The 57,671-nt window shown below is 40.8% G+C and carries 49 protein-coding genes (2 of these 49 cut by a window edge); 33 read left to right on the top strand and 16 right to left on the bottom strand.

Going from position 1 to position 57,671, the window contains the following annotated elements; genetic code table 11:
* Both DI077_RS13420 and DI077_RS13415 read left to right on the top strand, forming a co-directional pair.
* Positions 1-132, top strand: partial view of a TIGR04388 family protein gene (locus tag DI077_RS13420; RefSeq protein ID WP_109020372.1) — the final stretch only. The gene continues 6,399 nt to the left of window position 1, outside the view; only the last 132 of its 6,531 coding nucleotides appear in the window; the start codon falls outside the window, past its left edge; its stop codon occupies positions 130-132.
* A 13-nt stretch (positions 133-145) separates the two neighbouring features.
* Positions 146-772 carry a hypothetical protein gene (locus DI077_RS13415; protein ID WP_109020371.1) on the top strand — a complete coding sequence of 209 codons (627 nt, stop codon included), beginning with the start codon at positions 146-148 and terminating at the stop codon, positions 770-772.
* A 161-nt stretch (positions 773-933) separates the two neighbouring features.
* Here the strand turns inward: DI077_RS13415 and DI077_RS13410 are convergent, their stop codons facing one another.
* Positions 934-1,362, bottom strand: a complete 429-nt coding sequence (locus DI077_RS13410; protein ID WP_109020370.1) for a DUF1761 domain-containing protein — start codon at positions 1,360-1,362, stop codon at positions 934-936.
* Between the two features lie 123 nt (positions 1,363-1,485).
* On the opposite strand from DI077_RS13410, the gene DI077_RS13405 reads away from it, so the two are divergent.
* The 8 genes from DI077_RS13405 (at position 1,486) to DI077_RS13370 (ending at position 17,816) form a co-directional block, all read left to right on the top strand.
* On the top strand, positions 1,486-2,742 hold the full coding sequence (locus DI077_RS13405) for an Nramp family divalent metal transporter (RefSeq protein WP_109020369.1): 1,257 nt from the start codon (positions 1,486-1,488) through the stop codon (positions 2,740-2,742).
* 6 nt (positions 2,743-2,748) lie between these two features.
* Complete coding sequence (locus tag DI077_RS13400) at positions 2,749-4,140, top strand: Na+/H+ antiporter NhaC family protein (RefSeq protein ID WP_174705636.1); 1,392 nt, start codon at positions 2,749-2,751, stop codon at positions 4,138-4,140.
* Between the two features lie 101 nt (positions 4,141-4,241).
* A complete protein-coding gene (locus tag DI077_RS13395) occupies positions 4,242-5,060 on the top strand; it encodes an RNA polymerase subunit sigma-70 (protein ID WP_109020368.1) in 819 nt (272 codons plus the stop codon).
* A 64-nt stretch (positions 5,061-5,124) separates the two neighbouring features.
* Positions 5,125-5,466, top strand: a complete 342-nt coding sequence (locus DI077_RS13390) for an STAS domain-containing protein (RefSeq protein ID WP_002989181.1) — start codon at positions 5,125-5,127, stop codon at positions 5,464-5,466.
* A gap of 23 nt (positions 5,467-5,489) precedes the next feature.
* A complete protein-coding gene (locus tag DI077_RS13385; RefSeq protein WP_109020367.1) occupies positions 5,490-8,522 on the top strand; it encodes an LIC_11026 family protein in 3,033 nt (1,010 codons plus the stop codon).
* Between the two features lie 10 nt (positions 8,523-8,532).
* Entirely contained in the window at positions 8,533-9,129 is a 597-nt protein-coding gene (locus tag DI077_RS13380; RefSeq protein WP_109020366.1) for a DUF1318 domain-containing protein, read from the top strand.
* Positions 9,130-17,100 (top strand): biopolymer transporter TolR, encoded by a 7,971-nt coding sequence (locus DI077_RS13375; RefSeq protein ID WP_242935201.1) that lies wholly within the window; start codon positions 9,130-9,132, stop codon positions 17,098-17,100.
* On the top strand, positions 17,097-17,816 hold the full coding sequence (locus DI077_RS13370) for a YqjF family protein (RefSeq protein WP_109020365.1): 720 nt from the start codon (positions 17,097-17,099) through the stop codon (positions 17,814-17,816). The genes DI077_RS13375 and DI077_RS13370 overlap by 4 nt, the downstream gene beginning before the upstream one ends.
* Here DI077_RS13370 and DI077_RS13365 read toward each other — a convergent pair.
* Entirely contained in the window at positions 17,813-18,892 is a 1,080-nt protein-coding gene (locus DI077_RS13365; protein WP_109020364.1) for an aminopeptidase, read from the bottom strand. The two genes, DI077_RS13370 and DI077_RS13365, sit on opposite strands and share 4 nt — an antisense overlap.
* 3 nt (positions 18,893-18,895) lie before the next feature.
* On the opposite strand from DI077_RS13365, the gene DI077_RS13360 reads away from it, so the two are divergent.
* The 4 genes from DI077_RS13360 to purM are packed head-to-tail and all read left to right on the top strand — an operon-like array spanning position 18,896 to position 23,164.
* Positions 18,896-20,023 carry a S1C family serine protease gene (locus tag DI077_RS13360; protein ID WP_109020363.1) on the top strand — a complete coding sequence of 376 codons (1,128 nt, stop codon included), beginning with the start codon at positions 18,896-18,898 and terminating at the stop codon, positions 20,021-20,023.
* 12 nt (positions 20,024-20,035) lie between these two features.
* Positions 20,036-21,337 carry a pyridoxal phosphate-dependent aminotransferase gene (locus tag DI077_RS13355; RefSeq protein WP_109020362.1) on the top strand — a complete coding sequence of 434 codons (1,302 nt, stop codon included), beginning with the start codon at positions 20,036-20,038 and terminating at the stop codon, positions 21,335-21,337.
* The gene (gene murI, locus DI077_RS13350; RefSeq protein WP_109020361.1) at positions 21,337-22,140 is read left to right on the top strand and encodes a glutamate racemase; all 804 of its coding nucleotides are present in this window, start codon (positions 21,337-21,339) and stop codon (positions 22,138-22,140) included. Before DI077_RS13355 ends, murI begins: the two co-directional genes overlap by 1 nt.
* A complete protein-coding gene (gene purM, locus DI077_RS13345; protein ID WP_109020360.1) occupies positions 22,133-23,164 on the top strand; it encodes a phosphoribosylformylglycinamidine cyclo-ligase in 1,032 nt (343 codons plus the stop codon). Before murI ends, purM begins: the two co-directional genes overlap by 8 nt.
* Here purM and DI077_RS19770 read toward each other — a convergent pair.
* The 9 genes from DI077_RS19770 to DI077_RS13290 form a co-directional block, all read right to left on the bottom strand.
* Entirely contained in the window at positions 23,157-25,622 is a 2,466-nt protein-coding gene (locus DI077_RS19770; protein WP_109020359.1) for a PAS domain-containing sensor histidine kinase, read from the bottom strand. The genes purM and DI077_RS19770 overlap by 8 nt on opposite strands.
* 18 nt (positions 25,623-25,640) lie before the next feature.
* Positions 25,641-26,000, bottom strand: coding sequence for a response regulator (locus tag DI077_RS13325; RefSeq protein ID WP_109020358.1), 360 nt, complete (start codon positions 25,998-26,000; stop codon positions 25,641-25,643).
* Between the two features lie 15 nt (positions 26,001-26,015).
* Positions 26,016-27,266 (bottom strand): hybrid sensor histidine kinase/response regulator, encoded by a 1,251-nt coding sequence (locus tag DI077_RS13320; RefSeq protein WP_109020357.1) that lies wholly within the window; start codon positions 27,264-27,266, stop codon positions 26,016-26,018.
* Positions 27,263-28,312, bottom strand: coding sequence for a protein-glutamate methylesterase/protein-glutamine glutaminase (locus DI077_RS13315; protein WP_109020356.1), 1,050 nt, complete (start codon positions 28,310-28,312; stop codon positions 27,263-27,265). Before DI077_RS13315 ends, DI077_RS13320 begins: the two co-directional genes overlap by 4 nt.
* Positions 28,309-30,090, bottom strand: a complete 1,782-nt coding sequence (locus DI077_RS13310) for a chemotaxis protein CheA (protein ID WP_109020355.1) — start codon at positions 30,088-30,090, stop codon at positions 28,309-28,311. Before DI077_RS13310 ends, DI077_RS13315 begins: the two co-directional genes overlap by 4 nt.
* Positions 30,091-30,552 carry a chemotaxis protein CheW gene (locus tag DI077_RS13305; protein ID WP_109020583.1) on the bottom strand — a complete coding sequence of 154 codons (462 nt, stop codon included), beginning with the start codon at positions 30,550-30,552 and terminating at the stop codon, positions 30,091-30,093.
* Between the two features lie 66 nt (positions 30,553-30,618).
* Positions 30,619-32,367 (bottom strand): HAMP domain-containing methyl-accepting chemotaxis protein, encoded by a 1,749-nt coding sequence (locus DI077_RS13300; RefSeq protein WP_109020354.1) that lies wholly within the window; start codon positions 32,365-32,367, stop codon positions 30,619-30,621.
* Between the two features lie 105 nt (positions 32,368-32,472).
* Positions 32,473-33,801 (bottom strand): hypothetical protein, encoded by a 1,329-nt coding sequence (locus DI077_RS13295; RefSeq protein WP_109020353.1) that lies wholly within the window; start codon positions 33,799-33,801, stop codon positions 32,473-32,475.
* Positions 33,802-33,843: 42 nt separating this feature from the next.
* Entirely contained in the window at positions 33,844-34,872 is a 1,029-nt protein-coding gene (locus DI077_RS13290) for a hypothetical protein (RefSeq protein ID WP_135354880.1), read from the bottom strand.
* Positions 34,873-34,910: 38 nt separating this feature from the next.
* On the opposite strand from DI077_RS13290, the gene DI077_RS13285 reads away from it, so the two are divergent.
* From DI077_RS13285 to DI077_RS13245, 9 genes are read left to right on the top strand one after another with little or no spacing between them, the layout of a single operon-like run.
* A complete protein-coding gene (locus DI077_RS13285) occupies positions 34,911-35,252 on the top strand; it encodes a hypothetical protein (RefSeq protein WP_109020351.1) in 342 nt (113 codons plus the stop codon).
* Complete coding sequence (locus DI077_RS13280; RefSeq protein WP_109020350.1) at positions 35,253-36,617, top strand: PP2C family protein-serine/threonine phosphatase; 1,365 nt, start codon at positions 35,253-35,255, stop codon at positions 36,615-36,617.
* Between the two features lie 17 nt (positions 36,618-36,634).
* Positions 36,635-37,405 (top strand): enoyl-CoA hydratase/isomerase family protein, encoded by a 771-nt coding sequence (locus DI077_RS13275; protein ID WP_109020349.1) that lies wholly within the window; start codon positions 36,635-36,637, stop codon positions 37,403-37,405.
* A gap of 3 nt (positions 37,406-37,408) precedes the next feature.
* On the top strand, positions 37,409-37,864 hold the full coding sequence (locus tag DI077_RS13270; RefSeq protein WP_109020348.1) for a DUF192 domain-containing protein: 456 nt from the start codon (positions 37,409-37,411) through the stop codon (positions 37,862-37,864).
* A gap of 51 nt (positions 37,865-37,915) precedes the next feature.
* Entirely contained in the window at positions 37,916-40,423 is a 2,508-nt protein-coding gene (locus DI077_RS13265; RefSeq protein ID WP_109020347.1) for a glycogen/starch/alpha-glucan phosphorylase, read from the top strand.
* A 53-nt stretch (positions 40,424-40,476) separates the two neighbouring features.
* Positions 40,477-40,947: a response regulator gene (locus tag DI077_RS13260; RefSeq protein WP_109020346.1), complete on the top strand. Its 471-nt coding sequence runs from the start codon at positions 40,477-40,479 to the stop codon at positions 40,945-40,947.
* Complete coding sequence (locus DI077_RS13255) at positions 40,859-42,298, top strand: HEAT repeat domain-containing protein (RefSeq protein WP_242935200.1); 1,440 nt, start codon at positions 40,859-40,861, stop codon at positions 42,296-42,298. The genes DI077_RS13260 and DI077_RS13255 overlap by 89 nt, the downstream gene beginning before the upstream one ends.
* A complete protein-coding gene (locus DI077_RS13250; protein ID WP_109020345.1) occupies positions 42,299-42,781 on the top strand; it encodes an LIC_11959 family protein in 483 nt (160 codons plus the stop codon).
* A gap of 17 nt (positions 42,782-42,798) precedes the next feature.
* Positions 42,799-43,683 (top strand): DUF4309 domain-containing protein, encoded by an 885-nt coding sequence (locus DI077_RS13245; RefSeq protein WP_109020344.1) that lies wholly within the window; start codon positions 42,799-42,801, stop codon positions 43,681-43,683.
* Here the strand turns inward: DI077_RS13245 and DI077_RS13240 are convergent.
* A complete protein-coding gene (locus DI077_RS13240) occupies positions 43,680-45,149 on the bottom strand; it encodes a hypothetical protein (RefSeq protein WP_135354879.1) in 1,470 nt (489 codons plus the stop codon). The two genes, DI077_RS13245 and DI077_RS13240, sit on opposite strands and share 4 nt — an antisense overlap.
* A gap of 374 nt (positions 45,150-45,523) precedes the next feature.
* On the opposite strand from DI077_RS13240, the gene DI077_RS13235 reads away from it, so the two are divergent.
* The 4 genes from DI077_RS13235 (at position 45,524) to DI077_RS13220 (ending at position 49,321) form a co-directional block, all read left to right on the top strand.
* Positions 45,524-45,736, top strand: a complete 213-nt coding sequence (locus DI077_RS13235; protein WP_109020340.1) for an LIC12298 family protein — start codon at positions 45,524-45,526, stop codon at positions 45,734-45,736.
* A 252-nt stretch (positions 45,737-45,988) separates the two neighbouring features.
* Complete coding sequence (locus DI077_RS13230; protein WP_109020581.1) at positions 45,989-46,738, top strand: ABC transporter permease; 750 nt, start codon at positions 45,989-45,991, stop codon at positions 46,736-46,738.
* Positions 46,739-46,740: 2 nt separating this feature from the next.
* On the top strand, positions 46,741-47,937 hold the full coding sequence (locus DI077_RS13225; RefSeq protein WP_109020337.1) for an ABC transporter ATP-binding protein: 1,197 nt from the start codon (positions 46,741-46,743) through the stop codon (positions 47,935-47,937).
* A 79-nt stretch (positions 47,938-48,016) separates the two neighbouring features.
* Complete coding sequence (locus DI077_RS13220; RefSeq protein ID WP_109020335.1) at positions 48,017-49,321, top strand: UDP-glucose dehydrogenase family protein; 1,305 nt, start codon at positions 48,017-48,019, stop codon at positions 49,319-49,321.
* Here DI077_RS13220 and DI077_RS13215 read toward each other — a convergent pair.
* Entirely contained in the window at positions 49,318-50,148 is an 831-nt protein-coding gene (locus DI077_RS13215; RefSeq protein WP_109020333.1) for a thioredoxin family protein, read from the bottom strand. The two genes, DI077_RS13220 and DI077_RS13215, sit on opposite strands and share 4 nt — an antisense overlap.
* A 100-nt stretch (positions 50,149-50,248) precedes the next feature.
* Between DI077_RS13215 and hisE the strand changes: the two genes are divergently transcribed.
* Positions 50,249-50,527: a phosphoribosyl-ATP diphosphatase gene (hisE, locus tag DI077_RS13210; RefSeq protein ID WP_109020330.1), complete on the top strand. Its 279-nt coding sequence runs from the start codon at positions 50,249-50,251 to the stop codon at positions 50,525-50,527.
* A 12-nt stretch (positions 50,528-50,539) separates the two neighbouring features.
* Positions 50,540-51,607: a tetraacyldisaccharide 4'-kinase gene (gene lpxK / locus DI077_RS13205; protein ID WP_242935199.1), complete on the top strand. Its 1,068-nt coding sequence runs from the start codon at positions 50,540-50,542 to the stop codon at positions 51,605-51,607.
* Here the strand turns inward: lpxK and mnmC1 are convergent.
* From mnmC1 to DI077_RS13190, 3 genes are read right to left on the bottom strand one after another with little or no spacing between them, the layout of a single operon-like run.
* The gene (gene mnmC1 / locus DI077_RS13200; RefSeq protein WP_109020327.1) at positions 51,549-52,787 is read right to left on the bottom strand and encodes an FAD-dependent 5-carboxymethylaminomethyl-2-thiouridine(34) oxidoreductase MnmC1; all 1,239 of its coding nucleotides are present in this window, start codon (positions 52,785-52,787) and stop codon (positions 51,549-51,551) included. The genes lpxK and mnmC1 overlap by 59 nt on opposite strands.
* The gene (gene mnmC2, locus DI077_RS13195; RefSeq protein ID WP_242935198.1) at positions 52,774-53,499 is read right to left on the bottom strand and encodes a tRNA (5-methylaminomethyl-2-thiouridine)(34)-methyltransferase MnmC2; all 726 of its coding nucleotides are present in this window, start codon (positions 53,497-53,499) and stop codon (positions 52,774-52,776) included. The genes mnmC1 and mnmC2 overlap by 14 nt, the downstream gene beginning before the upstream one ends.
* Positions 53,496-54,329 carry a pirin family protein gene (locus DI077_RS13190; RefSeq protein ID WP_109020579.1) on the bottom strand — a complete coding sequence of 278 codons (834 nt, stop codon included), beginning with the start codon at positions 54,327-54,329 and terminating at the stop codon, positions 53,496-53,498. The genes mnmC2 and DI077_RS13190 overlap by 4 nt, the downstream gene beginning before the upstream one ends.
* A gap of 210 nt (positions 54,330-54,539) precedes the next feature.
* On the opposite strand from DI077_RS13190, the gene DI077_RS13185 reads away from it, so the two are divergent.
* The 4 genes from DI077_RS13185 to DI077_RS13170 all read left to right on the top strand — a co-directional run.
* Positions 54,540-55,052: an LIC10604 family protein gene (locus DI077_RS13185; protein WP_109020322.1), complete on the top strand. Its 513-nt coding sequence runs from the start codon at positions 54,540-54,542 to the stop codon at positions 55,050-55,052.
* Entirely contained in the window at positions 55,049-55,450 is a 402-nt protein-coding gene (locus tag DI077_RS13180; RefSeq protein WP_109020320.1) for a DUF3052 family protein, read from the top strand. Before DI077_RS13185 ends, DI077_RS13180 begins: the two co-directional genes overlap by 4 nt.
* A 78-nt stretch (positions 55,451-55,528) precedes the next feature.
* Positions 55,529-57,175, top strand: coding sequence for a DUF3556 domain-containing protein (locus DI077_RS13175; protein ID WP_109020317.1), 1,647 nt, complete (start codon positions 55,529-55,531; stop codon positions 57,173-57,175).
* A gap of 13 nt (positions 57,176-57,188) precedes the next feature.
* Positions 57,189-57,671, top strand: partial view of a phytoene desaturase family protein gene (locus DI077_RS13170; protein WP_109020314.1) — the start only. The gene runs 972 nt beyond the window's last position; only the first 483 of its 1,455 coding nucleotides appear in the window; it begins with the start codon at positions 57,189-57,191; its stop codon lies beyond the right edge, outside the window.

Here is a 57,671-nt window from a genome sequence, read left to right as displayed (position 1 = left end):
GATAAAAAAGCAGCTGATAATCTTCAAAAAGAAGTTAACCGTGAATTTCATGAGAGAACAACCGCTCAAGGAGGAAATTACAGTGACAAAGTTTTTGAATATAAAATTAGACAAAAAAACTTAGGAAAGTAAACTAATAAAAAATATGAGTAAAGATAAAAATATAAAAGTAAATAACTTATCATACGGTGCTATTTTAAAAGTATTTAATGAATTATCTTTTGAGCAAAAGCTGTATTTAATACAAAAACAAGATACTTTCTATCAAGAAAGAATTATTAACCTTTTACCTAAATCACTCGGAGATTTAATTACCGAAGAAATTAATAAACTTATTATATTAAGTGGAGATGAAAGGGAGGACTTGATAAATAAAATAGCGTCCCTTCCAACTGTTTTTATTCAATCAGAATCAAGTGACTCAAATGAAAAGCTTAGTAATTTAAAATCATTAGCTCGATCTATTTCAGACGATGATTCGGATAACAATTTAAATAATCTTAATTTAGTGTTATACGAAATATGTGTTCTCTCAAAGAGAGAAGGATTTGTTTATTTGGATTTCTTGCTACTTAGAGAAGACGGCATTCAGGAAGATGTGTTTTGCTGGTTACTAACAGAATTAACCATGGGTGCTGATTTAAGTAAGGTAATCAAAGAATCTTCTCTTTTTTCGATGCCTTCTTTTGGGAAATCTAAGTATATTGGAATGTTGACGAAAGGGCTTATTTATATACAAACAGCGAAAGACTGCACTGAATTTTTGAAATAGAATTTAATTAACCCCCCCCCCCACGCAAGGGATCGGAGCGAGGCGACTGGAGGTCGCCGTCCGAAGGACCGAAGCCGTTAGGCGGAGTCGCGGAAGAGCCCGGTCGGGGTTATCGATCCCACCTGGCTCCATCTAACAGATCCGATGCGCCCAAAAAAATCTTAAATCGAAGAGATGGATCGGGTGGATTTTTCTTTTTTGGGAAATCCTCCGATGATGGCACCCGTCACAAGAAAAACCAGAAAATCATATCCTGTGTCAATGAGTAATCTTGTTTGAGAAGTGTGGGCATAGTAAGTATGCATTGTGGAAACGAACACTGAGAAAAATAGAAAAAATAAGATAGCATATCTTGACCCTGTAACAAGCGTTCGCACTCCGGTTTGACGGAAAATCCAGGCTGTTCCCAGGGAGAGAAAGATGGAGGAGATGATTCCGGTCAGGTAAGGAACCGGATCTCCGGCACTTGCTTCAAAATCAGCGCGGGTTTTTCCGAGAGATTCTGCCCACGCACCACCCAAAATACCATAATAGGCCGCACCAATGGCTTGTTGCACTAATACCGAAATGAAAATTGCGACTGAATTCATAATCCTTCTTTCCTAACCTTCGATTTTGTAAAAAAGATTGGGGACCGTTTTATAAAAAAAACAATCAAATTTTCAGATTTAGCTTTGCTGGCAAATGAAAGTAGTGGATACGGATAAGAATCTATGAGCAAATTGCAAACTTTCCTAAAATACTTCGGACCTGGGCTAATGTATGCCGGCGCGGCGGTAGGAGTCTCCCATTTGGTGCAATCCACAAGGGCGGGGGCGGTTTACGGTTACGAACTGCTCGGTGTAGTCATATTTGCGAATATCATAAAGTTTCCATTTTTTGAAATCGGAACCCGTTATACGATTGTTACAGGTAAGTCGCTTTTGGACGGATACCAGAATTTAGGAAGATGGCCCATTTGGATTTTTTTCATTATCTCTTTCGGAACCATGTGTGTGATCGTGGCGACTGTAACGCTTGTTACATCCGGATTATTTGCAACGATCCTCGGAGTTGAAATCCAACCTTGGTTGCTTTGTGCGATCATTTTGGGTTTTTGTTTTTTGTTACTTGCCGTCGGTAAATACTCAGCTCTGGACAAGTTGATGAAATGGATCGTAATCGGTCTTACCATCACAACCATTCTCGCAGTCTTCTTTTCTTTCTTTGCAAATGTTCCCAAACTTTCCACTCCCGCAAAAAGTTTTTCCTTATCGGATGCTGTGGATGTTTCCTTTTTGATCGCACTGATGGGTTGGATGCCGATTCCGATTGAAGCCGCAGTTTGGCAATCGGATTGGACTTTGGCCAAAAAAGAAGAAAACGGCGGGCAACTTCCTCCCATGAAATGGGCGTTACTCGACTTCCACATAGGATATTGGGGAACGACCGTTCTAGCCGTCTTTTTTCTGATCTTAGGATCGAATATGATGTACAATACGGGAGGTCAATTTTCCACGAATGCGGTTACTTTTGCATCCGAACTGATTCGTCTTTATACATCGTCTCTGGGGTCTTGGGCTTATCCTATTATTTTGCTCGCTGCATTTTTTACCATGTTTTCCACTACACTCACTTGTTTCGATGCCTATCCCAGAGTGGTGGCGAATGCAAGCCAGAGAGTGATTCCCAGGTTAGCGTCTGTTTCACGGGAAAAGCTTTACTGGATTTGGATCGTTGTGGTGGCTTTCGGGTCTGTGGGGATTTTGGCATTTTTTCTTACCAGTATGAAGGGACTTGTCGATTTCGCGACGACGGTTTCTTTTTTGAATGCACCGATCTTAGCTTTGATTCATCATTTGATTTTATTCGGAAAAGACATTCCTAAAGAACATAGACCTTCTCCTTTTGTGAATTTGCTTTCCTGGTTCGGAATTGTTTTTCTATTCGGATTCTCCATCTATTTCCTTCAGGTTCGTTTCTTTTCCTAAAGAAGAATGAGAAAGACGAAAGATATCTTTCTTTCTCTTTCTCCCGTTCTGTATCTACTGTGTTTTATTTTTCTATTTAGACAAATTTTCACTACGGACCCTTTGTACGGGTCGCACCAACTATCACTTGTTTTGGCAGGAGCAGCTGCCATCTGGCAAAGAAGACACACTCATCACGCCAAACAGGCGTTTTTACTTGCTTGGAAAAAGAATTTTTTATCCGTCTGGCCCGCGATGGAAATTTTATTACTCGTAGGGATTTTGATCGGATCCTGGGCGGACGCGGGAGTGCTTTTTTCCATGATTCGATTGGGAGTCCGGGTTCTCAGTCCGGAATTTTTTTTGCCGGGAGTTTGTCTGATTTCCGGTATTGCTTCCCTGATTTCCGGCTCTTCCTGGACCACTGCCGGAACTTTGGGAGTTGCACTTATGGGAGTGGGCCAGGTTTTGGGGGTGAATGAATCCATCTGCGCGGGAGCAATTGTTTCCGGATGTTATTTCGGTGATAAATTATCTCCCTTATCGGATACCACCAATCTTGCTTCTTCTCTTACCGGCGTTCCCATTCTCGATCATATCTTTCATATGGCAAAAACGACCGTACCCAGCTTTTTTGTCGCATTGGTGTTGTTTTATGGTGCGAATTCATTTGCGGTTGCCGGAGGTACCACATCCGGCACTACGGATCTGGGATCTTTGGGTTTCGGTTCCCCGGAAACGGACGGTTTTGCCGGATTGATCAATCCGAGTTTGATTCCCATCTTACTTGTATTCGGCGCTTCTCTACTCCGTGTCCCTCCCAGATATTCTCTGTTACTTGGGATTTTTTCCGCCAATTGGATTTCCTTCGGTTTAGGACATAATATCGGATCGGTACTTACCTCGCTCAGTTTCGGATTTGAGTCCAAAACCGGAAATGAAAGTCTGGACCTTTTGTTAGGTGGTGGTGGAGTGAAAGCGGTTTTCCCGACGGAATGTTTGATACTATCCGCAGTATGGTTTGGCGGAGCTTTGGAAGGTTTGGGGTATTTGCAGGAACTTTTGCATTACTTGAGAAATTGGATACGGAAAAAAGCGGATGTGTTGCTTGCTACCATGGGGACCTCTTTTCTATTGAATCTTACCACTGCGGATCAGTATCTGTCTCTTGTGATTCCCGCCCGTGCTTATCGGAATCTTGCGGATCATTACGAACTCCCTCCCAAGGATGTCTCCCGTGCTTTGGAAGATTCGGGAACGATATCTTCTCCTCTCATTCCCTGGAATAGTTGCGGTGCTTTTATGGCAACTTCTCTGAAAGTCTCTACTCTCGGTTATTTGCCTTTTGTGTGGTTCAATCTCATTCATATAACGTTTGTTATTTTTACTGCGCTCTGGAATAGAAAAAAAGAAAAATAGTTCGCCTTAATGACCGATTCGTTCGGGTTTTTCACCTAACGGATACTGAATCGAACCGTTTCTTGCTTTAACAGCTAACGATTTCCGGTATAGTCTTACCTATGTTACCGAAGATCTCCAACGAAGAAATGTTAGCTTGTATTCTGCAGGCAAGAAAAGACAAAAAACTCGAAAATTTGATGGCGAAGCTACCGATTTGGATGGCGGACAGATTGGCTAAAAAGAGAAGAGTGACCGAAGACGAAAAGTCGGAAATCCGGCTTGTAGTGATTGAGACTATGGATAAGATCTGGAAGCTTGCCGGCAAATACGATGAAGCACAAGTATTGGGCTTTTTTGTTACCTACACATTCAATTTATTTCGTAATTTGCAGAGGAAGAATGGTGAGATTCAAACTCATAATAAATTATTGGAACTTTGGAAGGAAGAACAGCCCAATTGTATGCATTCCGTACATTTTTGGGAAACAAACCGGGATCATTTATATACTCAATTGGACTCTCTTCCTGTTTTGACCTGCCTAGTAGTATGTTTTCAGTATGACCTTCCGATTCTAAATCAGCGCAAAACATACTTGGAATGGAGATTGGCGGAGATGGGGAGGGAGTTTTCCGATTTTCAAAGGATTTATGATAAGAAAAAAGAGGTCTGGCTTAGGCAGTTATGTTTGTTTGAAGAAAGAGTCTTAAGATATACACGACTTCTCTACCAATACCCTGAATCCGAGAGAAGAAAATGGTACATTCATAAAAAGAAAGAGTGGATGCGCCAAAGAATGAGAGTAATGAATAAAAGTTTTTTCTCAGAAAGAGAAATTGCTCGCATACTGGGTATTACAAGGAAACTTGTCCAGGTACATCAGGCAAAAGGTATATTGTCGCTACAATTGAAGGCTGGAGATTTATTGTACTGTGCATAAAAATTTGCTTTACAAAGCCGATTTTTAAAAGAATTTTATCGCGTATACCACCTTCCGAAGGGTTATGAAAATCAAAGTTACTAGTAAAAACGACGTGCACATCATCAAAATTGAGGGTGCCATCAAAGCCGGAAATGAATTTGAACTTTCTGAAAAGATCGAACAATATATAAAAAAAGGGCAGGTTCCTAAATTTATTATTGATTTGAAAAAGGTTCCTTTTATCAATTCCGCCGGCTTGGGAACATTTTTAAATATATATAAACATATCGATGGGCTCAATGGAAGACTTGTATTCGCCAATTTGAATTCTGATATTGAAAACTTAATGGAAATCACCAAACTTTCCAGTGTTTTTGAAATTTATAAAACTCTGGAAGAGGCGGAAGACTCTTTCGAATATTAATTCTTAGCGAGGCGATTCTTGGAGTGGGTTCCTTAATTCGGGAAACAGTTATCAGAATCGCCGAAAAGAGGTGGTTTCGCCTCCTCTTCTTTCTATTCCTATTCTACAAACTTATCTTCAACGTTTTTACCGCGGACTTTGTCGTTCCCAGAGTGGTTTCCCGATTTACGGAATCCACTCTCTCCTGCAATTTCAAAACCTTTTCCTTGTTTTTCGGGATAGAAGCGGAATCGATCGAATTAAAAACCAAAGGTTTGTTTGACGGAGAAGTTTTATTCCAAACGAAACGTCTTGCCGTTCGTTATAATTTATTATCCTTATTATTTTTAAAATTGAAGGTTTCCGAAGTAGCGATTGAAACCGGAAATTTATTTCTGCATGAAAAAGAAGGGGTTTGGAACTTCAACACTCTTGTCAGACCCTCCGCCACAAAAGTAAAACCTGTCGAAAAAAAATCCGAACCTTTGGAAGAGATAAAAACTTATTTACCGTTGGTTGCTGAAGCTCATCTCCATGTGGATTCCTTTCATGCAAAGATTCTGAAAGAATCGGAAAAAAGATTTTCGGGAGAAATATCGGATCTTTCATTTCGATTGGATTTGGAATCCAACAGATTTATTTCCATTCCTCTCTCCGTTTCCCTTTTGGATCAGATTGATTCCTTTTATTTTTCTTTAAATCCGGATAGAGCTCTTCCGATTGAATGGGATTCTGAAGATTTGAAATGGAAACAAACCTTACCGGTGAGTATTCTTTTGGATTGGAAACGGGCTTCCGATCATCCTGTATTTTTGTCTTCTATGCAAATCGGCTCCGACGATATCAATTTCGAATACAAAAACAAACCGATTCATTTGGGAGCATCTCTCGGCAACAAGATAGAATATTTTCCCGAAAAAGATCAGATTCAGATCGAAACATTCATTCTGAAAATCATGGGAGATACCTGGCTTTCCATCAAAGGGGAGGTAAGCGATACTTTTCAGGACAAACGTTCCGTAAGTCTAACCGTAGGGGAATCGAACGTTCAGCTAACGTCCCTTAATCGAACTATCTCTCAATTGAAAGGCCTTGTTCCTGAAATAACCCTGGGCGGCGAGATTTCCTTACAGGGCACCTTCGTACAAGGATTGTGGAATTCTCTCAGCGTATTTTTAAATCTACAGGCAAAGGATATTTATTTTTCGAAGGCAAATGCGAAAGCGCATAAAGTTCCGAAAGCAAATATAAACTTACTCGCCAATCTGAATCCAGCTTCCGAAAAAGAAGCTTCCGCCGCAAATCCGATTCCTATTTTAAAGGATCTTGATATTAAAAATTTCGATCTAGTTTATAACGGCATCAAATTATTGTTAAGCGGCAGTATCAAAAGTGAAGAATCCATTTCCTTGAATGCTCATTTGGAAGATTTGAATTTATCGGATTTTTCGAATGCGGTAGCAGGCAAAACAAAAGCGGATATCTCAGTAAATGCCAAAGACTTTGCAAATCTTCCCGTAAATTTGGACGTTGTGATCGACGGATTTCGTTATTCTTTGGGTCGTTCCCGTTCTCCTGCTTCCCGTTTGACTTTGAACGGAGATGTGATCGCCCGATTTTCCAAACCGTTCGGAATCAGCTCCGTTGAGGTGAGTTCCGTTTCCTTGAACCAAAAAACTTTAACTTACGGAAAGGCGGTTGAGTTGAATCTAACGGGGAATCTAAGTCTGGGGGATGAGATTCATATTGTTGCAAATCCTCTCGGCTTGAATCTCAATACTCCGAATCTATTATTGACTTTGCCGTTAGTTTTAAAGGAAAAGATCGCGCCATTGCAAAATGTTTTGGGAACGGATCCTTCCATCAAAACAAAGTTAGATGTGACTCTGGGAGCAAATACCCAGAAGATTAAAGCGAATTTATTTGCGATACTGCCCGGTCTGGAAATCAAAGATCTCAGTCTTGTTACGGATGTAGTGATCCAAAAAGGGAAAGAACAAAAGATTTCCATCAATCAATTCCAAATTTCCGCATTTCAAAAAACAATCATTATGAATCTAAAAGGCGGCTTGGAAGAAAGGGCGAATGTTCCGAATCCTCCTTTCGGTTCTTATTTTGCAAGTCTTGATGCGGATATTAAATTGCATTCTTCGGAAAGAAAGTATCTATTGAAAGGGATTTCCTTTTTGGGAGATATTGCTTTGAATGCAAAAGCCAGGGATTATGACATTAACGGTAGTTTGGTGTCAAAGGCGAGTAGCTTCACATATACGAACAATCTGTGTCCCGGCGCCAATTGTAAGGTATTTTTTGCGGAAGATATCAATTCGGATATTCCATTTCATCACAATCTTGCTTGGAAAAAACAAGATAGTTTGATCGTAGGCGATAAATCCGTATTTATTAAAACTTACGGAAGAACCCCTCCGCCTAACCTTTCAATATCGCAAATTGTAGGCACTCATCCTTATATTGCGGATGTTCCTTTCGTATATGTTAAAAATCAACCTGGTTTTCCCGGACTTTCCGCACGTATCGATTATAGGGAAAATTATGCAACGATCGAAGAATTAAAGGCATATACTTTGGACGGAGTAGTTCTCGGCAAAAATATAATCTTCAACGTCGGTGCGGGTGAACCCAAAGATATGGAATTTCGGGGAAATATTCAGATTCGGGATATCGATTTAAAACAATTGATGCCTCCTAAAACCCGCGATAAGATTGACGACGGGAAAGTGAAAGCGGATCTAAATCTTTCGGGAAGGGATCTGACGGAACCTGTTGCCAATCTCGATTTGTTTTTTTCCATTTTTCAAATCGGAAGTGATTTCGGGAAAAGCGCATTGAACGTAATTTCCACTCAAAACTTTCTGATGGATCGTATAACGGATAGTTATTCGGTTAATAAAATAGAAGTATCACTTTCCAAAGGTTTGGTCTATGCGGATGTATTCTTCAGAAGATCGTTACTTTCTCTTTTTGCAAACTTGGAAGATAGTAAAATCTCCCAACAACGAATGCCTCTTGCTAACTTTTTGAAACGAGCACAATCCGAAATCCAATCCTACCAATGAGGGACAACCAATGATTCGTATCTTACCGGTTTTTACTTTTGTTTTTTTAATCCAATGCCAGGCCTTAATCAATTTGAAAGTTCCTCCCATTACGATCACCAACGCGCAGACAGCCGCCGAAAAACAGATGGTAGGCGAAGATAGGGATTTGGAAAAAGACGGATGGCTTGTGTCGTCGATTCAGTCCTCCTCCGGCGGATCAGGAGGAAACAAACAAATCAACGCTTCCGCAGGCTCCGATTCCGACTTGCAGGGAAATTTGCTACGCATTCAATATTTAACACCGGAAGTAAAACGTTATAAAATCCATGGAATGGTAGGAGAAGGCATCGGAGGGATTTTAAAACTCAACCCGATTGCAAACACTTCTCCTTTTTATTCCCAATATGAAAACCCTGCGAAAAAAAAGAGAATTGAAGACGTTATTTTACTGATCAATGAATCCAGAAAAACGGTGATTGAAAAACAGCTGGAAGCGGAAAAGAAAAAGGGGAAAAAAGAAGAAGAGTTGTCCGCTTTTCGGTCCTCTCTTATCGATTCTTATCAAAAATCCGTTTTAACGGGAGAATTTTACGAAAGTAAACCCGGAAAATGGGAGCGAATGTAAATGTATTTTCGCATTCTTATCGTTTTATTCATTTCCGTATTTTCCTTTGCCTGTTCTCTTTTTCAAAGGTCGGTCAAGATAGCACCTGTTAATTTCGATTATAAGGGAATTTCCAAAAACTATTTTTCTCCTTCTCAGTCGAAACCTTTCCCTCTAACGGTGCAAAGGGGAAATAACTTATACAACTCTACGACCGCCGACGGGAAGTATCTGTTTTATGCGACCGATCAAAACGGAAATTTTGATATTTGGTTCCGGGATTTGGAAAGTTCCGTTGTTGTTCCGGTCACAAATCATCCTTTCTCCGAATCTAAACCCGCAATCTCACCTGATGGACGTTATTTGGTTTTCGTATCGGAAGAATATGATCCCGATGGAGATATTATTCTTTTGGAAATGAATCTGGAAGAATGGATTGAGGAATTGTTGCAAGGAAATCGGTTTCCTAGCGAAGATTTTGTCAATCTCACCAATCCGAATGCGCGCAAAGATACGAACGGGCAAAGAGTAGTGGATACCGATCCGATTTGGTCTCCCGACGGAAAATTGATTCTTTATGTGACGGATCGATTTTCGCCGGGGCTTCCCAATTTGGCACTCATTGATCCTAAAAAACCCGAAAAGCCGGTTCAGCTAACGAAAGAAGGTGGAGTGAATCCTTCCTGGTCGAAAGACGGTTCTACCGTTTATTATCTATCCTATAGCGATATTGCAAGCGGAGAAATTTACTCCTTGAATATCGTTACTTCGGAAAAAAAAAGAATCACTGTCGATGATTTTTTGGATTATTCTCCGACGGTGGATTTCAAGGGGAATTTTCTTTATTACTCCTCGATCCGAAAGGATACGAACGGGAATGGAACCTTGGATGAACGTGATAATAATTTTTTAATCATGAAAAGCCTGAAGGACGGAACAGAAAGAGTTCTTTCGTCGGGAGAGTCTTCTTATTTCGATGTGAAATACTCCTCGTTTAACGGTGGTTCGATTTTATTTTCCGCACCTTTTTACAACTCGATCAATGTATATTTTTTGCCTGAAAATGGTGCTGTTCCCAAACAGAATTCCATTTCGGAACAATATCAATATGCGAAAGGTTTTGCGGAAAAACAATCTCCGGATTCTTACTTTTTAGCTTTGGATTCGGTTGAATTGTTTTTTTCGGACGATCCTCTTTACCCTGTTTACCAGGCAAAGGTAAAATGGATCAAATCCCAAGCACTTCAGGGAGTGGGAAAAACAAACCTAGCCAAACAAATTTTACAATCCATGGCCGACGTGGTTCCAAACGGGAATACTGCTTATGAAAAAGGTTTGGGTAGGTGGGAATTGGGAAATCCTAAAACCAGAAACTCGGAATTGGAAAATTATATCTCGAAAATTTCCGGTCAAAGTAATTCTCCCGATGCTGTTCCCGGCCTATTGCATTTGTTAGCTGATGATTATGAAAAAGCAAAAGATTTTAAAAAAACTTTCGAAATTCTGAATCGAATTTATTCGAATTATCCGGCCTATCATCAGATCCATGAAATCAAAAGAAGATTGGGCGGTTATTCTTTTTATGCGGATTCGCAAACTCTTCCGGATGTGTATAAGGAAATTTTCGAAACTTGGGAGAAAGAGAAGATCCGTTTTGAAACCAATCCTAAGGAAAAGTTTTCACAGGATATAATCCGTGACCTTCGTTATGTTTTTGAAGATATTCAGACCAAAGTGGAAGAAGGAAGAAACTATGTAGAGTTAGGTGCTTGGGCGGATAAATTGCTTTCCGTTCCCGAGAACCAAAACATAAGATTGTTCAAAACGTATTTGCAGTATGTTAAGTCGAAGACCTTGGCATCGGATCGCAAATACGCCGAATCCAATGCGATTTTGGATTCGATCATTCCCATACCGGCAAATATAGATTTGGAACCACAAGGCCAACCTTCCGTTTTTGAAATGATTCCTTTTCAGTCCGTCTATAAAAATCCGGTTCTTTTACGGGCAAATTTGCAGAAGTATTATAACGAAAAGGCTACCGGCAATACTTCCAATGCACTTCGTAATATGAAGATCTATCTTGAGTTTTATGATCCGATTTTAGGTGTGGATCTGGGAGTAGAAGAGATTCAAAATGCTTTTTTCTATTTTGAAAATAAGGCTTTGGAATTCGAAAGACTGGGAAATCTTTTGCAATCTTCTTTTCACTACTTCTTCAACAATCAGAATATGTTTCTCGTTAAAACGAGAAATTTATACCTCGACTCGCTTTACAAAGAATATGCGGTCTATTACCAAAGAAAAATGGTCGATACGATCTTCGATTACGGTAAAAAACTGAGAGAAGAAGAGGAGAGTGCTCTACTCAACCAAATCAATATCCTTGGCAAAGATAAGTTGAATGTGATTGGAAATATTTCGGATATAACTTCGGTCGTAACCGACAATAAATACCTTCGTAGTGTGGTAAATATAAAGGATTTTGAAAAAATCGAAGTTCTTTCCAGTGAAGCACTTCGTTGGACTGAGCTTTATTACAAACAATCCGTTCCCCGTGCAAGGCCTTATTTGGACTTGGCGACACTTTACGGATACGCCTACTTTCTGATAAACAAATATGTTATCTTCGAATCCTACTATTATGCCACAGGCACGATGACGGACGCCAGAAAGAAAGAGATATTGGAAAATTATAAGAAAGCGGAATGGGAATTGAAATGGATCATTTTTGCAGATCCTACTTATTACGACGCCTATCAGTTGCTTGGTTGGTTATATCAATATGTGGATTTGATTAAGCTGAGAAAGGAAGATCCTGCGGGCGAAACGGATGAAGAAAAATATCTTTCTCTTTATAAGAAATATTTTCCTGAAAAAAATCTGGAAGCCAATGTTGAATTATATACTCAAATTCTGGTATTTTTGGGAGATTCTTATCCTGATTCCAAAGTTGTTTCCGATTTGAATTTGAATTTAGGAAACAATTATTTTTTGCTGAACAATTACCCGAAAGCAAATGAAAGTTATACGACAGTGGAAGGTGCGAGTAAGTTTTTACTTTCCAAAAATCAATTTGAAGAATACAGACAGGAAGCGGTCTTTCGATATAATTTCGGTCGTTCGCTGATTTACCAAGGACAGTATAAAAAGGCGATCGAGCAGTTCGAAAAGTCGATTGATATTTATTTTAAAAAGGAGTATTACCAGGCAGTTAACTCCGCCACTTCAGAAGATAACCAGTTCAACAGGGATCGCCTAAAGAATGTTCGGTCCAAACTGGCTTTATTGTTTTCATTGAAAGGATTGTCCGAATTGGAAAGTCAGCGTTATACGGATGCATCCGTGTCGTTTCAGACTGCAATCGCTTATAATAACGAAATTAATTTTGTAAATCCGGTCAATCTTTACAATTACCTTGCAATCGCATTTCAGAAATCCAGTCGCTTCCGGGACTCGTATGCGATGTTGGATCTTGCAGAAAAGGAATATCAAAAGGAAAAAGAAGGATTTTGGAAGAGAGTTAAAAATTGGTCTCCCTGGAATCTTATTTTGCCGGACAGCGTTCGGGTGATCGGAGAGGGACGTTTCCCGGGTGATTTCCCAACCGATTTTAAATATCTTTTAACTTTGGGAATCCGAATTGAAAACCATATTGAACAGAAAGAATTTTCCATCGCCTTAAAGGAATTGGAAAACAGAAATAAATTCATACAGGACAGATCCCTTCATAAAACGGTAATGGGTTCCAATATACTTGCGAAATCAAAACAAGTGGAAGCTCAAATTCATTACGAAAATAAAGATCATGTTTTGTCGGTTGCTTCTTATCAATATCTTGCCGATTTGGTTTTGAAGAACGGAACAAAAGCTAGTAAGGAAAAGGCTTTCATCGGTTATACATATTCCGTTTTCTCTTTTGTTGAGGCAAATACGGAGAATCATAATGTTTCCAGGGAAGCTTTAAAAAATCTGATTTCATATCTAGGCAAATGGAAGGAATCTTCCGCTTCCGACTGCGAAATATCGGAGTTATGCGATGAAAAATTCAGATCGGAAAATATAGAATACGATATAATGCTTGGCGGCGCCTATTTTTATCTGGGTGAGCTTGATTCTTTGGATTCGAAAACACAAAGTGCACAGGAAAATTACGCGATAGCCGCAGGGTTATTGGAAAACCCCGGTTTTGTGGATCCTAAAAAAATTGGTTTAAACACCGACCCTTTGTCTAGAAAAGAAAGGGTTCGAAACTTGCACAACCTTGCAACTATTTATTTTAAGTTAGGTGATATTTCGTTATCCGAACGAAAATGGAAGGAAGCCTACGAACTTGCGTATGAATTTCGTTTGGATGATGAGATTTTTTGGTTGAATGTTCTGAAATCGGAAATTTATACTTCCGATTCCATTTCGAACCGCAAACAGGAGGTTGCCTCGGTACTTAAGACATCTATTTCTGAATTGAATTCTTCCTGGAAAAAAAGACCCGAACTTCGTTTATTTGCCAAACGTTCCCGACTGGATCGATTTGTTAAAATTCTAACGAAGTATTATCTACAGACAAAGGAGTATGCAAGTCTGCTTTCGATTTGGGAAGAAAGAAGAAATGTAGATTTATTCAGGGAAACCATAGGAGCTCAATTCGAATTTGAAGATTCCAAGTTGAATCTTGCTTATGCGGACTTGGTGAGCTGGGTAAAAAATTATAAGAAATTAGTCGTTTCTTTGGAAGAGAAAGCGCAAAACCGGGAAAATTTGGATTCTTTGTTAAGTTCTCAAAACTCAGAAGTCCAAAAATTTCAGTCCTTATTGGAAAAAGTAAATTCGGTAAGTCCGGAAAAAATTTCTTTCTTTGATCCATATCACAAAAATTATGCGAAAGAAGGTTCGGATTGGATCGCAATTTTACATTTTTCCAATCAGAATTATTTGTTTAGGTTTGCAAATGGCAAACTGGAAGCGGAAATCTGTCCTAGTCCTCTTTCAGGGGATACCTGTAAATGGAATCCTGCTCTCGGAGATAAGTTGCTCGTTCAGGTTTTGGGAAATGAGTTTTCAAAGTCGGATACGGTTCGGGTATCAAAATGGGTAAAGGCGAATTCTCCAAAAACAACTGTTAGTTTTATATACGATAGAAATCACATTCCTCTTTTTTCGGAAAGAAACGAGAGAAATTGGAAATGGGTGACACTCCTCACCGAAAAAACGGATAAAAAACATCCTTCGCAAGTCAGACAAAATATTCAAAATGAATTGGGACCTTTGTTGTATGATACCGATATTTTGGTATCTGATAAGGAAAGATCATTTAACGGGAGTTTGTTCTCCGATTCGTATTCCGAAATTCTACCTTTAAGGGAAATCTTTTCCGCCTCCGGATCGGAAATTTCGATGGCGGCTGTTCCTTTGGAGAATATCAAGAACGGAGATTGGCAAAGATTCGGTTATTTATTCGAAGTTTTGCGTTCCAAAAGGATTCAAAACGTAGTTGGTTATTCAGGTTCCGCTTCTGAAAACGAATTATTATCCGGCAATCCTTCCTTATCCGTTCTGGGAAATTCGGAAAATATAATCATTCTCGGAAATTGGGATAAACGCGTTTCAAATAAGGAACTATTGTCTTCCAAAGCAAAAGAACTCATCCAAAAGGGATTTGCCGAGGAAAAAGAAAAAGACTTCAATGAAGCGTATAATTACTATTATACGGCTTCCACTTTGCTCGGCGACAACGATCCGAAATTGCCTGAATTGGAATTGCGTTTGGCAAAACTGAAAGTGGAATTATTCCCGCAGGTGGAAAAGAGAAAATTCTTTGAACCTCTCTGGAAACGTTATGACAATTCCGATTTCAGAAATAGAATCCGATATGAATATTTGGTGAGTTGTCTTTCCGCAAAAACTACCGAAGATTGCGGGGATTCTTCCTCCGATTGGAAAGGGCCTAATTCCGATGTTTTTGCGAAAGCGATCGGTTTTTACAGTAAACTTAGAAAAGGATCTTCGAGCGGACTTGCCGAGTTTAACCAAGCCAGAATGGAAGTTGAAAAATCGGAAGATCCGTTTTTGCAGGCGTTTCGTATCGGAAATCTATATTTGCAAAACTACCTGATTTACGAAGCGGAAGGCGAATTACAAAAGTTATATGCTTCTGCCAAAACCGCCAAAGAGAAAAACGTAGTAAAGAATAGAGAGCTTGAGATTCTGTTTCATAGAGGGTTTTTATTCGGTGATCAGAAGATCTATCTGACAAATCTTACCTCCACGTCCGCTTATAGTTACGGATTTAGAAAAGACTGGAAAGGTTATGATGAAAAAATCAATTCCCGTGAATTTACTAAGTTCGGTTATGCGGATTCCATTTATGATCAATATCGTCGCAAACTTTACCAAAGTTGGAAGGATCTGCAAATCAAAGGTTATTTTGATCCGTTTGTTTTGACTCCCGAATTTTTAACCACGGGTGATTCCGTGTTAAGTAAACTTTCCCATTTGAATAGAACGCTTATGTTTTCCCTCATGGGCAGTTCCGTCGGATTGCAAAAAAAGAATGAAGTCAACTCACTTGTCGATTTGATTTTGCAGGAAGAAAAACAGGAAGGGCGTATCATGAGAATGATCACCTTTCAATTATTTTATGCTAAAAAGCTATATCTTCGGGGAGATTCGGAATCGGGAGATCGTTATCTTAAGGAATTCGAATCCGCCTATGAGAAGATCGGTTTCGGAAATAAATTTTTGGACGAAGAATATCTGGATCTAAAATGGAAGGTTGGTCATATTTACGGAAAATCAATTCCTCAAAATGTCCTTAAAACAAACGAGTTCATTCCATATTATACAAAGATTACTCAATCGAATCCTTCCTCCTATATCGGTTTTCTAAATGAGATCGGAAAACAGTTTAAAAACGAATATTACAGTATAAATCTTCGGGAAGAATGGGAATTTTTGATTTTGCATATGTTGAAACAATCCCTTGCAAAGAATTCTTCCGAAGTTTTCTTCGATGTTGCGATGGCAAGAGATCAGTTGCTTGCATATGACGATCGTTATTTGGGTAAAAAAACATTCGGGAAAATGATTCCTAAGTTTTCGGAATTAAGCGAAAGGCTTAAGAAAAAAATTCCGGAGAACCAGGATCTTTCCGCTTTGATTGATGTGGGAATAAAAACCTATTTGCTCGGATTTGCAGGAAATAAATCTTCCGGTCGGGAATTTTTTGCGGACAATCGTGAAATCAATAAGGATATCATGAGATATTTCCTGGAGTCTGAGGCAGGCGGATTGGAAACGCTGCTCCGAGATGCGGTATCCGATAAATATAAAAATTCCTTCCGGCTTTCCAAAGGGAAGAGGCATTATATCTATCTTATCGGTATTCATTCCAAGGTTCCGATTCAATTACCGGATTTGGAATATTATTATCTGGGAAATATTCCTAAATTTTTAGATTCTCCATCCGTAAAAAAATCCGTCTATACCGCAAATTCATTTAACCTCGGTTATATTGATGATAGTCCGAGCGTAACTCCAGAAGATAAGATTCTGGGAGATTTGACTGTTTGGGAAACCGGTGCAAAAAAAGGAATCGATTCCTCTCTTTTGGATTTTACAGGAATCGATTGGAGTCCGGATCATTTTATCAGTCTCGGAGGAGTGCCTATTGCATCGGATGATGTTACGAAAAGAAAAGGGCAGATCTTTTATTCGAATAATAGAATGGGAACTATTTCTTTTTATTCCAATGATTATTCCGTAATGAGTTATCATTTGAGCAATCGGACGGACGGATTGTTTATGCTTCATTCAGGAACACAACAAGGGCTTCATAATATCAAATTTGCAAAAAAATATTTTGAGAAATCCGAGCTTCCCAAAGCGGCACAGATACGTTTGGAAGAGGCGAAAGAGGAAGCCAGAGTCATGGCCCCGGAAGATCGTTATTGGACGGGGTTTAAACTCTTCACTTCCCAGTTGATTGAGGATTGATCTGGATTTTTCCGCTTTACATTAAAGCAAGTTCCATTTACTATCAGGAGTGGAACGATACTTTGTTTTTACATTATAAAGTTCCATTGGAAGTGGTCCGAAAACTTGTGCCTAAAGGTTTGGATATTGATATGTATGAAGGTGATGTTTGGGTTTCTTTGGTTGCATTTACAATGGATAAAGTACACCCTGAGTTTCTTTTTTCTTGGGAAAGACTCTCCCGTTTTCATGAAGTGAACTTCCGCACTTATGTCATTCGGGATAACAAACCGGGAGTCTATTTTCTCAGCATTGAGGCCAACAACCGTATATCTTGTTATTTGGCGACCATGTTGTCCGGACTCCGTTATCAGTATCAGAAGATAACCAGGACAGTATCAAATCCTGAAGGCGAGGATGAAATTTTTTCCTATTTTTTCCCCGAGACGAAATCGCTTAATGTGGAATATCGACTTGTTTCCAAAAGCCGGAATGATGACAAAAAATCCAAGTTGGATGTTTTTCTTACTGAAAGATACTGTTTGTACAATGAAGAAGGGAATCATCTTTTTCGGTTTGAGATTTATCACGAACCTTGGCAATTAACACCGGTTCGCCTTCGCTCTTTGGAAGCAAATTACTCCGTCGGCGGCATGAGTCTGGCTCAAGTTTCTCCCGATCTTGTTCATTATTCTCCCGGAGTAAAAGTAAGCGTATGGGGAAAGGAAAAACTTTAGGATTGTAAAAACTTCTTCCTATCTTCCGAGGAAAGTTGGAATAATTCATGCACCAGTTTGTGGAATGTTTTGAAATCTCCTTTTGCTTTTTCAAATAAGGCTTCAAACGAATCTTCTCCGGAATGATATCGCAAAACACCTAAAAAATCCTCGTTATTCCATTCCCGTTTTTGAAACTCGATGATTTTTTCTTCCGGTATGAATTTCAATCTGACGATTTCCATTTTGAATTCTTCTATGATCTTTTTTTTTCCTATGAGTTTTTCTTCCTTAGGAATTTCCTTTTTATAAAGAGAATCCAATTTCAGTGCATAATTTTTCAGGATTTTTAAAGAGGAAGCCCTCGTATTTTTTTCCCGGAAAAATTCCTTGATATGCGAACTGTCTTTTCCTTCTTTTTCGGTATAATAAGCCTCTACTCCTTTTCCCTCCACAAAACTGGCGTAAGATTCGTTCAAGTCGCTATCTCCGGCCAAGTAGGCTGTCGCATGTGCCATTTCATGAAATACCAAACCAACCAGCCGATGATCTTTCCATGTTAGTTGGGGTGACAATACCGGATCGGAAAACCATCCCAAAGTGGAGTAACCTCCTATGACACGAACTCTTGTATCATAACCTTCTTTTTTCAATTCTTCGTTCAATTCTTCCGCGTAGTTTTTATCAAAGAATCCTTTATAAGGAACAGTGCCTGCGATGGGAAACCACCATGTATAGGATTCGAATGCAAGTGGAGAAGATGCACTTACATTCCAGCCGATTTCATCACGATCAAGCATTGTGAAGTATTCGAATCCGCCCTTTTCATTTAACGACAGTTTGGAGATTGCGAATTTTCGGGCCTCTTGGATCAGTTTTAATTTTTCCTTGATTTTCGGTTCCAGGTGGGGAGATTCCAATACGGATTCGATCTTTTCTCTGCCCAAAATGATTTTGGATTGTTCTTTGCCGAGATGAAATAAGTAGGGAATGCATTGGATTTGGGTAAATAGAATAAAAAAAACGACTCCCGAATGGATTTTCTTTTTCGTTAGACAAAGAAATTGAACTGGAGATTGTGGGAGGTAAGTTGGCATTGTATGGAAAGAAAATATCCCATTCCGCCTGTCGTCTACATTAACTTTGGGTTGGTATTCGTCTTACTCGTAGCGATTTTCTTTCCGGAGATCCGTTCTTCCGTTTCCAAAATTTTCGCAACTCCAAAACCGATTTCTTCCGGAAAACAAAGTCAGGCCATTCAACTTCAGTCGAGTTTTCGAAATGTGTACAGAGTGGCACAAGCTTTTGTAGTCTCCATTCGCACCAAAAAAACAGAAATGATTTTTCATCCTTACGCTTTCGGAGAAACGAAAGATGAAAGGATCTCCTCTTTGGGAAGCGGCTTTATCATTGATGAGAGGGGATTTGTAGTGACCAACTACCACGTGATCAAAAACGCCGAGATCATTGAAATCATTATGCCCGACGGTCGTATCTTTCCGGCACGTTATGTGGGAAGCCATGAAAGGGCCGATATTGCACTTTTAAAAATACCGAGTAATGACCGTTTTACGCCAGCTTTTTTAGGCAATTCGGATGAGATAGAAGTAGGGGACTGGGCGATTGCGGTAGGATCTCCATACGGGTTGGAAAAAACTTTTACAGTCGGAGTGGTCTCTGCCAAATCCAGAGAGGATCTGGACGAAACGGGACAAACCCACATCCAAACCGACACCGCAATCAACCCCGGATCGAGCGGAGGCCCCCTTTTGAATATTTACGGGGAAGTGGTGGGGATCAATCGGATGATTCGTTCCGCTTCCGGTTCCAGTTCCGGAATCGGATTTGCGATTCCAATCAATTATGCTAAAAAAGTCCTTCGCCAGATTGAGCAGAATGTGGGGCAAAATATCCGTCCTGCAACTCTCGGGGTGATGGCGACCACTCCTCTTCCCGACCACCGCAAATCCCTGGGGATTCCCAAGGATACAATCGGAGTGCTTGTCTACGATATTGAGCCTACCTCGAGCGCCGAAAGAGCCGGGCTTCGCCGTTACGACTTTATCAAAGGCGCAAACGGAATGATGGTGCATAATATAAACGATTTGCGCGAACAGGTGGGCCTTGTGGGACTGGGGGGAGTCTTACGGTTGAAGATATTGAGGGATACCCAAGAGTTGGAATTATCCGTGCCTCTTGTGGAGACTTCCTATCGCAAAGGCCCGTGATTTTTAAATACTATGAGAAGAAATATAGTCCATTCCGGAGCAGATGCACTCATTTATGAGATCAGACAAATTGTAGGCATCGCAAAAAATATACAAGACTTAGGCGTCCCGATCACTTGGGAAAATATTGGCGATCCGATCCAAAAGGGTGAAGCCATTGTACCTTGGATGAAAGAAATCGTTCAAGGTCTCGTTCAGGAAAACAAATCTTGGGCCTATACAGCCACACAAGGGGACGAAGGGACAAGAAAGTTCCTCGCGAACAAAGTGAACGAAAGAGGTGGGGCGCAGATCACCCACGATGATATTTTATTTTTTAACGGACTGGGCGATGCAGTAGCAAAGATCTTCGGATTTATGCGAAGGGAAGCGCGAATTCTCGGACCATCTCCTGCGTATTCCACTTTATCTTCCGCCGAAGCTGCTCATTCCGGATACGAACACCTAACATACAAATTGAATCCTGATAACGAATGGATACCCGATCTGGAAGACATTGAAAACAAAGTGAAATACAATGATTCCATTGCAGGGATACTTCTGATCAATCCTGACAATCCTACGGGTGCGGTTTATCCGAAGGAAATGATTCATGAGATCGTAAAGATCTGTGAAAAATACGATATCATTCTAATTTGCGACGAAACGTACGCGCATGTGAATTATTCCGAAGGCGGCTCCATTCATCTTTCCGAAGTGATCGGGGATAAGGTTTGCGGGTTTTCTCTTCGTTCCATTTCCAAGGAATTTCCTTGGCCGGGAGCGCGATGCGGTTGGCTTGAAATTTTCAACCGAAAGAACGATCCCGTTTTTGACAGATACATTAAATCTTTGTTAGATGCAAAAATGTTGGAAGTTTGTTCCACGACTCTTCCTCAGTTGTCCATCCCCAGAGTCTATTCTCATCCAGAGTTTATTCCTCATTTGAAACGAAGGAATGAAAAGTTTAAAAAGCGGGCGGAAAAAGCGACCAGGGCCTTTGATGGAATAGCAGGCGTGAAAGTAGTACAACCTAAGGGAGCATTTTACCTAACGGTTCTTTTTGAAGAAGGCGCTTTAAAAGAAAATATGTTCTTGCCGATAACGAATGTTAAGGTAAAGGAATATGTCGAGCCTCTTCTTTCCAAGGCAGCTTTGGATCGCAGGTTTGTATTGCATCTGCTCGCATCGGTTGGAATTTGCGTAGTGCCTTTGAGTTCTTTCTGCTGTTCTTTGAACGGTTTCAGAGTCACCTTACTGGAAGAAGACGATTCTAAATTCGATTGGATTTATAAGACACTCGCCGAATCAATTAGCCAATACCTAAGGTCTTGATGGCTTCGGATTCCAGATATCGGATCGGATTATTTGATTCGGGCCTAGGTGGACTTTCTGTTTTAAGTTCGCTTTGGAGGGAATTGGGAAATGTCGACTTTGTTTATTATGCCGATTTGCAGAATAGTCCTTATGGTCCTTTGTCCAAAGAAAAGGTTCTTGAGTTATCTGAGAATGCATTTCAGTATTTGATCACTAAAGATTGTCAGGCGGTGCTGTTTGCTTGTAATACTGCAACTTCGGCCGCCGCAGACTTTCTTCGGGAGACTCATAAGATTCCTATCTTTGGAATGGAGCCTGCAATCAAACCGGCTTCTCTTTCCCATCCTGACAAACCGGTCGCTATTTTTGCAACCGAGCTGACATTGAAAGAGGAAAAATTCAAAAATCTTGTGGCTACTTTACCCAAACAGAACGATTACATTGCTGTTCCTTGCGAAGGTCTTGCCAAGTTGATTGATGAAGGTTCGTTTGATAGAGCATGGAATTTTCTGAATGAAAAAATCCAATCCGTTATAAACAAAACCGATGTTTTCGTTTTGGGATGCACTCATTATGTTTTTTTAAAAGAACGTATTTTAGGACATTATCCGAATGTATCCGTATATGACGGAAATTCGGGGACTGCCATTCATATCAAAAATGTTCTGGGGTTGAATTCGAAAGGACGGAATCATCTGGAGATTTTTCTGAATACTTCGGATGAAAAATGCATCCAAACAACCGATCTGATCGTAAACAAATTCGCTGAAAATTCTAAAATTGCACTCATTGATTTAAAAGGAAGTGAAAGACATGTCTGATTCAAATCCCATCTCATACAAAGATTCCGGTGTTGATACCGAAAAGGGACAAGAGTTTGTCCAAAGAATCAAACAAAACGTTGCTTCCACACATAACAAAAATGTTCTGGGTGGGCTTGGCGGATTTGCCGCATGTTATGATGTTAGTTTTTTAAAAAATTACAATCAACCGATTTTACTCTCCGGCACGGACGGAGTGGGAACCAAATTGGAAATCGCAAGGCAGCTCGATAAACACAACACAGTCGGTATTGATTTGGTAGCGATGTGCGTGAACGATATATTGGTGAATGGAGGGAAACCTCTTTTTTTCCAAGACTATATCGCATGTGGAAAATTGAACGTGCAAAAAATGGAACAGATCGTTTCGGGAATTGTGGAAGGATGCAAACTTGCGGACTGTTCTCTGGTCGGAGGAGAAACTGCGGAACACCCGGGGCTTATGGATCCGGAAGAATACGATTTGGCCGGATTCGTAGTAGGTGCCGTGGAAAAATCCAAAATGATAGACGGAGCATCCATTAAAAAAGGGGATTCGATCATCGGGTTGCCTTCCAGTGGACCGCATAGCAACGGTTTTTCGCTTATTCGAAAACTACTTCTACCGAACGGAAAACTGCCGACTGGTTCCTCCGAATTGGAATTTATCGAAAAGCATGTTTTTATTCCCACAAAGATCTACGTGAAGTTGATTTTGGAACTAATCGAAAAAGTCTCCGTTAAAGGAATGGTTCATATCACCGGAGGCGGGTTTTATGAAAATATTCCCAGAGTATTGCCTAAAGGACTCGGAGCACAAATCACAAAATCGAACATACCTTCTTCCTATGTATTTGAAAAATTGAAAACGGATCATAAACTGAAAGAAGAAGATATGTTTGCCACTTTCAATATGGGAGTAGGTTATATTTTGGTCGTAGATCCGAAAGAGGAATCGAATTTACTCTCCCAGTTACAGGAATTAGGTGAGTCCGGAGTCAAAATCGGCGAAGTGGACGAAAGCGCGAAGATTCATTTTAGATAGGAAATTGTACTAGAAATTTTGTCCCTGTTTCCTTTGATTCAAAGGAAACTAGTCCGTGATGATGTTTTACAATCTCCTTAATCAAATAAAGTCCGAGTCCTACGCCATCCCCTGCTTCTTTCGTTGAGAAGAATGGTTGGAATATTTTTGATCGGTTTTCTTCACTGATGCCTATGCCGGTATCTTCTATCGATACTTCGATAAAATTGCCCGTAACTCCGGTCTTAAGGGTAAGAGTCCCATGGTAATTCATCGCTTGGAGACCGTTCAGAATGAAATTGGACCACATTTGAATCAAATCTGACGGGTAACAATGGAGATGTCCATCAAACTCGAATTTGGTGACTAAGGTTACTGTTTTTGCAAAATGGTCTTTATAAAGGTTCAGTGCGGAATAAATAGTATCTTCCAGCTTATAGGGTATTAATGCGCTATCGGATTGAATTCCTGCAAAGTTTTTTAAGGCGTATGTGATTCGGGAAAGGCGTTTGGTAGCGGAAAAAATATGATTCATTGATCCGTTGATCACCAAAATCCTTCTCAATTGATTATAAGTTTCAGGATTATCACAACCGTATATCAAATCCAGGTTATCATTACTGATATCTACTACTCCTGCATCCGTTAAAAGTTCCGCATAAGCTTCTGCAAGTTTGATCCCCCTTGTTTCCAGTTTTGCTTTCAAATCTTTTCGCAATTTTCGATTCTTAATTCCGGTCGTTAAACCTATGTTAATGTTTGTTAACTTTGTCAACTCTAGGATGTTATCTTCTATGACTTGTCTGTTTTTGGAGCTATAGTCGTCTTCCCATTCCCTATGTAATGTTTCAGTGGAAGCTTGTATCGCTCCTATAGGGTTATTGATTTCATGAGACAGACCTGCGATCAATTGACCGAGGGAAGCAAGCTTTTCGGAGTGGATCAGTTTTTCCTGTGTTTTACTTAGATTTTCCAAAGCATTGTTTAGGTCTGAATTTTTATTTTGTAACTCAAGTGTTCTTTCCAGGATTTTATTTTCCAAAGATTTATTGAGTTCGTTCAATTCTATTTCAGCTTTTCGTTTTAAAGTCTGGTCGATACCGATCCAGATGATTTTGATGATTTCTCCCGTTCTGTCTTTGATCGTGCCAAGCCTCCATTCCAAGAATCTGATTTGATTGTCTTTGGAAATACAACGAAGAGTAATACTTTCCGTAATGTATTGAAAATCCGAAATGTCTTCGATTAAGTCCTGCAGAGCTTTTCTATCGGTAGCAAGCAGCATAATATCGTAAATAAATTTTCCTATCGCTTCTTCCCGACTAATCCCCATTAAATCTTCGGCGGAAGAATTGAAATTTTCAATCAAACCTTGTTTGGAAGTGATAATCAAAAGACTGGCAGCATTTTCAAATACGGTCAAGTTCAGGTTTTTCTCCATGGCTAGTGACTTTTCCGCGTTTTTTGTTTCGGTAACATTCAAGGCCACTCCATCAATGGAGATCGGATGTCCGCTTTCATCGGAAACTGTGGTAGTGTAATGTTCGGTCCAAAGTATTTTTCCGTTTTTATGAACCCATCTTAATAAAATTGGAGAGGTTCCTTCAAAGAAGAGTGCGAATTTTGCTTTGTCCCTATGGAAAATGATCTTTTCCAAAATTTCCTTATCTTCGTAAAATTCCTGAATACTGTAACCGGTCAAGTTTGCCGCTTGCGAGTTCACGTAATCAAAGTGAGGCGATGGATCGAGTCGGATGCTGTAGAGTATTGCGGGAGTTTGATTGTTTAAAATCAAAAGACGGAGATTGATCTCTTTTATTTTTTTTTGAACCGATTCCAATTCTTCGTTGGACTCGATTAATTTTTTTTGATGAATCAGCTGAAAAATGATAATGATCCCCACCCCTAGCGCAAATACAAGGGTTCCGTTGATTAGATATCCCCAAGGTTTTAAGGAATCAATGCCCAATGTGATCGGATAATTTAGTCTGTGAATTGCAATGATCCATGCAATACAAGCAATGACTTTTTTTAAGTTAGGTGAAAATTCGGGATGGAAAAAGAAACCGAGTCCTATCAGAAAAAATCCTACAGCTGTGACGATTACATTCGGTATTGCCAGATAAGGCGGTCCGATTTGAAGGAAATAGAGTATCAGAATGGAGGCGGTTCCGGATGCAAACAGAAGTAACAAATACCTCGATCTGATTTTTTTTTTAGACAATTTGAAGTAACTATGAATCAAAAAACATCCGGACAAGAGACTTAAAATTTCCGCTATGGGAAATAGAATCGGAGTCTTCCATATTTCATCAAAGAGAAGACAAAAGAATCTCAGTTCTAAAATAAAAAAAGCAATCGAAATGGATCTCAGTCCGAAAGAAAAATCTTTTTTTGTAGAGATATAAAATAATGCAGATGTAATAATAAAGTTGAATAGAACGGCCCAGACTAAAACGAAAGTTTGGTTATCCATCATAATCCAACTAAAGGAATTCTAAGTAAGCTTTTGAATCAATTTGATCAGAGACTCATTGGCGAACGGTTTGATCAACCAACCAATAGCTCCCGCTTCCTGTCCCTTCTTTTTCATCTCTTCGCTTGATTCCGTTGTTAACATTACTATTTTCATATTTTTCCCATTCGCAGTTTCCAGAACTTTTTTCGTGAGTTCGATTCCCGTCATTCCGGGCATGTTCACGTCGAAGATTCCGATATCAAAAGCTTCATTCTCTATTTTTGCCAATGCGTCGTTTCCGTTTGATGCGGAGGTCACGTCATGTCCTTCCGTTGTCAAAACCAGATTCAAAATCTTTAATACGACCGGCGCATCATCCACTGTTAGTATTTTTGCCATAAAATAACTCCTGATTTATCTCTTTAAAGGAAAACGTAAGGTAAGACAAACTTCACTTGCTTTATTTTCGCGTATATTATTTTCAATTGTATAGATTTCAATATTCGCATTATGTTGTTCCATGATTTTTCGAACCAAGGACAAACCCAGTCCGAATCGAAATTGTTCGTATTTTGCATAATTATCATCTACAACGGAAGAAATCCGATAAAACGGTTCGAAAACCAATTGCTCGTGTTTCCCCGTAACACCTACGGAATGGTCCGAATTTTCATAAGCGGGATTTAGTATTTTCAATTCTAGAAAATTTTCCTTTAGAAAAAATATAATGTAAATTGTATCGTTCTCTTTGGAATACTTCATCGCGTTGATGAGTAATTCTCTTACGACATTTTTCATTTTTGCCGTATTGCATCTTAAATTCGAATTGGAAAGTCCGCTGGGTAATCCGCTGACCGAGATTTTTTGATTTTTTAAACTAAGCGCCTCACTCAAATCGGAAACTTCTTCATTTGTTATCTCGAATAAAGTCTGAGGAGGAAGAAAGTCCTCTACGTTTTCAGAATCATCGATGATCGTTTGTGAAACAGTCATACTATCGATCATTCCTCTTGCTGCTTCATAGTTTTCCTGAATGAGCTCGAATAGATTTTTATTTATATTATAAGTGGATGTAGACTCGTCAAATTTTGATTTGCTTAAAAGTACGCTAACTATGCTCATCAGAGTTCCGATTCCGCTTCCCTGGAACAAACTAATATTCATTTGGTGAATGAGATGTCCTGCAATATTGTCGGACTCTTTGCCTGTAAGCGACTTTTTCCAGTCGAATATCTCTATCATTTTTCGAAAGAGGACGTTTTCTCCTTCTTTTACGGTTTCCGCTTTTTGTTTTAGAATGAAAAAATCGAAAGCTCTTTCGACTGCGATTTTAAATTTCCCTTTTTCCACTGGCTTCGGTATGAAATCATATGCGCGATGTTGGTTTAAATATTGGGAAACATTACTCCATATGGATTCGTCGGCAGTAAGTATAATCAGTAGATCCGGATAGTTTTGTTTCAGTTTTCCGAAAAAAGAATCACCTTCGGAAGGGATACTTGTAGATTCGAGGATCAAAATGGAAAAACGTCTTTCCTGTAAAGACGTCCAAAAGGAATGTTCGTCTATCGCATGTTCTGCGGTATAATTTAATTCTTCGATATACTTTAAAATTACTTCTGCGGAGGAACGGGACGGATCGAATATTAACAGATGGGGAATCATAATTGTGCCAAAGCTTTGATTTTTTCTCCGATTTGATCCAGGGGCAATTGGTGATTCACCGCACCGATTTCAAAAGCGACCCTAGGCATTCCGTATACGACACATGTTTCTTTATTTTGACCGACGGTCAAACATCCGCTATTCTTAAGTTTCAAAAGTCCTTTTGCTCCGTCTCCACCCATGCCCGTCAGTATGGCACCTATGGATTGGTCTGCGATCTTTAAAGCTTCCGCCGATTCGAATAAAACATCCACTGACGGCCTATGCCCGTTATATTTTTCAGTCTTTGTCAGTTTTGTAAAATAATCTTTTCCGTTTTTTTGAATCGTTAGATGGAAATCTCCGGGAGCTATCAAAATAGTTCCTGCTTCAATGCGTTCGTTATTTTGCGCTTCCCGAATTTCAAGCCCTAGTTCAGACCTCAATCTTTTTGCAAATAGAAGAGTGAAATTCTCAGGCATATGTTGAACTACTAGGGTTGCGGGCATATGTTCGTTGAAGTTAGAGAGGACCGTACGAAGTGCGTTTGTTCCACCCGTGGATGATCCGATTAGAATGAATTTTTTTTTGTAAGTAGAGATAGATGTTTGCGGTGTCTGTGTCTTGAGTTTTGAAACCGAAGCATTGCGAAAAAAATTCGATTGTGCATTGAAGCCGATTGTTGATTTTAATTTTTCCAACAAATCCGTTTTCGTTTCTTCCAGACTTTCGGGTGTGCCCGATGGTTTTGCCAAAAAGTCGAAGGCCCCGGCTTCCAATGCTTCCAATGTCGTGCCTGCTCCTTCCGTCGTAAGGGAGCTGAACATGATGACCGGCAATGGGTATTGAGGAAGAAGTTTCTTTAAAAATTCGATCCCATCCATTCCGGGCATATGAACGTCCAAAGTCATTGCATCCGGACCAGTTTCCAATATCCGATCTCTCGCCTCAAACGGGTTAGACGCCTCTGCAGCTACTTTCCATTCCGGATCCGATTCGATCCACTTACGTATCATGGAGCGAACAGATTTTTGATCGTCTACAATTAGAACTTTACGAACTGTCATCTTACCCCTCGAAATTCCTGGGAGAAATAATTGGAAATTAATTTTCTAACATCCAATATCAATCCCGCTTGTCCGTTTCCAAGTACAGTACATCCGGCAAGGCCTGAAATGTTTTTGAATATGGAAGAGATCGGTTTGATTACAGTGGATTGGTTACCGATGATCTCGTCGAAAGGAATGCCTATTTTTTTATCTTCGGATTCCACCACCAACACATATGTACTTTTGGAATCGTCCGAATTTCCTAAAGAGGAATCATTGCCAAATAACAAGTCCAAGTCGGCAATCGGAATCATCGCGTCGCGGTAAGGGAACATATGATTGTTTTTGTAAAGTTCGCTGAATTGCGCGTTGGCAATGTAAAAAGTTTCTTTCACATCTACGCAAGGAAGAATGAAAAAACCGTCTCCTTTTCGGACAACCATACCTTCTATAATGGCAAGCGTCAAAGGAACCCGTATTAGAAACGTTGTTCCTTCGCCGAGACTGGAATGAACATCGACAAACCCTTTTAAGGCGGTAACATTTTTTCTAACCACGTCCAAACCGACTCCCCGTCCCGATAGATCTGTCACTTCCGAAGCAGTGGAAAATCCGGGGTGAAATAAAAAATCCCATACTTCCTTATCAGTCAGTTCGTTTGAGCTGTCCCGTAAAAGTCCCAGCCCCTTAGCTTTGCCGATTATTTTTTCTCTATTCAATCCTTTGCCATCATCGGATGCGGAAATCCAAACTTCCTTTCCCGATTGGATTGCTTCCAATTCGATTGTGCCTACGGGATTTTTCCCCGCTTCCTTTCTTTCTTCCGCGGTTTCCAATCCGTGATCGATCGCATTTCTTAAAATATGGACCAAAGGATCGTATATTTCTTCTACGATGGATTTGTCGATTTCCGTATCTTCTCCGATGATTCTCAAATTTACCTGTTTACCGGTTTTTTTTGCGGTGTCGCGAACGAGTCTTTCCATTCTTGAAAATACACCCGCAATAGGAACCATTCGCAAACTCAATGTTACTTCCTGAAGATTACGAACCAGTTTTTTCAAATGCAGAGAGGCTTTGTTGAAATTCTCAAAGGATAAATGTTTTAGGTCGGGGTGGCTTGTAACCATCGGTTCGGCAATTACGATTTCTCCGACCAAATCCAATAAACTGTCCAATTTGTCCGTATCGATCCGTAAATCTTTCTTACCGGCTTTTGCCTGTTTTGCGACGATTGGTCTTTCGGGCTCCTTTTCCTCTTCTTTTTTGAGAGGAAGAAAAATCTCGAATTCAGGTTCCGGTTCTTTCTTCTTTACTTCGGAAAAGATTTCGAATTCTTCTTCTTTAATTGTAGTTAGTTGAAAATCGGTATCTTTGTCTTTTCGGATAAGCTCGTTTTTAAGATTCAATTTTTGCAAATAATCCCAATGATGTTGTTTGTGTAAGTCGCCGTCGGAAGGGTCCGATTCTTCCGTATCGAAAAGCTCCTTTAGAATATCATGGGCCTCGATGAAAAGTTCCAGAGATTCCAAGTCTTGGGATTCGGGATGAACTCTGAGATAATCCAGGAGATTTTCCGCCGCATGTGCAACTTTTACGACTCCAGTGAGTCCGAAAAATCCGGAGCTTCCTTTGATCGTATGAAAATAACGGAACAGGGTGTCCAAAGATTCCCTATCGATGTTCTCCGAGGCATTGGTTAATTTTTCAAATCGCAGAAGCTCGGTTTCTATACCGGTTAAAAGTTCCCGTGCCTCAGAGAGAAACTCTATGACTTCGTTGCGATCCCTTTCCATCTAAGTTCCGAGTGCCCCTGTCTGTCTGACTGCGTGGGATTCTTCGTCTGACAAAAGTTTTGTTAAGTCCACGAGGATCTTGACGTCGTCTCCCACTCTTCCCGTTGCAATGATAAACCTGCTTGCTTCCGAATCTCCTATCTTTGGGGCCGGATCAATATGATCTTTTGGAATTCGGATCACCTCGTTTACTTTATCCACAATGAGTGCGATGATTAGATCTTCCAATTGCACAACAAGAGCACAAGTTCTATCGTGGTAGTCCATCGACTCCATTTGAAACCGCAATCTTACATCCAGTGCCGGGATTACTTTTCCCCTGAGATTGATCACTCCTTTCAGAAAGCTTGCAGTTCCCGGAATCGTCGTGATGGGAGGTAGCGCCACTATCTCCACCAGATAACGGACTTCAAATGCGTAATCCCTATTGTCCAATGAAAAAGTCAGATACAGACCTTCCATTGTGTCTTCATTAGATTCTTCTTCCCAGGTTTTTGTAAAAATTTTAGAATTCACAAAAACGCCTCTCTAGAGTACAATTTGTCCGCGGTCGATTCTGGCCAAAGCGGTGGAAGTATGAGCTTTTAATTTAAAACCCAGAATGACAGAACGCATGATTTCCACCTGGCGTTTTAATGTTTCACTGGATGCTGCGACTTCTTCTGCGGATGCTGCGGTCGTTGAAGTAACGGTAGTAACCTGATCCACTCCTTGCGAGATTTGCATCATAGCTAATTTTTGTTCATTGATTGACACAGATAAATCGGTTGTTAGTTGGTTTACATTCTGGGCGCTCTCGGAAATTTTTGCGAGAACCTCGGCAGTTTTGTCCGTTGCGAGACCGCCTAATTTCACTTTTTTCAAAGAAGTCTCAATCAAAGTAGTGGTCTCATCCGCAGCGTTTGCGCTTTTCTGCGCCAAATTCCTGACCTCATCCGCAACTACGGCAAAACCTTTTCCATGTTGTCCTGCCCGGGCCGCTTCCACGGCGGCATTGAGTGCCAGTATATTGGTTTGAAATGCAATGTCATTTATGACTTTATTGATCTTGGATATTTGTTCGAAAGAGGAGCTGATCTCCTGCATGGCTGTAACCAATTCCGCCATTTTTGCGTTTCCTTCTCTCGCCTGTCCGTTGGTGATCTGAGATAACTGAGTCATACGATCCGCATTCTCCGCGTTAGATATGAAACTATTCCCGATTTCAGTGAGCGTTGCCGAAATTTCTTCCACGGCACTTGCTTGTTCGCTGGCGGCACCAGACAAAGCCGTGCTTGCGTCTGTTAGTTGTTGCGCGCCTAAGTCGACTTCTTGCGAAGAAAAATGAAGTTTTTCGATGATTTCGGAAAGATTGGACACCATCAGTCTCAGGCTTTTTCCAAGTACGTCCTTTTCCGATCTTAAGGAAACATCCATTGTGAGATCACTCATGGAAATGTTTTCCAAAATCCTGGCTCTTTCCTTGATAAATTCCACCAGCTCCGAAAATGCATATGCCAAAACCTTAATTTCATTGTTTTGGGACTGACTCGTAATTTGAGAATCGGTAAGTAACAGTTTGTCGGAAAGTTGAACTGCGAGGTCTCCACTTGATACTTGTTTTGCGATGTTGACGATTTCTTTCATCGGATTTGCGATTGCTGCCGAAAGAAAGAAAGAAATTAAAATAACTGTTGCTATGGCAAGTCCGAGAACGGAAAAAAATAAAAATATCGAATCTTTGTAATCGGCTTCGGACTCTTTATACTCTCTTTCCGCGATGATTAATTGAACACGGATTAAATCATCGATATGATGTGTATAAGGTTCGAATTTAGGATACATTTCTTCCGTTGTAAATTTGTCCAATTCCGACTGGTTTTCCGTTCGAAGGATGTATTCCAATTTTCGAATTCCCTCCTTTAGTAAAGGCAATTCCGGCTCCATCTTTGCGATGATTACTTTTTCCTCCGGAACCAGGTAGGTGAGCATATATTCGTCCCATACCTTGGTCGCTTTTTCTTCCGATTTTGCGATGGATTTTAAACCGTCTTCGAATTTCATCCTTCCGCTTCGCACTTTGTGTGCAACGTCCACGATACCGATCAAATAGGAATCGGAAATATCTTTGAGTTGGCTGATGGGCACAACCCGATCCGCATAAACGGTTTGCAAAGAATGCAAAACTTTTTGGGTGGTCCAAAGAGACATACCGCCGATTAGAATCATTAAAATCAGTGTAGTAAAGAAACCAAGCAACATCCTGGTTCGGATTTTAAGATTGCTAAACCATTTCATATGAATAAGTACCTCACAAAGTTGGAAAGATTCTCTTTATCATTTTTAATTTGTCAAGAAATTAGAAAGGAAATCGGAATTTTTGATTGGGATATGAACTGAAGTTCAGAAAGTATGCGTATAACCAAAGCTAAAGTAAAATAATATCTGGGGGATTTTCTGGAGAGTGTATTTTTCCCGGGCCCATATCTTCGCTACGGAGTCGGCAGCGGCATTCCCGGAAGAAAAAGAGTCGATTGAGTTCAGGATGAAAGTATTGGCAGGGCCGTACATTTTGGACGGATCGGGAACCAGTCCGTCGGAAGAAGTTCTGTTCCAGGTCGCCCGGTTGGGATCTCCCCCTGCATATCCGAATGCATTATTTGTATCCCAGACATAGAGATCCGGGCGATAGACATTGCCTCCCCGGACAAAAAAGTCTCCGAAGAAGAAGGTAAGAGTGCTCGTTATATCCTGGATTCCGTTTCTATTGTCGATTGCGTTATTTCCCATCGCATAACCCACGTTTACGGAAGGATGGATTCTGAAAAATTCATCTTTTCTGAATTCTCTTGCCACGCTGAAAGATATATAATTCCTACCTGCCATGTATCCTCCGTTTTCCGTAGAATATTGCGTGAAAAAAGAGAGAGTAGGTTCGTAGTCTTTCAAAAAAGGAAATTTCCAAACAATAAAATATTCATGCCAGGAAAGCCTTGTGATCGCGTTGGAATTATTCGCATTGAATGTATTTGGTGAATACGGGAGCCCTGTTCCTCCGGAGGCATACGGGTTGGGGGTTTGAATCGGTGCTGCCAACGCGAATGCGGGGGATTTGTGAAATGTGTTGTAAAACCAGATCCCTCCGGAGAAACTCCCCAATTTGGTCGGATCAAAATGGTAAGCAAAGACTACGAACAATCCGTCGGAACGCCTCATTCCGTTCGGTTCCTGTTTCTGATTCACATCTCTCCCGGGAACTCTGCTTCCGCATTGGGCGAGGTCACCGCTTGCGTTCGTTAGCTGGCTTTGCATTGCTTGTGCACAAGCGTCCTGATTGTAAGGATCCCAATATTTCGATTCTTCACTTATGTAAGATGGGCCGACTCCCCCCGATGTGGATTGAAATAATCTTTTGTCCGAATCCTTGTCGCCGCGATCGGTTAATTGGAAATTTCCGAATAATTGGATTTGAAAGGTTTTTTCAGGAGAGAATATATTGATAGTAGGTTGTAGTGCGGGTGCGTAGGTGAGAGAGGAATAGGACTCTCCGTTTCTTCTTCGCAAATTTTCTCCGGCAAGGGAAATCCCTCTCCAGAGGAAGTCGGAAACGATTTCCGCGGAAGCTTCAACGGTTACTTTTTTTGGTTCCTTTTCTTTGTCCGTTTCACCAAATACGGGATAGGTGAATGTACTGTATAATAGAACAAAACCCGGAAAAAGGGACTTTCGCATAGGAGAGCAAGCCTAAATGAATACGGAATTCTGGCAAGTAATCTATTCTTTTGTGTTTAGAATTTTGTCAAAAAATTTCCTGGATTGTTCGCCTTCGTCTCTTAAAATTCCGTTTCTGAAAATAATCGATTTTGCATTCGGTTCGGTAAGTTGAACTTCATACGGTCTACCCTGCAAAACCATATGGACATAGGAAACAAACGCTTCTGCGTACGAATCGTCCGCATTGGTAGCTGCATACAAAGTGACAAACGGCAAGTCGTGAAGTTTTTTGTAAAGGTTCAATCCTTCCGGGATCAGGTTGATTTTTTCTTTACCGTAGAATTTTATTTTTTTTCTTTCGGTAAAATCGTCTTCGTCGAATTCCGAGACGGATTCTCCGATCCAGATTCCTTTGAAAAAAGGCAAATTTCTATAATCCCGCTTCGTTTCGCTGTAATCGGGTGCATGGGATTCTACAGTGGCAAGTATATGTCCGAATTCATGCAGGAGTATGAATTCGAGAGCGGCAACGTCAGTGTTGTTTTCTTCCTTCTCCAAAATCACACGGATCTGTTTTCCTTCCGGTTCCGTGAAAACAGATTTTTCTTTGAAGGTTGCCCAATCATTTGCAGTTCGATTTAAAAAATCGGTATCTAAAAATACAATCCCTCCTATAGGTTCCTTGTTGTATCGTATAATTCCTGTTACACCTGTGGTCCCTAGGTTTTTTACAAAGTAGATTCCGTACAAGTAGCGATCCATCAGAACCGAAACTTTTTCCGGAAGACTTTTATGTATTAATGCGAGTTTTGCTGCAAACAATTCTTCCTTGTCGGATTTTTCCGGGATTTCCTCATACCCGTCGATTTTGTTCAGACTGACCAAGGTTTGGGTGTGGACTTTGTCCAAAGTTCTGACTCTGGCGTCCCAAGTCGGTGCCAAAGGAAAAGAAAGGGAACTTCGCTGCAACCCAGGGTCATTCAAGCTCCAGTCGGCATAAGGATTGAGATCGAAGTGGGGAGGATGGGGCTTGCATTGGAAACCGGTGAGACAGATTCCGATTAGAATGGATTTAAAAATATTTTTCATATGGATCGATTCACCTGAAATACCGAAAATTCTAACATATGGCACGGCTGGTTTTCCTAAGTTTTTTACTTTTTCTGCCGGTTCTTTCCCAATCGAACCCTTGGAACCGGCTGCCGACTACCAGGGTGCTTTCCCGAAAAGAGGTGAGCCATATCGTGCTGGAAGCAAGAACGGATCATTTCCGGGTGACTCTTCTTGTCTCGGAGAGATTTCCTTACAACTACAAAGCGAGTTCCCATCCGTTTTTCTTTCGAATGGAAGATGAGAAAAAAGCTCTCGAACTTGCGAATACATTGGACAATTACCTTGACTCTGGAAAGGCTTTCACCATAACCCTAATCGGTTCGGAAATTCGTAGCTTGCTGTGGGGAGAACCATAATTGTCTCAGACTTTTTTTCGTTATTTTCACGATCTATTCAAACAGCCGAGTCAATCCGATACGCAAGTGTTCCAGTTAGTAGAGCTGAAGTATGATAGGGTTTATATTCTATACGCATTTTTAATTCATTTCAGTACTTATTTTTTACTTATCCTTCCTCCGTTTTTTTCGTTTATCCCGGATATGCTCCCTTATCTTTTCGGGATCACAATCGCTAGACTTGTTTTGCTTTCGCAAAACTATGCGAAGACAAACAAACTGGGATTTATCATTTTTTTCAGCGGGTTTGTTTCCGACGCGTTGCTTTATGCGGCTGTATGTTCCGCATTAGTTCGCGCCCCCAGTTTGGAAAATTTTTATCTCTCTAACGCCTATTTGATGGCAATGAGTGTTCCCGTTTTGCTTTATAGTTTGCGTCTGGATCGTTTGAGTTGTATTTACGGGGGAGTGTATTTTGTATTCTTTCATTTGGTGTATATTTATTTTATACCGGCAAACATAGTCGAGTCGACTTCTCTTCTCTCACGGGTCTTTCCTATTTTTATTTTTACCGGATCTGCGTTAATAGGAAGCGTTTTTATTTTAAACAAAAGAAAGAACATCTCAGACTTATACAAGTTATCCGAAGAAAGAAGATACATGCAGCAGGAGTTGGAACTTGCAAAAAAAGTACAAGATGCACTCTTTCCCAAAGATCTGAAAATCCCCGGCATCAAATACAAATACTATAGAAAAAATCCGAATCTGATCGGAGGTGACTTTTTCGATTTTGTACAACTCCGGGAAGGAAACGTTGGAGTGTTTCTGACCGATGTTGCGGGACATGGAATTTCTTCCGCGATGGTTGCCTCTATTATGAAGGTTTTGGTTTCTACGATTCCTTATCGTTTCAAACTTTCTCCCGGCAAATTATTGGAATACCTGGATGAAAGATTGGCCAAAGATCTGAACAAATACCATGCATCTGCAGTGTATCTGTTTTTTGATTTTGTAGAAAAAAGATTAAATATAGGAAACGCAGGACATCCTTATCTGATCCACGCACCAAAGGCGGATCTTTTTTCCGAGATTGAAACCAACGGCGCCATCCTGGGGTTCAATATCCGTTCTCCCATCGTTCAGGAAAAATTACTGAGCTTTGCATCGGGAGACAGGTTTGTGATTTATACGGACGGTTTGATTGAGTCCGTGACTTCGCGCGGGGAAGAATTAGGAGCGGAGGGTTTTTTGCAAATCCTCAATAAAAACCGAGCTTTGACCGAACTACACGAATTGGAAGATGCAATTTTACAGGAACTGAAATCGGAATTTGGAATTGAAGCATTTGCCGATGATACTATGTTTTTATTATTAGAAGTAGATTAAACAAACGGAGATCCATTTTGCCTTTTTTAGAAATACAAAAAAAAACCAATTACGCTTTGGTAACGATCAAAAGACCCGAAGCATTGAACGCATTGAATGCGGAACTCATTACCGAGATAGGGGAAGCTGTAAAAACGCTTGAATCCGATCCTTCCATTCGCGCTTTTATTCTGACCGGTGAAGGAAAAGCCTTCGTCGCGGGTGCCGATATTGCCAAGATGAAAGAATACGGAGAAAAAGAAGGAAATCAATTTTCCGACTTAGGCCAATCCGTGTTTAGAAAATTGGAATTATCTCCTCTCGTATCCGTCGCAGCGATCAACGGATTTTCTTTGGGAGGCGGACTCGAACTTGCTCTCGCATGTGATATTCGTTATGCGGTTCCGGGTGCAAAGCTAGGACTGCCCGAAGTATCTCTCGGACTCATTCCGGGATTCGGAGGATCGCAAAGATTACCGAGACTCATCGGAGTGGGACGCGCAAGCGAACTTATTTTCAGTGGAGATATGATTACCGCGGATGAAGGATATCGTTTGGGAATTATCAATAAAATCATAGCTCCCGAGGAATTGATTGCAGAATCGGAGAAATTGATTTCTACTATTCTTACCAGGGGGCCTCTCGCCATTAAGGCTGCAAAGTCCGCAATCCGTCAGGGATTGGAAGCAACGCTTGACAAGGGAATGGACTGGGAAAAACAATTGTTCGGCGGCCTTTTTGCGAATACGGAATCCAAAGAAGGACTCGGGGCATTTCTCGAAAAAAGAAAGCCGAATTTCGGAGGTTAGGTCATGAAAGCTCGGATAACATTGATTTTCATTCTATGGTTTGTGGTGAATTGCGGTCGGACGGAATCCGCCCCGGTTCAGACGGATGTTATCTTTGCCTCGATCGGAAACCGCTCTCTGAAATTGGAAGTGGCAAACAATCCTAGTTCCAGGGCAGTGGGGCTTATGCACCGAAAGGAAATGGGGGAAGATGAAGGGATGTTATTCGTTTTTCCCAAAGCGGAATACCTTTCCTTTTGGATGAAAAACACGTTAATTCCTCTGACAGTCGGCTATTTCGGAGAAGATTTGAGGCTTTTGGAAACCCACGATATGAAACCCAACCAAACCACAGAGGTCTACAATTCTTTGAATCCGGCCAAATATGCCTTGGAAGTGAACCAAGGTTGGTTTGCCAAAAACAAAATCGGAAAAGACGCCATTCTGATTTTGGAAAAGAAAATTTCCGCAAGGGATTAATCCCTCTCTTTTTACTTGAAAGCGGTCAGGGAGGGGTTAGACTTCTCCTCCATGATCGTAGAAAATAATCGCCTCATCACATTACTTTCCGAAGAACAGAAAGCAGACTTAGTTTCCTTAGAAAAACAATTTGCCCACCACCTGGAATATACGATCGGCAAAAACAAATACACACTCGGAAATGCCGACATCTACAAAGCATTGGGTCATACGGTCAGGGATTTTTTAATCGACCGTTTGAATGTAACTAACGAACGTTACAGGAAAGAAGACCCCAAAAAAATATATTATTTCTCCCTCGAATTTCTTATGGGTCGCACTTTGATGAACGCACTTATCAATTTGGGGCTTTACGATATCATCAAACAGATGATAGGCAGTTTCGGATTCGATTTGGAATCCATTTTGGAATTCGAAATGGACGCAGGACTTGGAAACGGGGGTCTGGGAAGACTTGCCGCTTGTTTTTTGGATTCGATGGCGACTTTGAATATCCCCGGTTTCGGATACGGAATCAGATACGATTACGGAATTTTCAACCAAATCATTGCTAACGGATCTCAGTTGGAAATGCCTGACCATTGGGATGCGGACGGAGTTCCTTACGAAGTGATTCGCCCGGATATCACTTTTTCGGTAGGTTTTTACGGTCACACGGAAACTCATATCACCGGCAAAGGAAAATTACAATACCAATGGATTCCCGGAGAAACCGTTCTCGCAAGCGCACACGATTGCCCCGTGCCTGGATTTAACACGAGTACGGTGAATTATCTCCGCCTTTGGACTGCCAAATCTTCCGAAGAGTTCAATTTGGATTATTTCAACCACGGCGATTATATGAAAGCGGTTCAGGACAAATCCATTTCCGAAAATATTTCCAAAGTTCTCTATCCGAACGATACGACGGAACAAGGTAAAATGCTTAGGCTTAAACAACAGTATTTTATGGTTTGTGCTTCCCTTCAGGACATCATCTCGCAGCACAAACAAGCAAATGTTAGTTTGGAACATCTGTCCGACAAAATTGCAATCCAATTGAATGATACCCATCCCAGTATCGGGATTTCGGAACTCATGCGGATTTTATTGGATGTCGAAGATTGGGACTGGGACAGGGCTTGGGATCTGACCACCAGGATATTTTCTTATACCAATCATACCGTTTTACCGGAAGCTTTGGAAACCTGGAAGGTGAGTCTGATCGAAACCCTTCTGCCCCGACATATGCAGATCATTTACGAGATCAATCATAGATTTCTGGAAGAGGTTCGAAAATCGGGGAAACTGAACGAAACGGAAATCGAAGAAGTAAGTATCATCCAGGAAGGAAATGAGAAACGGATTCGGATGGCGAATCTGGCAGTGGTAGGTGCGAACAAAGTGAACGGTGTTGCCGCATTACATTCCGACCTCATCACCAAAACGATTTTTAAATCTTTCTATAAGATTTTCCCTGACAAATTCAATAACAAAACAAATGGTATCACACCCAGACGATGGCTAATTCAGTCTAACCCCAATTTGACGTCTTTGATTGCGAAAAAAATCGGGCCTTCCTTTGCTACCGATCTTGAAAAATTAAGAGATTTGGAAAATCACGTTGGAGATGTTGAGTTTCAAAACGACTGGGCAAAAGTGAAACAAGTCAACAAACAGAATCTCGCCAAACTCATCAAAGGCGATACAGGGATCGTAATCGATCCGGACTCCATGATTGACGTGCAGGTAAAACGGTTTCACGAATACAAAAGACAACTTTTGAATATTTTGCGGGTCATCGCTCTTTACAGACGGATCAAAGAAAATCCGAATATCACGATCACTCCACGCACTGTGATTTTCGGAGGAAAAGCGGCCCCCGGATATTATATGGCGAAACTCATCATCAAGCTGATCAATAATGTTGCCTCCATTGTAAATCATGACAAAGACGTGGCGGGTCGCCTAAAGGTTGTTTTTTTGCCGAATTACCGGGTATCCTTGGCGGAAAAAATCATTCCCGGAACTAATCTTTCGGAACAGATTTCAACTGCGGGAACGGAAGCATCCGGCACGAGCAATATGAAATTCATGTTAAACGGTGCCCTTACCATTGGAACTTTGGACGGTGCCAATGTGGAAATGTTGGAAGAAGTGGGAAAAGAGAATATCTATATCTTCGGATTGAAAACGGAAGAAGTTTTTGCCGCCAAACAATCCGGATACAATCCCCGGGATTGGATCGAAAAAAACGAGGATATGAGTCGTATTCTCAGAATGATTCGAGAAAATTTTTTCTCTCAGAACGAATTGGGCATTTTTATGCCGATTCATGATAGCTTGTTTTATACGGACACTTATCTTTTGATGGCTGATTTTAAAGCGTATGATGAGATGCAGAAAAAAGTAGCTCAGGATTTTCGAAACAGGGAAGAATGGACCAAAAAGGCGATTTTAAACGTAGCGCGGGCCGGCAAGTTTTCGTCGGATAGAACCATTCGGGAATACGCAAAAGATATTTGGAAGGTTCCTCTTTTGTCCACAGTTCCTCCGCAAACTAGCTATAAGTTGGATTAAAAAGAGGGTCGACATTTTATGAAACCGGTTCAATATCGCTTAGGGTTACCATAATGAGTAAAGGTTATATCATTTGTGTCGATGATGAAGTATCGGTATTAGAAACTTTGGCAGAACAACTTGCTTCTCGTTTTGGGCATTCCCATTCGATTGAAACGGCGAGTAGTGCGGAAGAGGCGCTCTCTTTGATTGATGAAATTCAATCGGGGAATGACATCGTGGAACTCATTGTTTCCGATCAGGTGATGCCAGGGATGAAAGGGGACAAGTTTTTGGAGCAGGTGCATCAAAAACTTCCTGATGCCATCAAGATTCTTCTTACCGGTCAAGCTGGTTTGGATTCTGCGATCTATGCCATCAATCACGGGGGACTCAGTAGGTATGTGGAAAAACCATGGAACATCGAGGAATTGTCCAGGGACATACAAGACCTTCTTGAAAAATTCAGACAAAATCTCGAAAACCAACATCTTATTCAAGCGCTCAATCGGCGCATTATGGAATTGGAAGGGACTAACAGCTAATCTAATTCTACTTCTTTTGGTATCCGTTTCTTTTTCCTGGCTTTCTGCAAAACCTAGCAAGAAAAAGTCGGTAAAAAAAGAATCCGGAAAAGAAGTTCAATCAACTAACAAAACTACTTCGAATCAGACCGTTTCGGAACCGATTGTTCCGAAACAAACTTCTAAAGAAGAGGCCGTTCCCAAAAAAGAAGAAATCGCTCCGGTAAAAACCGAAGTCAAAACTTCGACCACGGACACGAACGATTCGAAAAAATCTACCTCGGATATAAAACCTACCGCAACGGAAACACCTGCTACAACTGTGACGACTCCCGTTCAGGCAACCTCGACGGTGCCCGCAAAGAAGGAACTCACCAAAGAACAACTGGATAAAAAAAGGGATGTTCTTTCCAAGGTATTGAAATACGGAACTTCCCAGGAAAGAAAACAGGCGTTATTCGAACTTTTGAAATTTTCCAAGGAACATTCCAAAGAATTGCACATTCAATTGGCGGAGATGTTGAAAGTGGAAAAGGATTTGGGTATGAAGGTGGTAATGCTTCGTACTGTCTCCGAGCTAGGTCTTTCGGAAAACAAAGCCACAATCATTTCTCTGTTTGAAGATCCGAATGAAGACGTTTCCAAACAGGCTGTTTCCACTGCCAAAAAACTGAAGTTAACCGAGGCAGTTTCTCCGTTGATTGAAAAGTTGAAAAAAGAAGATTTTGCCAAAAATTCGAATGCAACCACTCTTTATATCAATGCTCTTTCAGACCTTCCCGGTGGAAAGGATGCGTCCGGATTTTTGGAAACCAAATTCAAGGAAAAATTCAATCATCCTGATATGAGGGCGCAAATAGCACTCTATTTCGGTGCCGTTGGAAATACGAATGCCGATTCCATGCTGCAGGAAGCCGCATTTGACGAATCCCAACCGATCACTCTCCGTTGTTATGCGATCAATTCACTCGGGAAATTGAAATCCGTATCAGCCAAACCAAAATTATTCGAATTATTGGACTCTCTTAAAAAAACGGCAGGAAAACTGGACGCCAAAAAGGCGCAGTCATTGAAAATTTATACGATCGGTGCATTGGTGGTAATGGGAGATAAGGAAATCTTCCAGGAATTGAACGAATTTGCCCGGGATGATGACGCAATGGTTCGCCTTCGTGCGATCGAACATATGGGTAATATGAAAGACCCTGCCGCTTTGGAATTATTGGAATACAAAAAAGATAGAGATCCGAGTCCGAAAGTGCAGAAGGCGGCAAAAAAAGCGATCGATCAAATCCAGGGAAAGGAAATCAAGGAAGAGTTGGAGCCTGATCCTAAAGAGACTCAGGAAAAAGATCCTTTGAATGAGAAATAGATGAACCGGGTTTTCGGATTTTTATTTTTAGTCTTATATGTTTTGCCTCTTTCTACGGAAGAAGGAAAATATTCCGGTTCTATTTCTCTTTCCGAAAAAAGAATCCTTCAGGGAAAAGAAGAGTGGGCAAAGACGAATCAGTTCCCCGTAGAATGGAAGTTATATTATAAAGGAAAGGAAGGGGATTTTGTAGTCTTTTACGATTGGAACGGGCATGAAATTCATTACCAATACAGAAGGAACAAATTCGATTTGGACGGTGAAGAATTCGTAAAAGATCTTTTTCCGGGAAATCCTTACCGTGTGACAGGCGTTTGGATGGGTTATTATTATTTCGGATTTGACGCGCGGGGGAAAAGGAAAGCATTTCATGAAAAGAAAGTTCTTCCCGCAAACAAAGAGGAATTTACCGACATTCATACGATTCCCATTTTTAAACTTACAAAGTACGAAGAAATTTTTTCCGATGAACTGTTGTATTGATCCGGTAAGATATAAACATGTTTAGAAAAAGTTTGATTCTATCGTTTTCTTTTTTTCTGTTTCTTGAATGTTCCGCAGGCAAGCCAAAGACCCGGATAGACAAACCCAAATCGAATATTGCTCCCAGTTATTTTGTTCTCCACGGTTTTAAGATAGGTCAGAATATTAAAAACATTAAAAGCGAACTGGGAGAACCTACCAAGGTTCATAAATTTCCGGACGGCTACATTGCTTATATCTATCAGATGAATCAATACAATCTTGTATTCGAAGCAAACCATATTCGCCAGGATATCGTTTGGGCGATTCAAATTTCCGGTTCCGGTGTTCCTGTTGAACATAACTTGAATGGAATCGGTTTGGGACAGGATATAACCGAGTGTATGCGGGTATTCGGTGCACCGGATATAAGACGAAATGCAGTTGATGAAATTACCAAAGCGGAAGTTCCCGATACATTGTATCTGTCTTATCATCAAAAATCAAATTTCAGTTTGGAGTTTGTGAAACACAAATTATCCAGTATCAAAATAGAATACAAACAATCGGATTCTGAAACTTTGGAAGACTATCCGGATTACAACCTGTTCCTAGATTCCGCACGTAAGAAGGATTATTTTTCCCTAACGAATCTGACTTTTTACGATCCTTTGTTTGTTCTTTTCAAAAAAGAATACCAGGTCGAAAAATCATTTTACAGTTTTTATAAACAAACGGAAATCAATTCTTTGTTGGATGAAGTCGCAACTTTAAATGACTCTTATTTACTGGGTTCCCAATTGAGGATTCAGGGAAGCGTTTCCGGTTATGTTTATAAATTTAAAAAAGACAATAAAAACTACGAACTTTTTTATGTGAGATCTTTCGAGGGTTGGGTCGTTTACGAATTGATCGTTGATTAAAACCTTAGTAAAAATTGCAGGTTTGCATAATAAATATAAGTCACGGTTTCCGTCTTTTGCGATAAGCTAAGATTTAATGAAAACTCCGGACCTACCAGTTTCAATTTCCAGAGTTCGTTTCTTTCCATAAGATTTACATTATAGTCCGCTGCATAACTCCAGTTTTCAAACCAGGAACGCATTTCCATTTTTTTGTCTCTGTAGATTCCGCTGATTTCCAATAGATATCCGTATTGCAGAGGAAAAGAAAGTTTGGTCTCAAATTGCTGTTTTCCCGTTCTCACTTCCCCTCCGATACTGATCGTATTTTTATCTTTTCTGAATTCATAAAATAGCCCTCTTCCGACTGCGTGGAATCGGTTGAATCCTTCTTCCGTATAATCCCTATAACGAAATACAACGGCTCCCCAGTCTCCGAATAGAATCGGAAAATGTCCGCCTATACCTGATTCATAACGAAGCCCTTCTTTGGACTGCAATCCCTCCAATACAAAATATTTTTTCCATCGAAGCCGTCCGAATTGCAGATCTTGTCTAACTCCTGTTTGGTCAACCATATTCTGCATCGGAAGGGAAAGAACTCCGTTGAAATCCCGGTAAAGAGTTCCATCCGCACTCAATTCCCAGGATTTTTTTTCGGAACGTGCGTATAAAAATCCGTAGAACTGATCCGTTCTACCCATGGCTTCTCCTTGCAGATTGCTGTCCCAACCCAGTAGATTTTTATAGGAATCATTGATATAGATGCTTCCTATTCGGGAATACGGTGCCCAGGTAAACGAATAAGATTGATTAGGTGAAGTATAATAGATCCCCGGCTCGGGGGAAACCGCTTGAGAATGGTAAATTCCGAATTTATGGCCTGCTTCCTTTTTCTTGGAATTGATTCCCAAAAAATAGGAATTGAGTATGGGTTGGGTGAGAGGGGAATCGGTTCTGTCAAACGCGGAATAAAAATCAGGATCTTTTGCAAAATAAAAATGAGGAATGGGTTTGTATCTGTTTCCCAAATTCATTTGAAAATAGGAAAAAAAATAACTAAGACTTCCTGAAAACCGTTCATCTCTTTTTTCCAGAATGATTTTATGATCTTCTCCTTTTCTACCCACATAAAATCCAGAATGATTCTTTTCCGATTTGGGTAGATAACGAGTGTCCAAATTTTGATAACTCCCTCCGATGAAAAAATAATCTTTCTCCAGCTGAGTAGGTCCGGAGGTTTCCTGCAATTTCGGATGATCCGAATTTTCTTTCAACTGTTTATTGTTATGTGTTTTTTCCCGGGCAACATTCGAATACAATGAAATATTATGTTTTTTTAATATGATATGTATTCGACTTTGCTCTTTCTTTTGCTTTGTTTGAATCCATTTTCGGAACTCTTCTTTTCCTTTTTGGAACTCGGAAGCCAATTGCATGGATTCCCTCAAGGAGAATCCTTCTTTCATCCAGGTTTGGGTGGTCAAAACGGGTTCTTTTGTTTCAGGAAATAAATTTTTTCCAAAAAAATACAGATAAAAGAATGCTAAAATACAAATAGTTATCCTTAATTTTTCCCGTTTCACAAAGAAGAAGGAGAAATAAATTGATAAATGGCGCTAAAAAGTCTTGATTTGTAGATAAAAAGGTGACAAAATCTATTTTTTTTTAAGAAAAAGAATCACTCGAAGGTATTTTGTCCCAGGTATTTGGTAAATTAGATGCAGAAACCGATAAAAAATGCGAAAAAACATTGACTTAGCTTCTCATCTGTTAAGTAGTGTAAACAAGCGTATAGTATATTATTGGTAATCTTTTTAAGTTTTATGTCGTCTAAGATACAGACGCGGAGGAAAACAATATGATCGTTAGATCCATTCATCAACCCGCTTATAACCGCAAAGAAGGTGGACTTCCGGGAAAAGGCCCTAAAAAAGGGTTCGCAAACAATTCCGGTGGAAAATCTTTCGAAGAATATCTTTTGGAAGCTTTCCAAGGGGAAGTGGTTCAGAAAGGAGAGTGGGTGTCCCCTAAACTCTCTGATCTAGGCCAAAAGAACCTTCGCAGGCTTTGATTTGACCTTGGTCTTATGACCGGGGTTTCTATTCCTTCCTTGGCTCTTTAAGAGCCTAGGAGGCAGTTTCTTTTATCCTTACTCTTCCATATCCCGGCGGGTTTCGGCCTGTGGGTGCAAAAGCGCGGAAAAAGACCTTCTACTCAAGAATCCTTCCTCTTTTCTGGCTCCTACTATTTAAAAACCTTACTTACCAGGATTAGTTTCCTTTCCCATTCCAGAACCGGGTCTCCGTTTTCCGAAAATAGTAGTATGGAGAAAATCTTTATCCTTTGGGCGTTGGTAAGACGGGACTATGCTTTGCAATATGCAGGTTCCTTTTTGGGGATTTCTTGGATGTTTCTCCAAAACTTGGTTTTAATTTCCATGTATTCCGTGGTATTTCTGGTTTTGAATTTGAAAACACCGAATACCCAGGACGATTTCACCGCTTACTTGCTGACAGGTCTTCTCTTTTGGATTCCTTTGCAGGAGTTTTTGGTTAGGGGCACGGGGATTCTTACGGACAATCGTTCCTTACTCAAAAGATCGTCTCTCGGAATAGATCTGTTTATTTGGATTCCCTTTGTTCAATATGTGATCCATCTTTCGGTAACATCCCTTCCTGTTTATATTTTATTATTCTATTATGGCAAGGTGACCGTCTTGGGAGCGTTTGGCGGTTGGGTTTGTCTGGTCTTTGTGGGATTTTATCTCTTGTTATTGCTTCATTATTTGTCCAGATTGAACGTGTTGTTGAAGGATATTTCACCTTTGATTCGTTTGGTGAGTCAGATTCTGTTCTGGGGAATTCCCGTCCTATATTATCCGAAAGGTTTTTTACATCATATCAACGCGCTCAATCCGCTTACCATTCCTTTGGATATATTCAGAACCGTTGTGCTAGTGGGATATTCTCCTCAGTTTGATTGGTTCGGTATTTTTCCTTTTATCTTTTCTTTTTTTCTTGTTTATCTTTTGGCAAAAAGAAAGTTTCACTCCATTGTTCTGGATCATCTTTAAAAATGGGTTTCATCCGGATCTCCGAACTTTCCAAGGAATATTTGGGTTTTTCTTCTCCGAAGAACCGAATTTTGGCCGGGCTTAGTTTCGGTTATCTGGGGATCGATACAAAGTTTCAGGCCTTAAAAGACATTCATTTATCCGCAAATCCGGGAGATGCGATCGGAATTATAGGAAGAAACGGAGCCGGAAAATCCACCTTATTAAAAATATTATCCGGTGTTATACGAGCGGAAAGCGGGCATATGGAAGTCAGCGGATCCATTCGGGCATTACTCGAACTCAGTGTAGGGTTTAATCCCGAACTTTCCGGAGAAGAAAACGTGTATTACAACGGTCTTGTTTGGGGGTATAAACCGAATGAGATCCAAGAGATTATGGATTCCGTTTTCGAATTTGCGGGCTTAAGTGAATTCAGAAAAGTTCCTTTGAAAAACTACAGTTCCGGAATGGGAATGCGGCTCGGGTTCAGTCTTGCGACTGCAAAACGCCCCGATATTCTGATTGTAGACGAAGCATTGGCGGTAGGAGATGCCAGTTTTCAACAAAAGTGTATTAGGCGGTTCAAGGATTTCCTAAGCAAGGGATCGATCGTGATTTTGGTAAGCCACGATTTGAGCTTGGTATCCCATTTTTGCAATCGGGTATTGCTTTTGGAAAGAGGCAAACTTTTGTTTGACGGAGAGCCGAAAAAAGCGGTCGAAAATTATATGTTGCTGCTTGCCGATCCCGAAAATCCCGATTTTTCAAAGACGGGTTCTCATTCGTTCGGGGATTATTTGGAGAACCTGGAAGTGTATTTTTCAAAAGACGACAACCGATCCCCTGATCTTTTGTTTGTGGGATCGGAAATTTCCCTGTGTATTGAATTTGTAACTAAACAAAAGTTAGATGATTTGACTGTCGGATTCCATATCGATGATGAAAAAGGAGTTCGCGTGTTCGGAACCAATACTTTTCATTTGGGTAAAAATCCGGGAAACATCGGTCAAGGTGCGAAAAAAAAGATCAGGTTCGGTTTTCCAGTAAATTTTGCGGAAGGCAAATATTCTCTGGGGGTTTCGCTCCACAGGGGAGAGAATCATATCGAAGGAAGTTATTTCTGGGGAGAATCCCTCCATGTATTCGAGGTGGAGCGGGTCGGTGTTCCCAAATCGGTGGGACTTGCGTATTTGCCGGTTCGAGTGAAATTCGACTAGGGGCTTTCCGTCCAATTCGGACAAATCTATTCCGAAAAACAGTTTCCTAACCCTCAGGTTTCAAAATTCTGGAGACAATATGAAAGTTTGTGTAGTTGGAACGGGCTATGTTGGCCTGGTTGCAGGAACCTGTTTTGCGGAATACGGAAATGATGTCATCTGTGTAGACAAAGATGAGAAAAAGATTAAAGACTTGGAAAAGGGAATCATTCCTATTTACGAACCTGGTCTTTCCGAACTTGTAGCAAGAAATTTTGCAGAAGGGAGATTGAAATTCACTACCTCTCTTAAAGACGGAGTACAAGCTTCCGAATTTGTTTTTATCGCAGTAGGAACTCCTACATCTGACAATGGTTCGGCGGATCTCCGCTTTGTGTTCGGAGTGGCGGAAGAAGTCGGCAAAGCGATGAACGGATATAAGATCATAGTGGATAAATCCACCGTTCCGGTGGGAACTGCCGATCAAGTAAGAACCATCGTCGCAAAAAATACAACACATCCATTCGATGTGGTTTCCAATCCTGAATTCTTAAAAGAAGGCGCAGCCATAGACGATTTTATGCGCCCGGAAAGAGTTGTGATCGGCGCCGATTCCGCCATCGCTTCCAAAAAAATGAGCGAACTCTATTCTCCGTTCGTATTGAACGGAAATCCGATTTTGGTGATGGGAGTTCGTTCCGCAGAACTTACTAAATACGCGTGCAATGCGTTCCTTGCTACGAAGATTTCCTTTGTGAATGAAATTGCTAACCTTTGTGATGCGGCTGGTGCCAATTTCGAAGATGTAAGAAAAGGAATGGGAACAGACTCCCGTATCGGAAGACAATTCCTGTATGCGGGGATAGGTTACGGCGGATCTTGTTTTCCAAAAGATGTAAGGGCGCTTCTTCGCACTGCGGAAGAATACAAATCTTCCATGCACATCATCCAATCAGTGGAAGATGTGAATGAAAAACAAAAAACACGTCTTACCGATAAGATTTTCGAACATTTTAAAACAACCGATATGAAAGGTAAAACTTTCGGAATCTGGGGACTTTCTTTCAAGCCCGGAACAGATGATATGAGGGAAGCACCTTCCATCCCTTTGATTTTCGAGCTGCACAAAAACGGGGCGAAGATTCAGGTATTCGACCCTGCTGCAAAAGAAACATCCAAATATTATTTTGACGGCAAAGTCGAATATAAAAACGATCCTTACTCCACATTACAAGGTGCAGACGCTATGTTGCTTTTGACGGAGTGGAGGGAGTTTAGAGAGCCGGATTTCGGTAAAATCAAATCCCTTCTTTCTTCTCCTTTGGTTTTTGACGGTAGAAACCAATACAAACCTAGCCAAATGAAGGAACTTGGATTTACCTATTATTCCATAGGAAATCGTTAGAACCCTTTTCTGATCGACTCCAAAGTTTCGTCTACGGTTTCTATGTCTTTAGGATCTGTTAGGCGAGGCTTTAGTTCGGTAAGTATTTTTTTCGCAAGTTTTCTTTCCCCTGCTTCTTTCAAAGACAAGCCGTAATACAATTCCGAATCCAGAGTATGATTTGATTTTGGAAATTCTTTCAAAAAAGATTTCCAGGATTTTACTGCTTCATCCCAGTTTTTTTCCCGTGTGAGGATCAAACTTAAATTGAAGTGGGAATCTTCCCGTAACTTTTTATTGTTTTCCGATTTTGAATTCAAAATGTTTTCAAAATGGATTTTTGCCAGTTCCGGTTTTCCCGTTTGGTAATAAAAACTTCCTAAACGGAAATGCAGATCCTGATCCTCGGGATTTTTTTTTAATTCATTTTTAAGATTGGTTTCGATATCCGGATTTGCTAAGACTTTTTTGGAAACATGCAACACCGTTTCTTTTGAAGAAAGCCCTGTCAGTTTTGTATGAAAATTGGCATATTTGTCTATATATAAAATCGTAGGATAACCTTCGATTCCGTATTTCTGCATAAGATTCGGAAATTCTTCTCCGTTTAACCGAACCGTAACGAAACCTTCCAAGACTTTGGAAACTTGTTTGTCCGGAAAAATTTCCTTTTCCAAAACCTTACAATACGCACACCAATCCGCATATAAATCAATGAGTATTGGCTTATTTTCCGATTTTGCTTTGGAAAGTCCTTTTCCTATGGACGTCTCCCAGATCGTTTCCGAATGGAGAGGCAAAACAAATAGAAATAATAAAATAGCCGCTTTGCGAAAATGGGCAAACATTGTTTTTTTAGTTTAGACAAGCCGCGAATTCTTCTCAATCGGTAATTTTCGCTTTTTCGAAATTTGGAGTAAAGATTCCCTGGTAGGAAAGACAACCATTATGGAATTTTTAAGAAAACTAGAAGAAGTATTACAAAAACGCAAAAACGACCTCCCTGAAAAATCTTATACCGCGGAATTGTTTCGGGACGGAATCGATCGCATCTTAAAAAAAATCGGGGAAGAAGCGGGTGAAGTGATCATAGCTGCAAAAAATACGAATGAAAAAGAACTGATCCACGAAGTGGCGGATTTGATTTTTCATATTGAAGTGCTTCTCGTAGAAAAAGGACTCAGCCTCGACGTTATCGCTAAAGAATTAGAGAAACGACATAGCTGATAGCAGACTTCGTTGGGAACTTTTTTTTCCAGTCTACTTCGAAGTCTATTATGGATACTTAGCCCTCTTTCCTTCTTATACCAAATTTTATTTTATCTCGATCGTAGCAGAACCCAATCCTTAAAACTAGGCGAAGTCCTGGTGATCAGTGTAGGCAATCTCACAGTCGGAGGAACAGGTAAAACTCCTTTCGTTCAGTATTTAGTCAGATACATTGAACAACATCACAAAGATTATGCGATCACCATTCTTTCCCGTGGTTACGGTGCTAGCCGGAGCGGGGAAGGAGCTAAAGTGGAACTAAATTCTCTTCCCGAAGAAGTAGGCGATGAACCCAAACTGCATAAAGAAAGTTTTCCCGATGTGCAGGTCATTATAGGTAGAGATAGATTCGGTAGTTTTCAAAAATACAATTCGGTCCCAGGAAAAAAACATGTAGTCATTTTGGATGATGGGTTTCAGCATCATAAGATCCAAAGGGACTTGGACATTGTACTTATGGATGCGAACCGCCCTTTGGGAAACGGATGGACGATTCCTTTGGGGATTTTGCGGGAAAGAGATTCTTCCTTGAAACGTGCGGATCTGCTAGTGTTTACAAAGATTACCGATGAGACAATAAAGTTAGTACGAAAGTTAGGCGATAGTTATTCAGGAAAATTTCCCAACCTTTCCGTATTTTATTCCAGGTTTCTGGGAAGTTTGATTTTCGGTTCTAATTTCAAAAAGAAATACAAATTGGTGACCGGCGTGGGGAATCCGAAATTTGTTTTGAAAACCGCGGAAGAATGTTTGAAGACAAAAGACATTGAACTTCACGTTTTCCCTGACCATCATCGTTATGAAGAAGAAGAGTTGCTTTCTATTTTGTCCGAACTTCCGAAAAACACAGGTTTGGTGACTACGGAAAAAGACTGGGTGAAATGGAAAGAGTTTCCACAGTTCTTATCCGAATTGGAAAAGTCGGAGATGGGTCCGGTTTTGATCGGCTTGGAGATAAAAATAGAAGGAACGGAAACCTTCAATCTTCGATTGGAGTCCCTCTTTTCCAATTACGAATCAAAAATCTCTCCGGTTTAAAATCTTCAAATAGATCCGATTCGATGGGAAGATTTTCTCCCAATGACTCTCTGACGACGATTTCCGCACCGAACAAAGAATGATTGAGTCCTCTGGAACCGAGTCCTCCTAAAATAGAAACATCTTTGTAGTAACTGATGATCGGAGGTTTACGGATATGAGACTCTCCTTTTTTATAAGGGTTGTCTCTTTTGAATTGTTCCGCGTTCGGAAGTTTTCCGAGAATAGGTCTTCTGTCTTGGGTTTGGGATCTGTAACTCACTCTTGTTCCTAGGGTCTCCGGTGATTTTTCCAAATCTTCCCAGTATGTTTTTAAGATCGGTAGTTGTCTTTTGGCGGATTCCAGAAGTTCCACCGTTTCATGAACTCGGGAAGTTTCTTCATATTTAAACTCATCGAAACTGGCTCCGAGAACAGAGCCTGATCCCATATCTTCCGTTAAATAATGTCCGAAGAGAACGGAGCTCGTGATTTGAGAAAGTAGTTTCGATTCGGGCAAGAGTACAATTTGTCCCCGTACCTTTTTGATCGGAAGCCATTTTGTTCTCTGCATTTCCAAAACTTCGTTCGCCAAACATAAAAAGAATTTATCTGTTTGGTAAATTCTTTTGTCAGTGTTGATTTGTATGGGAGAATTGTCTTCCCATTCTAAAAAGTTTTCGTATGTATGAATTGTTAGGTGAGGAGAGGATAATTTACAAAGCAAAGAAACATAAATAGGAGGGGAGATTGTTTTTCCTTTTGGAAAATAGAGTGCTTCCTTTCCAGGTAAAAAGGAGATATCGTTTTTGATAAAAGTTTCTTCTTTTGCAAGTCCATGAGATTCAATCGAGTGAAAGTATCTGTCTTTGTCCGACTCCGAATCCGTTAAAAAACAAATTCCGTTTTTGTAGAAGCTGAATTTTTCCGAGGCGGCAAAATTTTCGATTTTTTCCCACTCCTCATTTAAAAAACGGAATGCGGATAAGGAAAATATACTCTCGGATGTTTTGTGTTTGGTGAGAAAAGGGTAAATCAAGCCGCTAGGATTTCCGCTGGCTCCTTCGGAAAGATTCCCTTTTTTTTCCAGTAGGAGGGTTTTGATTTTTCTTTTGGAAAGTGCATAAGCTACGGAAGCACCTGCGACGCCTCCTCCGATGATCACCGCTTCGTAGACTTGAGGTTTGTCAGATTCCGCCAACTAACATTTCCCGTTTGCGACCGAAGCCTGCTTGTTTTTCCACTCGGAATCCGACTGATTCCAAATTACGTCTGACAAAACCTGCTGCGGTAAATGTCGCGAAGCTCGTTCCTTCTTTGGACAGACTTTTTATTTTTTGGAATACTTCTGCCGTCCACATTTCCGGATTTTTTGCGGGAGAAAACCCGTCCAAATACCAGGCATCGATTTTTTCTTTCCAGTCACCTAATGTAGTAATTACGTCGGAAAAATATACGTGCAGATGGAATTGTGTTCTATGGGAAGGGTGGGGTGTGGTCCAGGTCCAAATCCGGGACCTGAGATTTTGCCCGCCATCTTTCAAAGCTTTTTCATAACTATCGAGTAAGCCTTTTTCCCAGGTAGAAATTTCCGGAAAATGATTTTTCATAATCTTTAAAGTGGAAGATTCGAGCGGAAATTTTTCCAAACTGAAAAAAGATACGGTCGGAGGAGATATTTCCTTTTTCCATTTTTCCAATGTAATGAAGTAATTGAGCCCTGTTCCGAATCCCAATTCTCCAATCGTAAAACCAGAGTTATTTGTCGTGTTAGTCTCTTTCCATTTCTCCGCGATCCGATTTCCTTCAAAAAAGACGTAGGCGGACTCTTCCGTGCCACCTTCTTTGGAAAAATATACATCTCCGAATCGTTCGGAGATGGGAACTTCGTTTTCGAAAAATACTTCTGTCAATGACCGAAATTTCCCGATTGGAAATCCGTAAATGCCTGCATGATTTCTTCTTTGGTGTTCATCACAAAAGGCCCGTATTGTGCAATCGGTTCTCCGATCGGTTGCCCGATCACTAAAATTCCATCGGCGGTTTGTTTGCCCGAATTTTTAATGAGAATTTCTTCTCCATTGCTGAAGATCCCCAAATAACCGTTCGGAAGTTTTGTATCCCCGATTTCGACATCGCCTTCCGATACATGGACGAAACCGTTCCAATCGGCTGCAACCGGAATCTGCAAACTACTATTAGGTTTTATAAACCAGTGTGCATAAAGAATCGGTGTTTTCGACTGAGCTGGACCTTTGACTCCTGAGATTTCTCCGGACAAAATGTCCACAAATCCACCTTCCTGTTCCAACTTGGCCCAGTCCTTTCTGGAAACGTCAAAGTAACCCGGCTCAATCATTTTCAATTGGGATGGCAAGTTTACCCAAAGTTGATATCCGCGTAACATTCCATTTTCTTGTTTGGGCATTTCACTGTGAACGATCCCACGGCCCGCAGTCATCCATTGCACCCCGCCTTTTTCCAGAACCCCTTTGTTACCTTTGGAATCATTATGCTCCATCACCCCATCCAAAAGATAAGTGACTGTTTCAAATCCCCTGTGCGGATGGTTTGGAAATCCTGCCAGATAATCGTCAGGGCTATCGCTTTTGAATGTATCTAACATAAGAAAGGGGTCAAGATTAGGAAGTTCTTCCGTCCCAAGCATCCTGCGTAATTTGACTCCCGCTCCATCGGTTGCTTCAATACCACTTGTTTTGTATAAAATTTTTCTTTGACCCATAGTATGGATTAGACGAACAAAGTATCGGTTATGGCTAGCCTTAAATTGGGGATCCGATACCGGAAAAACCGGGAACAATTCATTTTTTACGAACGAAATGTATCTCTGTTTTCGGAGGGTTTTGATTGACTCCGACTTAGGTGTGAACTAGATTTTGGCTTAAGGGCAATTCTTCTCCGAAGTCGGGGAAATTCGGGAATTGATAAATTTATGATTTATAATATTTTAATATACGTATTCGTTTTTTTGTTTGCGCTTGTCTTTGTTATTTATCTGGTCGGGAGATCTCTTCCTGCGGATCATACAGTGAGTCTCTCCCGGGTGTTTTCTTCTTCTTCGGAAATCATTTATGAAAAGATCAAAAATTTCAAAGACTATCCCTTGTGGAGGCCGAACCTAAAGCTCATTCAACCGGTCAGCGCTACTTCCTGGAAGGAAACTGATTCTCATAAAAATATTATGACTTATTCTTTTATCCGCGACGAGAAGAACCGCCTCATTGAATCGAAAATCATGGATGAGGATAAACCTTTCGGTGGTTCCTGGACATTTGAACTGAAAACGGTTCCCGGAGGAACGGAGCTTACGATTACGGAAAACGGGAAAGTGTTCTCTCCTATATTCCGTTTCGTTTCCAAATACATTTTTGGGCATACTTCCACAATCGAAGCTTACTTCGGTTATATGGAAAAAGAATTGGAAAACTTGGGTAAGAAAAAATGAGCGTTGGTTATTCGGGAAAGGCTTTGGGGGACAAGTTGGGAATCAAGGAAGGTATGAATGTTTTTTTTCATTCTCTTCCGAGTGATGTGGAATCCGAACTTTCCTCTTATCTGTCGGAAACGAAGATTTCCAAAACATTAAAAGGATCTCTTGATTATTTGCATGTCTTTACCAAAGAAAAAAAAGAGTTGGAGAAAAAATTTCCCGAACTGGTTTCCCATTTGGCTGAGAAAGGAATGATCTGGATTTCCTGGCCCAAAGGTTCTTCGAAAGTTCCTACGGATATCAATGAAAATACAGTCAGAGAGATCGGTTTGCCTTTGGGAGTAGTTGATGTCAAGGTATGCGCCGTATCCGAAGTGTGGTCGGGTTTGAAATTTTTAAGAAGAAAAAAATAAACATTGTAAAATGATTGAATTGGAAACGGATCTGTGTAGTCTCCTTTCGAATGAATTGACCTAGAAGGCAGGTTTCCCATGTTTCTTTTTCCGACTCCTCCACCTTACGATGCCTTGGAATGGGCTAAAAAATCCTTCAACCAAAGAGCAAAGCTCGCCTGCCAGGCATGGGCTGTGCAAGGGTATGGCTCGCCTATAGGTGCGTACATTGTGTATGCATTGAAACTTGTTTTTTATATCTGGGCTTGGGGCTTTTTCTGTTCCTTCACCCCCGGTCTCGGGGCTTGGGATTCGATTTCCTGGTGGTGGAATCCCGTTGCTTTTCAAAAAGCGATCGTATGGAGTTTGCTTTTCGAAGTATTGGGGTTAGGTTGCGGAAGCGGTCCTCTTACCGGAAGATACTTCCCTCCGATCGGAGGTTTTTTATACTTTCTTTACCCCGGAACCACCAAACTTCCTTTATTCGAAGGTGCTCCGATCATAGGTAAGAGAACACGGGGTATTTTGGAAGTGGGCCTGTATTTGGCTCTTCTCGTATTTTTGTATCTGGCTTTGGTCCATCCGAATCCGGGGTTGAATGAATATCTTCCGGTTATAATCATTTTACCAATATTAGGTGTTCTCGACAAGACGGTATTTCTCGCGGCACGTGCGGAACACTACTGGGTGACTGTAGTGGTATTTGCTTTTGCCGGAAATTGGATTGCCGGAGCAATGGCCGTGCAAATTGCACTTTGGTTTTTTGCAGGCTTTTCCAAACTCAACCATCATTTTCCTTATGTAGTGTGCGTAATGGCGAGCAATAGTCCGTTCACTCCTTTCGGATGGTATCGGAAAGCAATGTACCGAAACTATCCCGATGATTTGAATCCTTCCGGGATTGCCATCCTTAAGGCGAGAATGGGGATCGTTTTGGAGATGGGGACACCAATCGTATTGTTGTTAGGTTGTGTTCTCGGTTCATATGATGTGATCGTAATCGGTTTGGCATTGATGGTTTTACTTCATAGCTACATTACAAGCAATGTTCCAATGGGAGTTCCGATTGAGTGGAATTTTCTAGTTGTATATGCGGGTTTCTTTTTGTTCGGAATGAATTCCCATGTGATTCCTTTTGCGGTCGGTTCCTATCCTATTTTGGCATTTATCGTTTTGGTTAGTTTTATTCTTCCTCTTTTGGGAAACATCAAACCGGAATGGATATCGTTTTTGCTCGCTATGCGGTATTATGCGGGGAATTGGGCCTGCGGTGCCTGGCTCTTCAAAGGAGATAGTACCGGCAAATTAGACCAGTTGAAAAAAACATCCGCAGGCGTTTATAAACAACTTGATCGCTTTTATCCCAGGAATGCGTCTGTAGGGCTTTTGAGTAAAGTTATGGCGTTCCGATTGATGCATTTGCATGGAAGGGCATTTCAACAACTCGTTCCCAAGGCGGTGGACCGGTCCGAAGATTACGAATGGATGGAAGGTGAACTTATGGCAGGCCTTGTGCTCGGTTGGAATTTCGGAGAAGGTCATCTTCACAATGAACAGTTGTTACGTTCCGTGCAGGCGCAATGCCAGTTTGAAGAAGGGGAACTTCGATGTATTTTTTTGGAAGCGCAACCGATTGGAAAGTCCACGCAAGAATATCGGATCTTTGATGCTAAAAAAGGACTATTGTCTTCCGGAACTGTAGACGTTCGGGAACTAAGGAAACTGCAGGCTTGGCCGGCTCATTGAGATTGTTTTCGTTATGAGTTTTGCCAAAGATCGGTATGATGTTTGTATCATAGGTTCCGGTCCGAACGGTTTGGCTGCAGCTTCCGTTTTTGCCAATGCGGGCCATTCCGTTTTGGTTTTGGAAGTAAAAGATAGATTAGGCGGTGGAATGAGAACGGGAGAGTTGACGCTTCCCGGTTTTCGGCACGATATTTGTTCCGGAGCTCATCCCATGGGAATTCTATCCCCTTATTTGAAAACCCTTCCTTTGGAAAGACACGGCTTGGAGTGGATCGAGCCTGCTGCTTCCGTTGCACATCCGTTAGATGGTATGCCTGCCGTAATGCTTTATCCTTGCTTAAAAGACACTGCGGAAGGTTTGGGAAAGGATGAGGATTCGTATATAAAACTCATTCAACCGTTTTTAAAAAATCCTGAAGGTTTGCTTGCGGATGCTCTCGCTCCTTTAGGCATTCCCAAATATCCTTTGTCTTTCTTACGATTCGGACTTTTGGGA

This window comes from Leptospira kobayashii (assembly GCF_003114835.2).
Classification (GTDB): Bacteria; Spirochaetota; Leptospiria; order Leptospirales; family Leptospiraceae; genus Leptospira_A; species Leptospira_A kobayashii.
Note: the sequence above shows the minus strand (reverse complement) of the source record. Positions and strands in the feature narration are given on the sequence as shown.

What these genes read in the sequence shown, in the direction of transcription:
- DI077_RS13310 (WP_109020355.1), bottom strand. Translation starts at nt 30,090, where the DNA reads ATGGAAAGGGATCGCAACGAAGTCATAGAGTTTCTCTCTGAGGCACGG.
- DI077_RS13235 (WP_109020340.1), top strand. Translation starts at nt 45,524, where the DNA reads ATGATCGTTAGATCCATTCATCAACCCGCTTATAACCGCAAAGAAGGT.
- DI077_RS13260 (WP_109020346.1), top strand. Translation starts at nt 40,477, where the DNA reads ATGAGTAAAGGTTATATCATTTGTGTCGATGATGAAGTATCGGTATTA.
- DI077_RS13395 (WP_109020368.1), top strand. Translation starts at nt 4,242, where the DNA reads ATGTTACCGAAGATCTCCAACGAAGAAATGTTAGCTTGTATTCTGCAG.
- DI077_RS13400 (WP_174705636.1), top strand. Translation starts at nt 2,749, where the DNA reads ATGAGAAAGACGAAAGATATCTTTCTTTCTCTTTCTCCCGTTCTGTAT.
- DI077_RS13265 (WP_109020347.1), top strand. Translation starts at nt 37,916, where the DNA reads ATGATCGTAGAAAATAATCGCCTCATCACATTACTTTCCGAAGAACAG.
- DI077_RS13355 (WP_109020362.1), top strand. Translation starts at nt 20,036, where the DNA reads ATGAGAAGAAATATAGTCCATTCCGGAGCAGATGCACTCATTTATGAG.
- DI077_RS13325 (WP_109020358.1), bottom strand. Translation starts at nt 26,000, where the DNA reads ATGGCAAAAATACTAACAGTGGATGATGCGCCGGTCGTATTAAAGATT.
- DI077_RS13375 (WP_242935201.1), top strand. Translation starts at nt 9,130, where the DNA reads ATGTATTTTCGCATTCTTATCGTTTTATTCATTTCCGTATTTTCCTTT.
- DI077_RS13185 (WP_109020322.1), top strand. Translation starts at nt 54,540, where the DNA reads ATGATTTATAATATTTTAATATACGTATTCGTTTTTTTGTTTGCGCTT.
- hisE (WP_109020330.1), top strand. Translation starts at nt 50,249, where the DNA reads ATGGAATTTTTAAGAAAACTAGAAGAAGTATTACAAAAACGCAAAAAC.
- DI077_RS19770 (WP_109020359.1), bottom strand. Translation starts at nt 25,622, where the DNA reads ATGATGGATAACCAAACTTTCGTTTTAGTCTGGGCCGTTCTATTCAAC.
- DI077_RS13230 (WP_109020581.1), top strand. Translation starts at nt 45,989, where the DNA reads ATGGAGAAAATCTTTATCCTTTGGGCGTTGGTAAGACGGGACTATGCT.
- DI077_RS13305 (WP_109020583.1), bottom strand. Translation starts at nt 30,552, where the DNA reads ATGGAAGGTCTGTATCTGACTTTTTCATTGGACAATAGGGATTACGCA.
- DI077_RS13290 (WP_135354880.1), bottom strand. Translation starts at nt 34,872, where the DNA reads ATGAAAAATATTTTTAAATCCATTCTAATCGGAATCTGTCTCACCGGT.
- DI077_RS13320 (WP_109020357.1), bottom strand. Translation starts at nt 27,266, where the DNA reads ATGATTCCCCATCTGTTAATATTCGATCCGTCCCGTTCCTCCGCAGAA.
- DI077_RS13415 (WP_109020371.1), top strand. Translation starts at nt 146, where the DNA reads ATGAGTAAAGATAAAAATATAAAAGTAAATAACTTATCATACGGTGCT.
- murI (WP_109020361.1), top strand. Translation starts at nt 21,337, where the DNA reads ATGGCTTCGGATTCCAGATATCGGATCGGATTATTTGATTCGGGCCTA.
- DI077_RS13180 (WP_109020320.1), top strand. Translation starts at nt 55,049, where the DNA reads ATGAGCGTTGGTTATTCGGGAAAGGCTTTGGGGGACAAGTTGGGAATC.
- DI077_RS13285 (WP_109020351.1), top strand. Translation starts at nt 34,911, where the DNA reads ATGGCACGGCTGGTTTTCCTAAGTTTTTTACTTTTTCTGCCGGTTCTT.
- DI077_RS13250 (WP_109020345.1), top strand. Translation starts at nt 42,299, where the DNA reads ATGAACCGGGTTTTCGGATTTTTATTTTTAGTCTTATATGTTTTGCCT.
- DI077_RS13360 (WP_109020363.1), top strand. Translation starts at nt 18,896, where the DNA reads ATGGAAAGAAAATATCCCATTCCGCCTGTCGTCTACATTAACTTTGGG.
- DI077_RS13190 (WP_109020579.1), bottom strand. Translation starts at nt 54,329, where the DNA reads ATGGGTCAAAGAAAAATTTTATACAAAACAAGTGGTATTGAAGCAACC.
- purM (WP_109020360.1), top strand. Translation starts at nt 22,133, where the DNA reads ATGTCTGATTCAAATCCCATCTCATACAAAGATTCCGGTGTTGATACC.
- DI077_RS13245 (WP_109020344.1), top strand. Translation starts at nt 42,799, where the DNA reads ATGTTTAGAAAAAGTTTGATTCTATCGTTTTCTTTTTTTCTGTTTCTT.
- DI077_RS13270 (WP_109020348.1), top strand. Translation starts at nt 37,409, where the DNA reads ATGAAAGCTCGGATAACATTGATTTTCATTCTATGGTTTGTGGTGAAT.
- DI077_RS13380 (WP_109020366.1), top strand. Translation starts at nt 8,533, where the DNA reads ATGATTCGTATCTTACCGGTTTTTACTTTTGTTTTTTTAATCCAATGC.
- DI077_RS13365 (WP_109020364.1), bottom strand. Translation starts at nt 18,892, where the DNA reads ATGCCAACTTACCTCCCACAATCTCCAGTTCAATTTCTTTGTCTAACG.
- DI077_RS13220 (WP_109020335.1), top strand. Translation starts at nt 48,017, where the DNA reads ATGAAAGTTTGTGTAGTTGGAACGGGCTATGTTGGCCTGGTTGCAGGA.
- DI077_RS13405 (WP_109020369.1), top strand. Translation starts at nt 1,486, where the DNA reads ATGAGCAAATTGCAAACTTTCCTAAAATACTTCGGACCTGGGCTAATG.
- DI077_RS13390 (WP_002989181.1), top strand. Translation starts at nt 5,125, where the DNA reads ATGAAAATCAAAGTTACTAGTAAAAACGACGTGCACATCATCAAAATT.
- DI077_RS13315 (WP_109020356.1), bottom strand. Translation starts at nt 28,312, where the DNA reads ATGACAGTTCGTAAAGTTCTAATTGTAGACGATCAAAAATCTGTTCGC.
- DI077_RS13410 (WP_109020370.1), bottom strand. Translation starts at nt 1,362, where the DNA reads ATGAATTCAGTCGCAATTTTCATTTCGGTATTAGTGCAACAAGCCATT.
- DI077_RS13225 (WP_109020337.1), top strand. Translation starts at nt 46,741, where the DNA reads ATGGGTTTCATCCGGATCTCCGAACTTTCCAAGGAATATTTGGGTTTT.
- DI077_RS13295 (WP_109020353.1), bottom strand. Translation starts at nt 33,801, where the DNA reads ATGCGAAAGTCCCTTTTTCCGGGTTTTGTTCTATTATACAGTACATTC.
- DI077_RS13300 (WP_109020354.1), bottom strand. Translation starts at nt 32,367, where the DNA reads ATGAAATGGTTTAGCAATCTTAAAATCCGAACCAGGATGTTGCTTGGT.
- DI077_RS13175 (WP_109020317.1), top strand. Translation starts at nt 55,529, where the DNA reads ATGTTTCTTTTTCCGACTCCTCCACCTTACGATGCCTTGGAATGGGCT.
- DI077_RS13215 (WP_109020333.1), bottom strand. Translation starts at nt 50,148, where the DNA reads ATGTTTGCCCATTTTCGCAAAGCGGCTATTTTATTATTTCTATTTGTT.